At 34.7% G+C, this 57,671-nt stretch carries 42 protein-coding genes and 1 pseudogene (2 of these 43 cut by a window edge); 2 read left to right on the top strand and 41 right to left on the bottom strand.

Annotated elements, in window-relative coordinates:
- From J2W48_RS17850 to J2W48_RS17735, 24 genes are all read right to left on the bottom strand, one after another.
- Window positions 1–654, bottom strand: partial view of a hybrid sensor histidine kinase/response regulator gene (locus J2W48_RS17850; protein WP_310283058.1) — the 5' end (the start) only. Its footprint begins 3,381 nt before the window's first position; the window shows 654 of its 4,035 coding nt (coding positions 1–654); it begins with the start codon at window positions 652–654; its stop codon lies off the left edge, out of view.
- A 161-nt stretch (window positions 655–815) separates the two neighbouring features.
- Window positions 816–2,645, bottom strand: coding sequence for a metallophosphoesterase (locus J2W48_RS17845; RefSeq protein WP_310283057.1), 1,830 nt, complete (start codon window positions 2,643–2,645; stop codon window positions 816–818).
- Between the two features lie 11 nt (window positions 2,646–2,656).
- Window positions 2,657–4,237: a glycoside hydrolase family 28 protein gene (locus J2W48_RS17840; protein WP_310283056.1), complete on the bottom strand. Its 1,581-nt coding sequence runs from the start codon at window positions 4,235–4,237 to the stop codon at window positions 2,657–2,659.
- A gap of 82 nt (window positions 4,238–4,319) precedes the next feature.
- Complete coding sequence (locus J2W48_RS17835) at window positions 4,320–5,171, bottom strand: DUF4861 family protein (RefSeq protein ID WP_310283055.1); 852 nt, start codon at window positions 5,169–5,171, stop codon at window positions 4,320–4,322.
- A 273-nt stretch (window positions 5,172–5,444) separates the two neighbouring features.
- On the bottom strand, window positions 5,445–7,241 hold the full coding sequence (locus J2W48_RS17830) for a hypothetical protein (RefSeq protein ID WP_310283054.1): 1,797 nt from the start codon (window positions 7,239–7,241) through the stop codon (window positions 5,445–5,447).
- Between the two features lie 79 nt (window positions 7,242–7,320).
- Window positions 7,321–7,890: a hypothetical protein gene (locus J2W48_RS17825; RefSeq protein ID WP_310283053.1), complete on the bottom strand. Its 570-nt coding sequence runs from the start codon at window positions 7,888–7,890 to the stop codon at window positions 7,321–7,323.
- A gap of 7 nt (window positions 7,891–7,897) precedes the next feature.
- Window positions 7,898–10,171: a GH92 family glycosyl hydrolase gene (locus J2W48_RS17820; protein ID WP_310283052.1), complete on the bottom strand. Its 2,274-nt coding sequence runs from the start codon at window positions 10,169–10,171 to the stop codon at window positions 7,898–7,900.
- A 191-nt stretch (window positions 10,172–10,362) separates the two neighbouring features.
- Complete coding sequence (locus J2W48_RS17815) at window positions 10,363–12,672, bottom strand: GH92 family glycosyl hydrolase (protein WP_310283051.1); 2,310 nt, start codon at window positions 12,670–12,672, stop codon at window positions 10,363–10,365.
- Window positions 12,673–12,867: 195 nt separating this feature from the next.
- Window positions 12,868–14,487 (bottom strand): RagB/SusD family nutrient uptake outer membrane protein, encoded by a 1,620-nt coding sequence (locus J2W48_RS17810; protein WP_310283049.1) that lies wholly within the window; start codon window positions 14,485–14,487, stop codon window positions 12,868–12,870.
- A gap of 18 nt (window positions 14,488–14,505) precedes the next feature.
- Window positions 14,506–17,517: a SusC/RagA family TonB-linked outer membrane protein gene (locus tag J2W48_RS17805; RefSeq protein ID WP_310283048.1), complete on the bottom strand. Its 3,012-nt coding sequence runs from the start codon at window positions 17,515–17,517 to the stop codon at window positions 14,506–14,508.
- A 380-nt stretch (window positions 17,518–17,897) separates the two neighbouring features.
- Window positions 17,898–20,069 (bottom strand): alpha-N-acetylglucosaminidase, encoded by a 2,172-nt coding sequence (locus J2W48_RS17800; RefSeq protein WP_310283047.1) that lies wholly within the window; start codon window positions 20,067–20,069, stop codon window positions 17,898–17,900.
- A gap of 630 nt (window positions 20,070–20,699) precedes the next feature.
- Window positions 20,700–20,915, bottom strand: coding sequence for a helix-turn-helix domain-containing protein (locus tag J2W48_RS17795; RefSeq protein WP_310283046.1), 216 nt, complete (start codon window positions 20,913–20,915; stop codon window positions 20,700–20,702).
- Between the two features lie 3 nt (window positions 20,916–20,918).
- A complete protein-coding gene (locus J2W48_RS17790) occupies window positions 20,919–21,455 on the bottom strand; it encodes a DUF2975 domain-containing protein (RefSeq protein ID WP_310283045.1) in 537 nt (178 codons plus the stop codon).
- Between the two features lie 538 nt (window positions 21,456–21,993).
- On the bottom strand, window positions 21,994–22,611 hold the full coding sequence (locus J2W48_RS17785; protein ID WP_310283044.1) for a class I SAM-dependent methyltransferase: 618 nt from the start codon (window positions 22,609–22,611) through the stop codon (window positions 21,994–21,996).
- Between the two features lie 209 nt (window positions 22,612–22,820).
- Entirely contained in the window at window positions 22,821–23,342 is a 522-nt protein-coding gene (locus J2W48_RS17780) for an STM3941 family protein (RefSeq protein WP_310283043.1), read from the bottom strand.
- Between the two features lie 151 nt (window positions 23,343–23,493).
- Complete coding sequence (locus tag J2W48_RS17775) at window positions 23,494–24,498, bottom strand: OmpA family protein (RefSeq protein ID WP_310283042.1); 1,005 nt, start codon at window positions 24,496–24,498, stop codon at window positions 23,494–23,496.
- A 444-nt stretch (window positions 24,499–24,942) separates the two neighbouring features.
- Window positions 24,943–25,203 (bottom strand): type II toxin-antitoxin system RelE/ParE family toxin, encoded by a 261-nt coding sequence (locus J2W48_RS17770; protein ID WP_310283083.1) that lies wholly within the window; start codon window positions 25,201–25,203, stop codon window positions 24,943–24,945.
- 25 nt (window positions 25,204–25,228) lie between these two features.
- Window positions 25,229–25,522, bottom strand: a complete 294-nt coding sequence (locus J2W48_RS17765) for a type II toxin-antitoxin system RelE/ParE family toxin (RefSeq protein ID WP_310283041.1) — start codon at window positions 25,520–25,522, stop codon at window positions 25,229–25,231.
- A complete protein-coding gene (locus J2W48_RS17760; RefSeq protein WP_310283040.1) occupies window positions 25,515–25,766 on the bottom strand; it encodes a type II toxin-antitoxin system ParD family antitoxin in 252 nt (83 codons plus the stop codon). Before J2W48_RS17760 ends, J2W48_RS17765 begins: the two co-directional genes overlap by 8 nt.
- Window positions 25,767–25,981: 215 nt before the next feature.
- A complete protein-coding gene (locus J2W48_RS17755) occupies window positions 25,982–26,278 on the bottom strand; it encodes a hypothetical protein (protein ID WP_310283039.1) in 297 nt (98 codons plus the stop codon).
- A gap of 6 nt (window positions 26,279–26,284) precedes the next feature.
- On the bottom strand, window positions 26,285–26,632 hold the full coding sequence (locus J2W48_RS17750; RefSeq protein ID WP_310283038.1) for a hypothetical protein: 348 nt from the start codon (window positions 26,630–26,632) through the stop codon (window positions 26,285–26,287).
- Window positions 26,633–26,743: 111 nt separating this feature from the next.
- Entirely contained in the window at window positions 26,744–27,460 is a 717-nt protein-coding gene (locus J2W48_RS17745; RefSeq protein WP_310283037.1) for a tetratricopeptide repeat protein, read from the bottom strand.
- Window positions 27,461–27,778: 318 nt separating this feature from the next.
- Window positions 27,779–28,312: a hypothetical protein gene (locus tag J2W48_RS17740; protein WP_310283036.1), complete on the bottom strand. Its 534-nt coding sequence runs from the start codon at window positions 28,310–28,312 to the stop codon at window positions 27,779–27,781.
- A 322-nt stretch (window positions 28,313–28,634) separates the two neighbouring features.
- Window positions 28,635–29,213, bottom strand: a complete 579-nt coding sequence (locus tag J2W48_RS17735) for a suppressor of fused domain protein (RefSeq protein WP_310283035.1) — start codon at window positions 29,211–29,213, stop codon at window positions 28,635–28,637.
- 535 nt (window positions 29,214–29,748) lie between these two features.
- Between J2W48_RS17735 and J2W48_RS23225 the strand changes: the two are divergent.
- Window positions 29,749–29,869 (top strand): annotated as a pseudogene (locus J2W48_RS23225) (IS91 family transposase); the annotation flags it as partial.
- Between the two features lie 190 nt (window positions 29,870–30,059).
- Here the strand turns inward: J2W48_RS23225 and J2W48_RS17730 are convergent.
- From J2W48_RS17730 to J2W48_RS17700, 7 genes are all read right to left on the bottom strand, one after another.
- Window positions 30,060–30,359: a type II toxin-antitoxin system RelE/ParE family toxin gene (locus tag J2W48_RS17730; protein ID WP_310283034.1), complete on the bottom strand. Its 300-nt coding sequence runs from the start codon at window positions 30,357–30,359 to the stop codon at window positions 30,060–30,062.
- Window positions 30,359–30,604, bottom strand: a complete 246-nt coding sequence (locus J2W48_RS17725; protein ID WP_310283033.1) for a type II toxin-antitoxin system ParD family antitoxin — start codon at window positions 30,602–30,604, stop codon at window positions 30,359–30,361. Before J2W48_RS17725 ends, J2W48_RS17730 begins: the two co-directional genes overlap by 1 nt.
- Before the next feature lie 327 nt (window positions 30,605–30,931).
- Window positions 30,932–31,270 carry a hypothetical protein gene (locus tag J2W48_RS17720; protein WP_310283032.1) on the bottom strand — a complete coding sequence of 113 codons (339 nt, stop codon included), beginning with the start codon at window positions 31,268–31,270 and terminating at the stop codon, window positions 30,932–30,934.
- A 291-nt stretch (window positions 31,271–31,561) separates the two neighbouring features.
- On the bottom strand, window positions 31,562–32,374 hold the full coding sequence (locus J2W48_RS17715; protein ID WP_310283031.1) for a hypothetical protein: 813 nt from the start codon (window positions 32,372–32,374) through the stop codon (window positions 31,562–31,564).
- A 185-nt stretch (window positions 32,375–32,559) separates the two neighbouring features.
- Window positions 32,560–32,868 carry a hypothetical protein gene (locus J2W48_RS17710; RefSeq protein WP_310283030.1) on the bottom strand — a complete coding sequence of 103 codons (309 nt, stop codon included), beginning with the start codon at window positions 32,866–32,868 and terminating at the stop codon, window positions 32,560–32,562.
- A gap of 58 nt (window positions 32,869–32,926) precedes the next feature.
- Window positions 32,927–33,130: a hypothetical protein gene (locus J2W48_RS17705; RefSeq protein ID WP_310283029.1), complete on the bottom strand. Its 204-nt coding sequence runs from the start codon at window positions 33,128–33,130 to the stop codon at window positions 32,927–32,929.
- A gap of 320 nt (window positions 33,131–33,450) precedes the next feature.
- Window positions 33,451–34,281, bottom strand: a complete 831-nt coding sequence (locus tag J2W48_RS17700) for a hypothetical protein (RefSeq protein WP_310283028.1) — start codon at window positions 34,279–34,281, stop codon at window positions 33,451–33,453.
- An 822-nt stretch (window positions 34,282–35,103) separates the two neighbouring features.
- On the opposite strand from J2W48_RS17700, the gene J2W48_RS17695 reads away from it, so the two are divergent.
- A complete protein-coding gene (locus J2W48_RS17695) occupies window positions 35,104–35,271 on the top strand; it encodes a hypothetical protein (RefSeq protein WP_310283027.1) in 168 nt (55 codons plus the stop codon).
- Between the two features lie 6 nt (window positions 35,272–35,277).
- Here the strand turns inward: J2W48_RS17695 and J2W48_RS17690 are convergent, their stop codons facing one another.
- From J2W48_RS17690 to J2W48_RS17645, 10 genes are all read right to left on the bottom strand, one after another.
- Window positions 35,278–37,209 (bottom strand): glycoside hydrolase family 43 protein, encoded by a 1,932-nt coding sequence (locus tag J2W48_RS17690; protein WP_310283026.1) that lies wholly within the window; start codon window positions 37,207–37,209, stop codon window positions 35,278–35,280.
- 51 nt (window positions 37,210–37,260) lie between these two features.
- Window positions 37,261–39,822 carry an alpha-L-arabinofuranosidase C-terminal domain-containing protein gene (locus J2W48_RS17685; protein ID WP_310283025.1) on the bottom strand — a complete coding sequence of 854 codons (2,562 nt, stop codon included), beginning with the start codon at window positions 39,820–39,822 and terminating at the stop codon, window positions 37,261–37,263.
- Window positions 39,822–41,192 carry a glycoside hydrolase family 27 protein gene (locus J2W48_RS17680; RefSeq protein WP_310283024.1) on the bottom strand — a complete coding sequence of 457 codons (1,371 nt, stop codon included), beginning with the start codon at window positions 41,190–41,192 and terminating at the stop codon, window positions 39,822–39,824. Before J2W48_RS17680 ends, J2W48_RS17685 begins: the two co-directional genes overlap by 1 nt.
- Before the next feature lie 128 nt (window positions 41,193–41,320).
- A complete protein-coding gene (locus J2W48_RS17675) occupies window positions 41,321–43,744 on the bottom strand; it encodes a glycoside hydrolase family 2 TIM barrel-domain containing protein (RefSeq protein WP_310283023.1) in 2,424 nt (807 codons plus the stop codon).
- A gap of 299 nt (window positions 43,745–44,043) precedes the next feature.
- Window positions 44,044–45,681, bottom strand: coding sequence for a glycoside hydrolase (locus J2W48_RS17670; RefSeq protein WP_310283022.1), 1,638 nt, complete (start codon window positions 45,679–45,681; stop codon window positions 44,044–44,046).
- Between the two features lies 1 nt (window position 45,682).
- Window positions 45,683–47,284, bottom strand: coding sequence for a RagB/SusD family nutrient uptake outer membrane protein (locus J2W48_RS17665; RefSeq protein ID WP_310283021.1), 1,602 nt, complete (start codon window positions 47,282–47,284; stop codon window positions 45,683–45,685).
- Window positions 47,285–47,295: 11 nt separating this feature from the next.
- The gene (locus tag J2W48_RS17660) at window positions 47,296–50,328 is read right to left on the bottom strand and encodes a SusC/RagA family TonB-linked outer membrane protein (RefSeq protein WP_310283020.1); all 3,033 of its coding nucleotides are present in this window, start codon (window positions 50,326–50,328) and stop codon (window positions 47,296–47,298) included.
- 45 nt (window positions 50,329–50,373) lie between these two features.
- Window positions 50,374–51,771: a cadherin repeat domain-containing protein gene (locus J2W48_RS17655; RefSeq protein ID WP_310283019.1), complete on the bottom strand. Its 1,398-nt coding sequence runs from the start codon at window positions 51,769–51,771 to the stop codon at window positions 50,374–50,376.
- A gap of 741 nt (window positions 51,772–52,512) precedes the next feature.
- A complete protein-coding gene (locus J2W48_RS17650) occupies window positions 52,513–56,556 on the bottom strand; it encodes a hybrid sensor histidine kinase/response regulator transcription factor (protein WP_310283017.1) in 4,044 nt (1,347 codons plus the stop codon).
- A gap of 269 nt (window positions 56,557–56,825) precedes the next feature.
- A protein-coding gene (locus tag J2W48_RS17645; protein WP_310283016.1) for a mechanosensitive ion channel family protein crosses the window boundary here: on the bottom strand, window positions 56,826–57,671 show its 3' portion. 225 nt of this gene lie beyond the right edge of the window; 846 of the gene's 1,071 nt are visible here — the last part of the coding sequence; the start codon falls outside the window, past its right edge; it ends in the stop codon at window positions 56,826–56,828.

The raw sequence follows: 57,671 nt of genomic DNA, 5'->3' as shown, positions 1-57,671 counted from the left end.
AGAATTTGGGACAGTCAGGGTATAATTATTCATTTTTACAATAGCCCCTTTACTGTCTAAAGTTATTTTGGCTACAGATCCTTTATCATAACTACCCACCCAGATATTTCCTTTTTTGTCTTCAAAAATTTCTTTTACATAATCAAACCCTTTAATTGGGATTTTCTCAAATCTGTTTTCCTTCAAAAAAAACATATAAGCTCCCTGATTTTTTGTCCCTACCCAGACTCTTTTAAATTTATCTACATGTACAGATCGAATTTCTTCTTCTGGTAAACTATTGGGATTATTTTTTTGTTGTAAAAATGTCACAAAAACCTGAGTATCCATTTTAAACAGTGTCAGGCCTTTTCTGGTACCTATCCATAAATGATTTGACTCTTCATCCAGTTCTAATGCCGTTATATCATCATTGTATAATTTATTAATCCCCGGTGAAGAACTCATGTAATTTTTAAACTGATAACCATCAAAACGATTCAATCCTGAAAAAGTTCCAAACCACAAAAAACCTTTTTTATCCTGCACAATATGCCGCACAGAATTATGCGACAAACCATTATTGTCATTATAATGCGTAAATTTTATATTCTGTGAATTAGAATAATAAAACATGATTAAACAAAGGAATAGTGTAAAAGGGTTTAGTCTCATAAAAATGGATTATGTATGCAATTTACTGTTTTTGGAGAAATAAACTTAATTCAGTCTCTCGTAATTAGTGAAGAGTAACTGGCTTTTGGTTTTGCAAAATAGGGTGAGTCTATATTTTAGAGCTATTCACTATTCACTATTCACCCCAATAATTATTAGCTTTAAGGAATTATTCGCTCAATCCGGTTTGCTTTCAAGTCGATTTTAAAATGATTTGAAGGTTTACCATTCATTGTTTTCAGAAATATTTTTGCCCATAAAACGAGCTTCTCATCGTTTGATTTTTCTAATTGTTCACAGACAATTTTGTATTGTTTCATTCTTTTCAAACCTATTTCCGGAAGAGCCAATTCATCGGCATTTTTTAACCTGTAAAAATCGAAAATCATATCAAAACCTGTCCATGATTCAAAATCTTTTTCAGTTAAATTATTGGATACTAATTGTTTTTCAACATCTAAAGTATTTTTATTGATTTGTAATAAATCCTTTCCTGAGAATTTTAGCAGGGATGCTGAAAATTCAACCGGAAAATCTTCAGGCAAAAAACGAAGCCTTACTAATTCCTTTAAATGCCATTGTGTAAAATCCTCATAATCTTTAGCTTTAATAATATCCTTGTTCCAAATTTCTGAGCTTTTTATATTTTGTAAATGAGCATATTCTTCATTATAAAAAGGAAATAAACTATTAAACTTTGCAACTGAATCCACTACAACAGTTTCTACTTCAACAACATCAGCAGAATGAATTGTAAGGATTTTATAAGCCGGCATGTAAGCAGCCAACGAAGGTGTCTGAATATTAAATAAAGTATTTCCTTTTTCAGTCGTTTGAACTCCGGTATCGTTAATGTGCATGTGTCCGCCAAAGTGAACCTGAATACCGGCATCTGCAAATATTTGAGCTACTTCTTCATTAGGAACTCTTGGCAATTGCATTTTGGTAGAACCAAATAATAATTTTAATTCGGGTGAAGCATCATCATTAAAATCAACCATTGGATAATGACTGAAGGCAATCAAGGTTTTCCCTTTTTCTTTGGCTTCCGCCGAAACCTTTTTGATCCAGTCTATTAAATGACTTTTATAAACAAGCACATTGTTATAGCCAATATTAGCACCTGAAAAATCATTCGGATTATCTGGCGATCCTAATAAATTTTTATTAGGAGCATATGCATTGGCATCTATCGCCAAAAGCCAGATTCCTTTAATTGGTTCAATGAGATAACTTGCATCGGGAAGAAATAAATTGGTGTTTTTAACTGCGTAGGTTCTTTTTTCTAAAACAGATTCTGCTAAAGCTTTTTCAAAATCATATTCTTCATACATATAATCTGAAAAAGGGGTTTCCCAATACAAATAGCTTTTCTTTGGAAAAAATCCAAAATCAGCCATTTCATTCAGCGTTTCCTTATATCCCCAGTTTTTTATATCAGCTGTAATGATAGGTTCTAATTGATTTTTCTGCTGTTTTAAATTGGTTTTAGAACTGCTGATAATTTGTTCTTTTCCGTCTTTGCCTAAAAAATCAGTTTTAACAGCATCTTGTGCAAAAGGCTTTACGGCATCATGATTTCCTGTTGTTACGAAAAAGGACATTCCGTATTTTTTTGAGTATTTGTCCAATATTTTTCTCAGTCCGCGAACATGTATCGGCTGTCCGTCATCACTAAAATCTCCGGGAAGTACAACTTGTTTGATTCCTTTTTTTGAAATATCATTTAAAGCTTCTAAAAAAGCAAAATAGTTTTCATTAAAAATTCTGGTAGAATGCAATTGCGAACTCATCGTTCTGATATTGGCATATTCACCAGTTTTGGGATTTTTAATTCCCTTGTAATTATTATCCTCAAACTTTGGAAAAATATCCTGTAAATGAACATCGGCAATAAAGGCAATTTTTACAGCAGTGTTTTTTTCTGTCTGTTTTGATTTACAGCCATATAAAAAAAGTAATAGAAGTATTGAAACCGATATTCTTAACATACAAATTTATTTTAATGCTGAATTTCTATTATTTGTTCTAATTGCTTCTCATTATTTGATGAAATAACGTTCTTAAAAACAATTTGTTTTTGTTTTTCTTTAGGAAGATCAATTGTTTCCATTTTTAAATTTTGAACGTCATCAAATACAAAAGCAGGTCTAAAGTCAGAATCATCTAATGTCAGTTTGATATTTTTCATACTTATTCCATTGGCATGCCTCACATAAAAACCATAAGCAGGCAATTCTCCAAACATAGAAAACTCAGGATATTCTTTTGCTGCTTCCGGTACCTGATTCAATCGGCTTAACGGAATATAGGCCATTCCTTTTGTAGCTCTTCCCGGATAATTAATTTCAATATTTTCTAAAGATACATTTTCAACAGCATAACCTTCCAAACCGACTATTGAAGAAGGAAAAGGGTTATGAAAAAAGTCAACTTCCGGTCCTCTTAAATCATAATTACTATCCGGACGGCCAAATGGAACTTGTACCTTTATATTTTTAATGCTCACATTTTTTATGCTTCCGGGTTTATCGCCACTCCGCAGTCCTAATCGTATAAAAATAGCATTACCGGTATTTACGGCAACTATATTTGATACATCAATATTTTCTATTACAGCTCCGTCAACGGATTCTATAGCAATTGCAGATCGGAATGTATCATAAACTTTAATGTCTTTGATGGTAACATTTTTGAATCCGCCAAAAGAAGCGGTACCGAATTTTATTGCATTTGCACTCGATCGAATGGTACAATTTGCAATATAAACCGAATCGTTAGAATATCCCGGATAATATGATTTTAAACAAATTCCATCGTCGGCGGCGTTGATATCACAGTTCGTTACCCTTACATTTTTACAATCTGTAATATCTATTCCGTCATTATTCCAATAAGAGCGATTTACTATTTTAAGATTATCGAGCGTAAGATTTGTGCATAACTCAAAAGATAGTCCCCAACAGGAAGCTTCACCTGCCTTTAACCCTTCAATTGAAACGTTATTACATTGCGAAAATCGAAATAATTTGGGTCTCATGGTTTCGTTTGGCCTGTTTCGGCGAAGGCTGTATTTTGGATCTACGGCAATACCGGCATGATGAAGACTGTCGATATTTAAAGCCAGTTTTAATCCCTGACCATCAATTGTTCCTTTTCCTTTTAGTGCGATGTTATTGGCTTTATGTGCTAAAATTAAAGCCATTTGGGAATTGTCATCGTTTTTTGGAGAAACGGGTCTTCCGTCAAAAACCATATTAAAGTAATCTTTAGGATTTGTACTTCCCAACAGTACCGATCCTTCTTCAAAATATAAGGTTACATTGCTTTTTAAAATAATACTTCCTGACAAAAATTTGCCTTTTGGAAAAACGACACGTCCTCCTTTATTTTTAAAAGCAGCATCAATTGCTTTTTGAATGGCAATTGTATTAATCGTTTTTCCATCTGTTTTTGAACCGTAATCAGTAATGAGAAAATCCTTTTGATGCTTGGTTTTTTTTTGCGCTTCACAATTTAATCCAAATAAAAAAAGGGTTCCAAATAGATATAAAAAAAACAGTTTTAGTTTGATTTTTGACATTTTATTTTTTTAATATTTTAAAAATCAACAAACGCCTATCAAACTAAAACTGCTCTTTAATTGGTATAAATTTCAGATCATCTTACTTTTTTATGTAAGCCTCTAATTTATCCAAAGTATTTAGTTCTTGTTCTCTTGCGCTTGAAGATATAATTTTTGTTTCTAATTTTTTAGTTGGTTTTGAGATCAACAAATATTGTGTCCCATCATCGTGATTTTTCACATAATCTTTTGGATTATACAGGATAGCAGCACCAATCTCTACAATCTCAGCGGCAACATCTTCAGGGTGTTTTCCCCATACAGCGATATAATTAGTTCCTTTTTTAGTTCCGAAATCTTTAAAATAATTGATTCCTGTAACAAATTGTACTTTTTCACCGCTTAAACTTTCAGCTTCAACTTTAGCTTCTCTTTTTCCTGAAAATACAGTAACACGAACTAAAATATCTACTTTTTTCCCTTTGTAAGGAACTCCTCTTGAAATCATTTCCATCCAGGAAGTGGTGTCTGTTTTTCCAACACGGGCCAAACGGTTTGTAACAGGATTCAACGGAACCACTTTTTCTCCGTCCCAAAGTTTTACTCCTCCTAAACCTACTGTTGATGCCACTTTATAATAATCAGCTCCCCATCCTTCTTTTTGCTGTTCAGGAGTTGGATACCATTGTGCTTTTTTTAACTCTAAACCTGCTTTTGCTTTATTATAAACGTCGATAGCTACTTTATCACTAAAATAGATTCTCAAAGCCATCCATTCGTTTTCAATTGCAGGACCGTGATGCCCGATTGTTTTGTATAAATCTCCTGATTCTGAACCAATATCTGTCAAATAAGTAATTTTATCTGACTTCATATACAAACTTGTGTCTGTATTATTTTGTGCAAAACAAGTACAACCAATCAGCAGAGCGGCAATAAATGATAATTTCATAATTTCAATTATTTATAGATTAATTTAATTTTCGTAAAAATAAAATAACCTTTCCACAATACACCAACATTTTATATAATATTAAAAAATTCGCTTTTTAAAAAAGTTAAACACGGATTTCACAAATTCACACGAATTTCAATCTGCTTTATTGCACCCATTCCTAAAATATCCTGCAATTCTTATAATTCAATTTTAAGAATTAATAAAATTTGTGAAAATTCGTGTAATTTGTGTTTAAAAATTTTAAATTATGAATGCACTTACAAACTATTAAGAAATTGTCATCATATGCCTGAATGGCGTATATCCTGTAATGTAAACATGCTCTCCGTTTGTCCGTAAACTGCCCTGATGATAGGTATACTGCTCGCTATCCAGATTTTCTATGTTCAAATGTTCACATTTTCCAGGGCCAAATTGTATAACATCTTCTCCCATAGAAAGTTCTCCTGTCCCCGATTTTAAGAAATAATTCTTTTTTTCATCCAATGCTGCTCCTGTCATACTGCTTCCTTCCTTAAAACACATTTCGATAGTCACTTCAACATTTGGAGGCCCATCGATTTTAAAATCCAAACTCAGCGTTCCGTTATTTTCTGTAACCTCAATTACCGTAATTTGTTTTTTTTCGTTACTTTTTATTCGCGAATCAAAGTCCATTTTATTCCAAAATCGCCCATCCTGTGACTCAGATAATTTATAATCTCCGTCGGTCCTGCGAAATTCTTCTGTAAGCGGCTGGTAATAATCGGCTTCTTTGGTTTCTTTTAAAATGTATTTATTACCTTCTTTTACGATTCCGTCACTGCTAAAATATCCCATCCTGAAAAACGAAGTCGAAAGCCGCATGTATTTTAAGATTGCATCTCCTTTTCGGTACATCAAAAAATTCGGATTCGAAGATCTTCCTGAAACAATCATTATCGGTTTATCATTTCCGCCAAATAGTGTTGCAGAAGTTTTCCCTCGTCTGATTCTGGCTAAATTTGAAATTGCAAAAAACTTCTCAAAATCATTTGCAACTTTTCCTTCAACGGGAATTTGTTTGCGTAGCACCTCGTTTTCCATAAAGAAAGCCAGCGAATTTGGTAGAATATCATTGATAAATTCGGGGAGATTTTCAATAATATCTACCATATACGCAAACATTGGATTACCCGTACGGATTGCCATATATCGATAAGGCAAATAAAAGTTATTGGCTTTTAAATTCATAAACTGGTCCTGTCTTTTAGAATCAACCGTAACCAAATCGCCATTGGGTTCTGTATAATAAAAATAAGTTATCAGGTTTTTCTTGACTATCTCTAATAACTGCGGTCTGTTCAACAGTCTTGCCATTGTAATTAACGCTTTATCAATAACTGCAGAGTAAATTCCGCTTCTCTCAGAATAATGTCCGTCATCATTTATATAAATTCCCTCGGCCAGCCATTCATCAATTCTTCGAACATATCTTACGTCTGGATATAATGAGTTAATATTTGCCAAAGCAGCACAAATAACCCATCTGTGATTAGGCGTATGAACGCCTCCTGTTACCATTGCTTCCCCTGCATTCAGAATAAACTTTTTCAATTTATTTTTCAACGGCACTAAATCAGCTTCTTTATTACTTTTTAATATAGTAGCAGCCGGACAAATATATTCTAAAATAAAGGCGGTGTCCGGTGGGGATTGCCTGTTTCCACTCGCATCTAAAGTTCCGTCTTCGTATTGCTCTTTTAATAAAATAGCTGTAGCCTTATTCAGTTTTTCTACCAAAAGTTTAGACTTATAATATTCAGAACCGGGATTGCACATCGAAGCAGTCATGGCGGTTATCGTACTTGCTACGCCACGAAAACTACTGAGTTTAATGGTTGGATCAAACGGGGCTTTATTCAATATACTTTTAACTTTGGCATCATTATTCAAAATGAGCTTTTTCATTAATTCAGTATCTTCTTTGACAATGCTGTTGTTTGATAACAGGTCATTTGCAAAAACAACATCACTAACCAAAGCTCCTGCTAATGTCAGGCTTCCTAGTTTGATAAATTCTCCACGGCTCATTTGATGTTTCATATGGATATTTTTTCAACAGAGACCTAAAAGGTTTTTAAAACCTGTTAGGTCTTATTAGTTAAACAAGTATAGGTATGTCTTATTTATCAACTATTTTCATTAATGTCCAATTTATCCCTAATGGACTTTTCGTTACTTTACAAATAAGAGGGAATTCCGGATTTTTTACGATCCACATTTCGGTCTCATCAATCTGAGCGATTACATGCAAGGTTTCTACTGATTTCCCTTCAATTACAACATTGTTTTCGGCTTTATTTTTTTCTAAAAGATATGTTGTATTATTATAAATGAACTGATTGTTTTTTAGTAAATCCTGATACGCTGATTGCGAAATCATAAAAAAGGTTTCTGTGGGTTTTAAGACTACAACCTCTAAATCTTCACCTTGATTATAGCTTAATGCATTCCCTTTTTTCAATGCTTCCTGGCTAATTGCGATTGTGCTGTTTTTGACACCTTTTGTATTTAAATTGAATATAAGCGTGTCTTTAGTCGTTTTGGTAGTCAGTGTCAAGGTTCTTGTCTGACCATGCAGCTTACAGATATAGTGTAATTCGGTATTATTTTTAATTGTGGGAATATAACCTTGTGCGGACATCATTTGATATAGGGCACAAAAAAAGAGTGTTATAATTGTTTTTTTCATCGGTTGCTTATTTTGTTGGTGGTAAAATAGTAGTTCCCCAGGCTGAAGGTTTTGAATCCATTTCGAAAATCAATTCGCCTCCTTTTACAATATCATCGTGTAAAATCCAGGCTTTGTTGTATGGTTTTCCGTTTAACAAAGCTGATTTGATGTACCTGTTTTTATCACTCATTTTTTTAGCGGTAATTTTAAAACTTTTGCCTTCTTCCAACTGTAAAATTGTCTCCTTAATTAACGGCGTATTCAATAAATAATAAGACTGACCTGCATTTGGATACAGTCCCATCATATGAAAAGCCAGCCAGGAAGACATAGCACCAGAATCATCATTACCCGGCAAACCTACAGGCGAAGCATTGAAATTTTCTTTAATAATCGATCTGATTCTGTCACTGCTTAAATGCGGTTTTCCGATCCAGTGATACATAGTAGGTGCCAGAAAAGAAGGTTCATTGGAAACATCGTATAATTTAGCATCAAAAAAAGTATCCAATCTGTTTTTGAAAGCCAGATCACCGCCGGATTTTGCAACAACTGCCGGAATATCATGAGGAACACTTAACGAATATTCCCAAGAAGTTCCTTCATAAAAAAACACGCACCAATGGCACACATACCAAGGAGATTCTGTAATTGTTGGCGTATATTTATAGGTTGGTTTCTGAATTTTTGATTCCCCAAAAACAACATCGTCCAGCCATTTTCCGGAGGCGTCTTTAGGCATAATAAATCCTTTTGCACCATTATTTTCATAATCGGCACGCCACAAATTTTTCCAGTATTCTGATTGTTTTATGTATCTGTCATAAATAGCAGTATAATTTAGACCTTTGGCAACTGTAGCAATATTATAGTCGTTATACGCATAATCCATAGTACGATTTCCTGCGCGGTCGATGCCAAACGGAACATAACCTAATCGCAAATATTCTGTTAATCCTCCCCTGCCTTCTTTTTCTTCATTGCCTCCCGGAGGAACTTCTGCATCTTTAAGCATCGCTTTCAATGCCAGTTCATAATCAATTCCTTTTAAGTTCTTTACAAAAGCATCAGCAATAACTGTTTCTGCATTCGACCCCCCTTGGGTACGACCATTATCATTACCGCTTCTGCCTTCCGGCAAATACCCTTCACGTTTGTAAATATTCAACATCGCATTGACAATTTCAACCTGACGTTTTGGGTCAACTAATGTAATCAATGGGCTGGAAGTTCGAAAAGTATCCCAAATACAATAAAAATCATCATAATAAGGTTCATCATTTGTCCATAACGGATTTTCTCCTGTTCTGTTTACCGGCATTATCATGGTATGATACAAACCTGTGTAAAACATTTTCTTATATTCTTCTGAAGTATCAGCTGACAGTTTAATTCGGCTTAATAGCTGCTCCCATTTATTTTCTAAGTCAGCTAAAACGGTATCGAAATTCCAATGCGGAATTTCAACTTCAATATTATTTTTAGCTTTTAATTCACTTAAAAAAGAAATCCCAATTTTAATATTTAACTCCTGTTTTCCGTCTTTTCCAAAAGAAAGCAGTGCAGCCGTTTTTTTTCCTGAATCAAACTGAGTGGCCTGGTTGCTGTAAAACTTTCCATCCTTCCAGGTAACATATTTAGCTATTGGCTGGTCAAAAACTGCCCAAAAGTAAACAGTATAGGCACGGCCGTTATTCCAGCCGCCTCTGATTCTGCTATATCCCCTGACTTCAGTATCTGAAACAATTTCGATTTGAGAACCTACAAATTGCTGGGATTCTCTGGAATCAGGTACAGGATTTTCTCCCAGAAAAAAACCCGGATCGATCTTTAAATCTTTTGAGACATTTTTAGGATACGTAATACGATAAAAAGAGGCTTTTTCGGCTGTGGTTATTTCTGTTTTGATATTATTTTCTTTGAAAACCGTTTCATAATAGCCCAACTTTACGTTTTCTTTTTCTCTGTATGAAGTTTGATCCAGTTTATCCAAAGCGCCGGAAAAAGGCATAATCTGAATGTTTCCATATTTAGGTCCGCCACCGGTCCCACTCACATGAACCTGACTGAAACCAGTTACTTCTTTTGGCAATGGCAGCCATCCGCTATTTGGACTTACCGTACAATCCGGACTTGGTTTTACCATTCCGTAGGGACATGAAGGACCAATAAAAACCCGCCCATCACCTTCTGATCCAATCATGGGATCTACGTAAGCGTGAACTTTTTGCTGGGCATGTATGGTAATTGTAAAGAATAATGATATGCCTAAAAGTATAATTTTGCTATATATTTTCATTGTTTATTTTATTTCTTTAACACTGTTTGTTGGCATTTTTAAAGTTTTATTTCCAATCAATCGAAGTCAAAGTCATTTGAATGATAATTAACTCAGGATGAAAGTAGTATGTCAGGCTGAGAGTCGAAGTTCTTTCGTGGTAAAAAACTTCGACTAAACTCAGAATGACCATTACATTAAATTTGGTATTACTACTTGGACGTACTCGACATTTCTAAAATTAGTTCTCCTCCACCGGTAATTTTCTCGTGAGAAATATTATAATCTTTTACAGGCACATTATTGTATTTTATTTCTTTTATGAAAATGTTTTCCGGGCTGTTGTCAGGAGCATTGATTATAAACTTTTTGCCTGCATAATATTTTGGATTCAGCTCAATTTCTATTTTATTAAAAATTGGACTTCCGATTTGGTAAACGGGATTTTCATCAGTTCCTCCGTTCATTTGAAATAAGCCAATTTTAAGCAATACATTTAAACTTCCCATTAATCCCTGATCCTCATCTCCGTTATAACCTGTAGCCGGAGATAATCCGCTAAAAGTTTCTTTTACCACATTTCTGGTCCAATATTGTGTTAAATCAGGTCTTCCCAATAAATTAAAAATATAAGATGTCTGTATAGATGGCTGGTTTCCAAAATTTATCGGAATACGGCTAAACTCAGGATGTAATTCGGCATCATGCGACGTTCCCGAAGTAAATTTTAATTTTTGAGCTGTTTCAAACTGAGTGTTTAATTTTGCTGCAGCTATTTCCTTTCCGCCAATTAATTCTGCCAATCCATCAATATCATGAGGCACAAACCAGGTTGACTGCGCACTATTCGATTCTATAAAACCATTTTCATATTGATACGGATCAAAATTTTCACGCCATTTTCCGTTCACATCTTTAGGGCGCATCCATCCTGTTGTTTTGTCAAAAACATTTTGATAGTTTTTAGATCTGACCATAAAATAATTAAAATCTTCTTCATGATTTAATTTTTTAGCCAATTGTGCCAGAGTCCAATCCTGATAAGCATATTCCAAAGTCTGGCTTGCTCCGTCCTGATGGCTTCCAAAATCACCCTCAGGAAGTGGATACGGAACAAAACCTTTCTCCATATAATATTTCAATCCTCCTCCACTATTTGTATTATGTTCATATCCCGCTTTTCCCATAATACCATTTAGCATATGATTTTTTTTCAATGCCAAATAAATAGCTTCCAAATCCTCTTTTACAATCCCTTTTTGAATCGCTGTTACAATAAAAGGCGTAGTTGAAGCGCCTGTCATAACATAGGTATCATTCCCACCCGAAGGACCTCGCGGTATCATACCTCCATCTTTATAATATTGCATTAATGAGTGTACAAATTCCTCCATTATTTCAGGATAAACAAGTCCCCACAGCGTATTTATTGTCCATTGCGCTCCCCAAAATGCATCTGAATTGTAATGATTAAATTTTGGTTTTCCATCTGAATTAAGCGGTAATTGTCCAATTCTGAATTTTTCTCCTGTATTATCAGGATAGGCACCATTTACATCACTAATGATTTTTCGTCCCTGCAAAGCGTGCCAGAGATCCGTATAAAATCTTCTTTGGTCGGTTTCTGTTCCGCCTTCAATCTTGATCCTGCCTAATAAACTATTCCATTCATTTCTTGAGTCGGTAACAACCTTATCAAAATCCCAGTGAGGCAATTCTTCCTGAATATTAGTTGCGGCATTTTCAACAGAAGTGTACGAAATGCCCGCTTTCATTATTATTTTTTTATCCGATTTTGCAAAATTAACCAAATAATTACCCGTACTGGTATTACGCTCTATCGAGGTAACAGGCTTATTAAGTTTAATTTTAAAAAATACGGTTAAGGGTTTCGGACGTCTGAAATTAGTATTTAATACCAATGATCCTGAAAGTTCATAATTATTGTCCTTTTTCAGTATTCCATTTGTATTTTCACAAGGTCCCAGGATTGTATTTAAATTAAAAAGAATCCCTTTTTGTGCATTAACCGGAAAAGTATATTGATGAAATCCTACTCTTTTTGTGCTGGTCAATTCCGCTTTTATCTGATACCTGTTGAGTAACAAAGAATGATAACCCGGAAATATTTTTTCAGACTCATGACTAAATTGAGAATAAAAATCTGAAAAGATAGTTGAACTATTTTCCTTTGTAACCGTTACCGGCATAACAGAAAGTCCGGACATTTGCCATTCATGAATATGACTAAAACCTTTTACGGTATCTGTTGTATATTTGTATCCGCCTCCCCAGTCACCCTTAATTTCTGTATCGGGATTTAAATTCACCATACCAAATGGACGACTTGCAGAAGAAAAGAAAAACCAGCGCGAATTTTCGGTATCAAGCCAAGGATAGACCCTATTTACTAATTCTTTCTTTTTGAAAGCAGTATTTTTTTCGGCTTTGCATGACACTAAAAAAACAAGAGCTAAACTTATTCCAATGCGTCCAATTTTATAAATATTATTTAGTCTCATCTATTCTATTCTATTCTATTCTATTGTATTGGCAGGGCAGTAATATTGTTTGTGCTGAATTGGTTAAGCACCTAAAAACACGCTACATTCAAAAGTTTGAATACATGATTTTTAAATCAGCTGAAAAAATCAAGTTTTAATAAAAAGGAGAAGAATTTTTATCTTCCTCTCCTTTTGCAATCTAGTGGTATTTAATTAGTTTGGATAACCATCGTTCTGGGTTAAGGCAGGGTTTAAAACCCTTGCATTTGTTGGAATTGGGAAAACACGACGGTAAGTCTCAGCATTTGTTTTATATCCCCATTGCCCTTCATATTTTCCAAATCGGATCATGTCGTTTCTGTGCCATGCTTCCTGCGCAAATTCACGGCTTCTTTCTTTATAAAGTTCTTCGAGTGTTACACTGCTCCATGCAGCAGAAGTTGTACGATTTGAACGAACCATATTTACCAATGCTACAGGAGTTTGTCCTAAAGTTTCACCACCACCTCGAAGGATAGCTTCAGCTTTCATCAAAATTACATCTGAGTAACGTAAAAAAGGTACGTCATTATTTTGGTTACGGCTTGTTGAAGTATTATCAGGATAAAATTTAATATTTCTGTATCCCATGTTCCAGGCAATTTCATCATTTCCTAAATCAAATAATTCAGGATTTTGGCGGGGTATAATATCAGGTGTTAAATTTACATGATACGTGTAAGCTGCACCACCATCAGCCCCGGTATAAAACTGGTCATATCCTTTTTTTGTTGTAGTAACCATTACAGGAGTAACCCCATCATTCATGTATTGCAATCCTGTTAACCATTGTCTGTTACGAATATCATTAGGATCATCAAAATAAGCGTAAAATGATGCCAGGGTGCTTCTGGGTGCACTAGGTGTAAAAGCGAGGCCAAACTTAGCTCTTAAAGAACGTGGCACATCATAACGCGAATGAAACATTTGCCCGTTGAAACCAACCGTTACAGCAGAAGGATCGTAAGGAACCGCAAAAATAAATTCCTTCATTTGCGGACCATTATTTGGATAAAACATTTGAAGATAGGTTGCTCTTTGTTCAATATTATATAAACCAGAACCAATTACCTGATCACAAGCCGCAATACAATCATTATAACGCTGCGTTCCCGTGTAAACCTCTGCATTCAGGTACAATTTGGCAAGCAATGCGTTTGCTGTTTGCTTATTAGGTCTTCCATAAGTTGTAATTCCGGATGCCGGATTCAAATTAGGTATCGCTTTTTTTAATTCTTTTTCGATAAAATTAAATACTTCAATTCTGCTCGATTTGGCGCGAGAGTTAAAATCTCCATAAACAGTATCCAATGGTACCCCTCCATAATTGTCCATTAACATAAAATAAGAGATGGCACGCATTGTTTTTACCTCAGAAATCAAAGTTGCTTTTTCTGCACCCTCCGGCATTGCCTGATTTAGAATTGAAATAGTCTGATTACTGATCCCTACTACTTTAGACGACCAATCCCAAAGACTTCCTACGATACCATTATCTGCTGTCCAGTCATGATAATGCATCGCAATATAGTTTCTGTTATCAAACCAGTTACCTCCTCTTGCAGGCAGAATAGCCTCGTCTGTAGATAATGATTGTGTCCACCACCAGGAGAATGAAAAATCACCACGGAAAGCTGAATAAACGGGACCTGTAGTCTGTATATATTGTGTGGAGTTCTGAGGAAAAACTTCCGGAGTAAGTTGTGTGGTAATTGGCACATCCAGATCTTCACATGATGAGAACAGACCAAGCATAAGTACTGGAATTCCTAAATATTTTAATATATTTTTCATAATTTTTTCAATTTAATTTTAGAATATCACGTTTAAACCAAACATAAATGTTCTGGTTTTTGGATAGAAGTTATTTGAATCTACACCCGGAGCTGTCCCTCCTTGTTCTACTTCCGGATCAATTCCTGAATATTTGGTAATCACAAACAGGTTGTTTATTGTTTGATATACACGAACACTCTGAATAAATTTGCTCACTTTTCCAAAATTATAGCCCAAAGTCATATTATCTAATCTAAGATAGCTTCCGTCTTCTATAAAGCGAGATGAATATCTATAGGCGTTAAGGTCATTTGGTGATTCCTCACTTGCATCCGCTAAGATGTTAGTAGTCATTGCAGTACTAGGTCTGAATAAATCGGCTCGGGTAGCATTGAAAATTTTATTACCAAAAACCCCTCTGAAGAAAATATTCAAATCAAATTTTTTGTATTGAAAATTATTTCCCCATCCTAATAATACTTTTGGCTGTGCGCTTCCTGCATAGTGATAGTCAGTACCAATAGCCGGAGTTGTAGTCAAACTGCCATCTTTTGCTACATATTGAGAAACACCTGCATCATTTTTCCCTGCATATTGAAGCGTGAAGAACTGACCAAGAGGTTTTCCTTCTTTAAAAATTTGTAACGTACTTCCGGTTTGCCCTCCTCCGTCTGGCTGTACTCTTCGAATAGAATCACCACCAATGAAGAAAGGATTTGTTAATTTAACAATTTCATTTTTGTTGCTTGCTAAATTCAAATTCGTTGACCAGGTAAAATTGGCTGTCTTAACAGGAGTTGCGCCTAAACTTATCTCTATACCTTTGTTAGACATTGCTCCTCCGTTTGCTACAATTGTTCCTACTGGTACAAGCACTGGGTTAACAGCATAATTAAAAATCATGTCTGTTGTTTTCTTGTCATATAAATCAACAGAACCAGTGATTTTTCCATTAAACAATCCAAAATCAACCCCAATATTTGTGGTAGCAGTTTTTTCCCATTTCAAATCCGGGTTCGCAGCCTGATTAGGTCCGTATGCTCCAATTTGTTGTCCATTATAATAAAAAGTTCCTAAACTTCCGGAAATGAACTGGGCAGTATAAGCATTAAATCCTGAAGAGTTTCCTGTAACACCATAACTGGCACGGAATTTTAAGTCACTAAAGAGCTGCTGGTCCTTCATAAAACCTTCTTTATCAACTCTCCAGGCAGCACCTACAGAAGGGAAATAACCCCAGCGATTATTGGCTCCAAATACAGAACCTCCATCTCTTCTAATCGTTCCCTGTAAGAGGTATTTATCTTTATAATTGTAATTTAAACGTGCAAACTCACCTATCAAACGTGTTTTTTGGTATGCTCTGCTGTCTCCAAAATTCACAACATAACCATTCACTGATGTATAGTTACTAAGTGCCAGGTTATTGTAACCAACATTGTCTACTGGGAAATTTGTTGCCGTAGCCTGAAATCCGTCTCCCAATGTATTCTCCTGCCAGGAATATCCCAAAACAGCTTTTATCTTATGAACTCCCAGTGTTTTATCCCAGGTTAAGAAACTCTCAATAATATTATTAGTGTTTTCATAATTGTTTCTCAATGCAGAACCGTTTACACCAAAATTGATTAATGTTTTTGTTTGAGGCGGATCTGGGTTATTGTAGAAATTGGCACTATTGTATTGTGAATAATAGCTATCATAGAACTCACCATGTGCAGAAGTAAGTTTTTGGTGTGCCAGGTTTAAGTTATACGTAAATCCAAAAGGAAGTTTTACTTCTGCAGTAAGATTACCAACAAGATTATTTGTTTTTGTTTCGTCAGTTCCATGCTCGATTAAAGCTACCGGATTAAAATATCCTGTGCTAACAAAGTTTTCGAAAAAAGATCCATCAGCATTTCTTACCGGAGAAACAGGAAGATGACTTGCCGCCTGCAAAAGTACCGTATTACGTTGTGGGACATTTACATATTTGCTATTAGAATTGGTAACATTCAGGCCAAATTTAACTTTATCATCAAATGCAAATTGCTCTACAGACAAACGGGCGATTATACGGGAAAAATCACTTTTTAAAAGAACTCCTTCTTTGTTAAGAGATGTAATACTCGCTGTATAATTACCATGTTGACCGCCACCGCTCATCGATAAGTTATGGCTGCTTGACTGAGCTCTTTCTGGTCTCAAAATTTCTTTCTGCCAGTTTGTATTGGCACCTTTGTCATTCTCGGGAGTAAAGTTCAAATTATTTTTTGTAGTAAACGCTCTCAGCTGGTTTGCATCCATCATATCAAGCTGATTGGAAACTTCTTCCCAGCCGACATAACCATTGTAAGCAATTTGAGTTCTGTCTTTACTTCCTCTTTTGGTAGTAACCATAATTACTCCATTGGCGGCACGGTTACCATAAATTGCAGTTGCAGCAGCATCTTTTAATACATCAATAGTGGCAATGTCATCAGGAGAAATAACAGAAATATCAACTCCCGGAACACCATCAATAACATAAAATGGTCCCTGGGAACTATTTAATGTAGAGGCTCCACGTAAAACTACCGAAGCCGTTCTTGTAGGATCTCCACTTGATGAGATATTAAGACCAGACACCTTACCTTGCAGCAATTGTCCAACATCACTTATTGCCCCTCTGTTTAATTCATCTGCTTTGATAGAAGTTACAGATGTTGTCAAATTTTTACGGGATCCTTTTCCGTAACCTACCACTACAACTTGCTCTAAAGCGTTAGTAGCAGAAGTTAATTTAATTGTCAAATTTGTTTTTGCTCCGTCTAATTTAACAGTTTGATCTGTGAATCCAAGAAAGGATACAAGCAGTACCGCATTAGGATTTGAAACGGACATTCTGAATTTACCATCAAAATCTGTGACTACACTATTAGTAGTACCTTTTTCAAGAATATTAGCCGCTGGGAGGGGTAAATTCTTTTCATCTAAAATTACTCCGGACACTTCTGTTTTCTGTGCCCATGAATTAATTGAAAGACCTAGAAAAAAGGCTAACAATAAAAGCTTAAGTTTTTCCATATTTATTTTAGTTAATTGGTTAAAATAGTTAAAACGAAATTACTATTAAAGAAATGTTAAGAAATGGACAGTTTATTCAGAAACATGGATATTTTTAGTAAAGTCAATGAAATCGGGGCTTTTGCAGTATATCTTTTTTATAATCTATAATTAAAGTCTTACTAATATATTCATTACACTGCTAACTGCCCCTGAAAACCCAACTCCGGGTTTCAATAAAAATAACAGATTAACTTTGCTTTCCCTTTTTACAGCAACATCCTATTTTATTGGCTGTAGATTTGGAAGTTACTATTGGATTTTAAAACACATTACTAATATTTTTAAATCCCTTTTAACATTGCTATATTTTTTTGATTAAATATTGATAATAATTTCTACTAATACATTTCTTTACTTTCACTCCATTTTATTTCCCATTGTTTAATTGATTCTCTCACCTTCAATTCATCAAATGGTGTATTATTGATTATGGATTCTCTTTGTGCCTGTAAAAACATTTTCCATCTAGGCCAATAAAAACCTTTGTACATTCCACGCCATGATCTGGAGGCATAATCATTTAAATGTCCTTCTCCGCCCCAAAGTGTTATTAATGTTTTTGCATTTTTTAAATATAGTTTTGATTCAACCGGAGAACTTCCGTAATCCCAGGCAGATTTCAGCCAATAATTCAAACTATTCAAGGGTTGTCCAGACATCATATCATCTATATCTAAGGACTGTCTCTCTATTTTTTTAACTAATTCATCTCCTCTTTTTATGTCTTTCAGCCCATAGGCAGTTACACATTCCATTAATAAATCGTCAATACAAAGTGAGTAATAATGTCTTGATACATCAATTAAATCATAAGAGTAAAGGCTTTTTTTATCGAAATTTTTAGCTTCTTTTTTCAAAATATCCAGAGCCTGTTTTTGCTTTTCCTTATCTCCGGGATTTCCTTTAAATTCTGTTATTTTGAGTGTTGGTCTTTTAAATAATAAATAGGCTCCTGCCCTGTCATTCCACCAACGGGTTTCCCAATATTTAGTGCTATACATTGACTCTGTCAACAGTTGCCATGCCTGGAAAACCGGTGCAGAAGTTTTTTTTCCGTATCTGGCATTCAGGTGTTTCAGCAGCCAGTCATTTACCGATTCTCTTCCTTGTGTCCACGGAAGATCATAAATATATTCATAAACGATTGAGTTATTATGCAAGCCTTCCGGCATTACGCCATACCCCACAACATTACCCTTATTAGAATTTTTTAATACGTATATAAGTTCGTTTCTGTAAAAATTTAAATCTCCGTAAACAGGATTAGACCCTCCATAATTATGTACATAACCATACGACCATTGTTTTCCATAAAAGGCTTCCTGATTTTCCCATACTTTATACCTGTCGTTTGCATAATCCTGAATGATCATCCTGTCATTAGGTACTTTACTAAGAAAAGCTTTAGTAGCTTCTTTAGTCCAGAACTCTTTATTGTCACCAAATAACCATCCTTGCATAACCCAGGTTGCGCCTGGAGAAGCTTCATTAATGGTTTCAAAAATGGTATTTCCATAATCTGATAGTTCCTCATATTTGTGTGCTTCAGAAACTGGCGGCGTGATTTCATTGAAAGAATCAGCTAAATAAAAATCCGATTTCCCATATACTTTCGTATAAATTTCTATAAAACGTTTTCCAATTTCTTTAAACAAAGGGTCATTTGGATCCAGTAAATAAGTGCTTTCAAAACCTCCTCCGGACCAGGATTTCAATTCACTGATTTTTGAATTAGGATGTTTCTCTGCAAATGCTTTTGGCACATAGCCACTAAAAGCGGGTACAACAGGGTGCATGCCTAATGTCCGCATCTTTTGCAATATCTTTTTTTGAACGTTCTCTTTTTTATTTATCCACTCTTGGGGCAAAGGTCCTTCAAGACTATTTATGTTTCCCATTCTCTGCCAGGGTAAAAATGCCGGTCCTGTAAAATGTGCTTGCAATTGACTGTCCGTTAGTCCATACTCTTTCCATAATTGTTGCCAGACTGCTTCCTGTCCTTCCAGTGCTGTAGGCAAATTAATCCCGTGAAGCGCCATCCAGTCTATTTCTTGTTCCCAACGTTCCCAGTCCCACCAGGGAGTGGTATAACCAAATGTACAGGCATTTAGATATTTTCTGTATTTAAAAGGGGTAGCTTCTTTTTTGGAATACTTTGGCCAGGCCTTAGGCAAATTAATTCGGTTTCCTTCCCAACTAACTGAAACAGCACCAATATCCCTAAGAAAAGTGTAGGCAGCATAACAAATCGTAGTATTAGATGTCCCTGAAATTTTTACACGTTTCCCTATTGTTGCCACTTCAAACTTATCCGAATTAATTTGATCTTTGTTTTCAATAATACTTAAATCAAACTCATCTGCACGATTACCAATAAGTCTTTCAATTACAGTTTTTGAACTTTTTACATTTTCCTCATTTTGGCAATGTACTTTAGGCGCTAAAAAAAACAGCACTATAAACAAAGGAATAATATGGTAACTTTTAATTTTCAAACTCTCACTTCTCATATAAACGTATATTTATTAAATCATTAATTTTTAAAAACTGACATAAAAAATTAGGGAGATAATACTTAATTCATCTCCCTTTTTAACTAACTCAAACTAACACAAAATTAAAAGCCAACATTTTTGATAACACTTATAAAGTTTTATTCAGACATCTGTAATAAATTTAGATGCTGAATTGAAGATAAAATTATAAATAATGTATTTCTAAAAGATGGACGCATTATTCAAAACTATAGACATATTGCGCATTATTTTATCCCGAAAGTTTCTGACTTGCCTGGGATTACAATGATTTATAGCTTTTAACGGGTTATGTAGTCAATTAAACTGAAGGAATTAGACAGTGTCTTGTCCTAAAATAGGTTTACACAAAGTGTAAAAATATGGAAAAAATTTCCGCGCTATCGTTACGCATATCAGAGCGATTGGGGCACGAATTATATAGCTTTCTTTATCAACTTCTTTTTTTTATAAAACAACTAATTTATCTCATAACCATTTAGGAACTCTTGAAAAAAAGTCGAGAGCCTTTTAAGAGATTTAGAATTTACAAGAGCATAAAAAAATTACGCAAGGTCAGGGACATCATTTGCCAGCTTTTCATGAGGAACATTTCGTGAAGCAGGGTTAGCTTTTTTCGTCACTTACGTATTCCAAAATATCACCTGGCTGGCAGTCTAATGCTTTACATATTGAGTCTAAGGTACTAAAACGAATTGCTTTCGCTTTTCCAGTTTTTAAGATAGAAAGATTAGATAATGTCAAATCAACTCTTTCAGAAAGTTCATTCAGAGAAATTTTCCGTTTTGCCATCATCACATCTAAGTTTACAATTATAGGCATAGCTTAAACAGTTAAATCGTTTTCGTTTTGAATATCTATTCCTTTTTTGAAGATAGTCGCAATAACGTAGATTACAGCCGCCATCAAAATAAATGCTTGACTATCTGCCCAAAACTGATTTAAGTTGTCAGTAACAAAACCACGATGCACTAAATTCTTAGCTGACTGTCGGGCTATGTAACTTAATAGTCCAATTGAAAGAGTGTAGTAACTAATTTGTGAAATTTGTCTCGAAACAAAGCTGTTGAATGGTTTTGACAAATCAATTTTGCTCACTAATCTGATGACTACATAAAATAGGACAGCTTTCAAAATCGCTATGACAAGTATAAAACTATACATGCTGAAAAAAGCCCATTTACTACGCTCATACATTTCACTTATGTCCAACTTTTGATAAAGATTTTGGACAAATTCAGGTTTATAAAGACTGAAAATAAAATTGACTATCAAACCTCCAGCCTCAATACACAAGCCAACGAAGATGACCCAAGCTACAATATGTAAGCCTTTAAATACGATGTTATTTGTTTTTGGCATAATTGTTAGAAGTTAAATTACATCACAAATATAATAAATAATTATTGATAAACAATAAATATATATTTATATTCAAACAATAATTATAGATTACTAAAATATTTCAAAGTTGTTTGTTATTTTATTCTTTAAAGAATTTATGGAAGTCTTACACTAAAATACCAAGTTGATTCAGGATATGTTTCATGGGTTTTACCAGTAATTCCCTAATGATATCATGAAAGCATCTGCCCTGATTACTTCACTTAATTTTATTTATAATTGGAGTTCAGTGAACTTCGTTTGAAGCGGCATCCTTTTTATCCGCTTTTTTTTGCGGATAAAAAGATACAGCGGGGATTTACAGGAAAACTCCAAGTGAAGTATTGGAAAAGGTGGATAGAAAACCCTTTTTATCCAAATGTCCTTCTTGTAAAACGAAAAATTTACAAATGATTTTTTAGAAACGAATTTATGCTCTACTAAAAAATTTAATTCTTGAATATTAAGTCTAAAACCCAAATTGCTTGTAGCGTGTGTTGGCAGATAGCCCTTTTGGTTAGTTTAGTTGTCGCTTAAAACTACAAAAAATAAAATTCTGTTTTGTTTCAAAAGGAGTTGTATGGTCTTCGGTTACACATTTTATTTTTTCAAATCCATTCTCCATTTCGGCGGTTAATGTTTCTTCGCTATATTGTTTTATGTCTAAACCGCTACATTTTTTCGGTCCGTTTTCAGAAAAGGTTCCAACTGTTAAATATCCTGAAACTGATTTTCGTGCAGTTTCCATATATTTTTGAATTTGCTCTTCACTCGTCAAGAAATGAAAAGTTGCTCTGTCGTGCCAAACTTCAAAAGTTTCATTTGGTTCAAATTCTGTTATATCACTTACAACCCAATTTACTTTTTCTGCATTTACTCCTAATCGTGCTTTTGCTTTCTCGATTGCTTTTGCGGAAATATCTAAAACAGTTATATTCTCAAAACCTCCTTCGATTAGAAAATCTACAAGTTTACTATCTCCGCCACCAATATCAATGATTTTAGATTTCTTTGTTAAATCAAACGATTTTATAAAATCTAATGAAGTTTTCGGAATTTCTTGAGTCCAACTTACTTCGTTCGGGTTTTTAGTTTCGTAAACTGTTTCCCAATGATTTTTTCTAGTTGTTTCCATATTTTAGATTTTCTTTTAGTTCCGATTTTTTCTTCAAGTATTTATTCTAATGTACTGCAAATCAGTGAGTTTAAGACTAAACTAAGCGCTATTTTCGCATTTGCCACCCAAGCGATAGCGAACAGGCGAAGCAAATCATCCCAAATACAAAACCAACTTTTCATTAAGCCAATTGCCGAAATCCGTTGTAGCTGTTCGCGGTAGTGGCTTTATTTAATTCTATTTTTGTATAATTCGATTAGTTTTTCTCTTTCTTCAATTTTTTCTGTTTTCATAATATTTATAAAAGTTATCATTTTTTCTAAATCAACTTTTATATAACTTAGATTCAGATTTATTTTTTGCGCTCCAATTTTTTGATTTAAATTGTTTGCCCATTTATATAATTTCTTTTTCATTACAAATCTTTCATCAGTTTTTATAGAAATAAAGACCTGCTTATGAACTTCAATATCATATGCGTTTTGTATATATTCCCATTTTATCAATTCTTGATTTATACTTCGGTCCCAAATTCCAACTTCAGTAATAATTATTTGAACTCTTCTGTCGAGAGTATTAAAAATACTAATCAAAAAACCAATTCCAAAGAAGCATAAGCAAAACCAAAAAATAAACTTAGTTTCTTTTTCGTTTATTAGGGACCAAATACTTGGAATCACAAAAAGAGAGTACAAAAACAATAATCTTAGCGATTTAATAGGGCATTTGTAAAGTTTAATTTCTCTCATTTAAGTTTTTTCCTATTTACCATTCTGCTAACGTTTCCAAACTTGCGAAGGCGTAGATTTCTATAATCAAGCCATTTGGTTTATCCCCAAAGTTTACTTAGAAACCTGACCCTCAAATTCGGTACTCAAGCCAATATGGTGTTGTAGCCGGTTATTTTATTCTTATTAATTCAACTCTGCGGTTTTTAGCTTTGTTTTCCTCATTGTTATTCTCAACTAATGGTTTTGCCTGACCAAATCCTATGCTTTCTAATCTATCTTTAGAAATATTTTTTGACATCAGCTCGTTTTTAACACTTTTGGCTCTATTTTCAGACAATTCCTGATTATATTCCTTGCTGCCATTATTATCTGTGTGTCCTTCAATTGAAATCTTTAGCGAGCTATTATTATGTAAGGTTTGTGCTATTTGATTAACTGCTTCTTCCCCTTCTCTTGATAAAACTGATTTATTGGTTTCAAAATTGATGTATAATACTGTTTTTCCATTATTTATCAATTCATTTTCAATTTCTTTTGCAGTTTTAATTTTCGCAGTTATATCTAAAGTTTTCGTTTGCAATACTGCCAAACCTATACTCATGTTATCATCTGTTTTTGCTACATGAATCCAATTTTCTTTGTCCTTATTTTTTATTAAATAAACATAAGAATCAGTGTATCCTAAAAAGCCATAGCCAGGATAATTATACATTTGAACTTTTTCCCTTAAATCATTAACCTTTTCACTGTTTAATTTCCCCTCAAATATCTTTTTTCCTTCTAGTTGGTCAATGATAATACTTTCAAGGTTACGTAGTAATTCTAAAAATGAAAAGGTTTTGTTATCAATAGTAGAAACTCTACTTTGAAAAAGTTCTCCCTCTTTTAATATATATTCATCAGTTGACACAAAAAAAGCAAATTGGTCATAATCTGAAATATTTTTAGGTTGATCAAAAACATAACCCTTTGGTAAATCAAAAAAGATAATATTATCTATATTTTTACTGGAAATCGGAATAGAATTAATATCAAGCCCGCTAATTTCAGAATTACTATTGGTTTCAATCTTTTCAATGTTAGTCGGATTTATGTCAGCAGGGTTTTCTTTGTTATTCTCACTCTTACAGGAAACAATTGTTATAAATAAAAAAGTATAAAAAAATTTTGTCATAATATCTGTTTTTAATGTTATAATTGGCTACAACTTATATAAGCGAAACAAACATTCGCCAATCTACCTAAATTTGGATGTATATGCGAAGGTTTGTTTCATATTATTCTTTTTCAAATGTATTTATTTTTTCTTACAAATCATCAAAAGGATTTTTTATTTATTGAATATTAATAGTCTGAAAAACTATTTCATGATGTTGGTTTTATGAAAACTACTGCCCTGATTACTTCACTTAATTTTATTTATAATTGGAGTTCAGTGAACTTCGTTTGAAGCGGCATCCTTTTTATCCGCTTTTTTTGCGGATAAAAAGATACAGCGGGGTTTTACAGGAAAACTTCAAGTGAAAGATGAATGTAGGGCGGTTCCGTTCAACACGAGTTTCTTGTTCGTGCTACGCACACAACGAAACTCTAGCTGTTGGCAGTAACTTTTTTTTATTTATTCTCCTAATCTATTTTCAATATCCATTCTTTCATGTAAAACTCTAACGACTTCAATTTCATTTGTTTTGTCTTTTTTAAAGAAAATTAGATGTGATTTTACTTTTGAATATCTATATGATTTTCTAATTTTCCCAACGTCACGAGCCATATCTAAATTATGTACGATATATTCAATTTCGTCAAAGATTAAGTTATAATATCGATCTGCTTGTTCAACAAACCAATTTTCTGCCGTATAAATCCAAATGTTATTAATGTCCGTAGCTGTTATGTGAGGTTCCTTATAGTTTACTTTTTAAATCGATCATGCCATGAAGAATTCTTGCGATTTCTATTTCGTTCTTTGATATAATTGAGTAGAAGATAATATGTTCACCTGATTTAAAACCTAACATTCCTTTCGTTACTATATCATAGTTTCTACCAAGTTTTGGATTATTTGCTAAATCATCACATGATGCCAAAAGTAAATCATAATACTTTTCAGCTTGCATTTCAGACCAAGTTTCGATTGTATAATCCCAAATTTCAGACAAGTCATCAACAACTTTATTTGTTAAATAATATTTAGCCATTTGATTTTTTTCTTGCTTTTAAAACGTCAAGATGTTTTTTAGCATCAAAATCTACTGCACGTCCACTTTCAATTCCCTCATTGATCGCCTTTCTTAAAGCTATAATTTTATTTTCCTCATCTTCTAAAAGACGAAGACCGGCTCTGACAACTTCACTTGCATTATTGAATCTTCCATCATTTACACTGTGTTCAATAAAACTTTCGAAATGATTACCAAGCGATATAGAAGTATTTCGTCCCATAATTTTTTTTAGCTAAGTTACCAAAAAATGGTAACTTGTCAAATTATTACGGATTTTTTTGGAATCTCACATAACGTTTATGTTTATGCCGGTTTGGGTTTTCGAAGCTCGCACTGTCCCACGTTGCTGAACGAAATTGAGAAAACAAAACGTTAAATTTACACTGAGTCCCAAACTGACATAAACATTTGGTTAGCGGTTGACCTTTCCTCAATCTATTTTAATGTTAAAATTTCTGTCGGAATTGGTTTATCAGTTCCAATTGTTGGTTTAATTATATATTGTCTTATTCCTTGTTCCTTTTGGCTGTCCATTTTTAATTGCGCTGTAAACGGGCTAACAGTCATTACAGCTTCTTTAATCACCTTCCATTGTCTTAAATTGTCATGAGAACAAAGTTTGTCGTTTACACTTAGTGCAGAATTTTCCGTTCTCAAAATTGCAAGCATACCAACATTTGTCAAATCAAACGAACCCAAAACTTCAATCTCATTGGCGAGTTGTCTTGGCATAACGTCTCACACACTTCTCTCCAATGTCTCTTCTATGAAAGAGCCACCAAATCTTGTCAAGATGTCGAGTGCGGAAACCTCTTCAAATGGCTCGTCAATTCCTTGCTTCCAAGTTGTCAGTAGGTGCGGATGCCGTTTGTAATAAAGCCAAAACTTAATTTTACTTAGTTGACAAACTTCGTAAGCCAAGTCGAATGGAATTTCTTCATCTAATATTTTTCTGTCTTGTCTTTTAACTAATGAATCAAAGTTGTCAAAATAAGTTTTGTATTTTGTCCAAATAGGTTTTTCAAGAACAGTTTTTAAATTGTCCGTTTCACTTCTAAATGCTGATGTCAATTCCCAAAATTTCATATTCGTTGATGTCGTCACTGGCTTACTAACGTTCTGGCGCTTGGCGAGGTTGCAAACTTAACCGTTTATTTTACATTAAGATAAAAATTCTTGCGAAAGCTAAGAGTGAATTTACAACAAAATTCGCAATCTTGCTAAACGCCAGTTACCAGCAGTTTTTTTTTTAAATTTTAACAGAGGTTTTATATTTTCTGGAATTTGGTCTTTATTTTCTATTTTTTCATAAAATTTTAATGCTTTTTGTTTCATTTTTTCATCGTTCTTAATTTCAGAAACTTTAAGTAAACATAATGAATAATGAATTTTAACGTTTTCATCTTTTTTATATGTTGAAAAACTCTTTTTTAGATAATCTAATCCTTCTTCGTATTTTTTGTTCAAAGTAAGTAAAACACCTTTCAGAAAAACTACATCGCTTTTTAATTCTGAATTTGATTCCCCATATTTTTCTATTGCAATATTAATATTTTCTAAACCCCTTTCGGTATCTCCAAACATTGGAGAAGTCACGCCAAAACCATAATATCCTTCTGGATTTTCTGGAAAGAATTTTATTATTTCATCATATTTTTTTCGAGCCAATTTTACACCTTCAGTATTTCCGAATCTAAGTGCTTCGACAGCTAAATTTGTTTTAAATTCTATAGCTCGGTTATTCGCTAAACTGTCAGCTAAATAATAACAAACTAAAGCATTTTTCTCTTCAAGTAGCCTCATTGTGTATCCAGTAAAAAACATAGCATCGCAAAAAGTAGTATCAATTTTATATGCTCTAAAAAAAACATCTGATGTTTTTTTTAGATATTTTTTATCAAGTGTTCTATTCAAGAAAAGTGTTTCAATTCCAATATTAAATAATCTTATTGCTTCAGGATTTTCAGATTTACAATACAATCTCTTCCCTTCAAAGTAATCTTGAGAAAATATTAAATTTATGTTTAAAATTAATAAAAGAAGAATTAGTTTTTTTATTTAAGTTTCTGTTTTTAGTTTTTTGCGGTAAAATTGCTGGTAACGGTTGCGGGCAGGAGCAGTTGCCGATGCCTGCAAGCTGAGTTCTCTCGGTGAAGATAAATAATTTTTGTGAAGACGATGTTCCAGTTAGAAAAAATAAGGCAATTGATCTTGCCTGCTGTTGTGTGACGTTTACTTCTCAATATGCTTCCATAAATTACGCTTAGTTTTCATAAAAATCGTTTGCTGGAATGTATAATAGTCTGGACCTTTTATGTATTTTACATCTCCATGATCGTAAATCATAAGATTATATTCTACTTTGACATTCTGACCTAAATCAATAATATTTAAAAATTCAAAATCTGAAAATGTTGATGCTCCGCTTGGACGTAAATAACAATCTTGTTTGATAAGAGTTTCTGCGACTTTATCATTCGGAAAATAAGTTTTAATCAAGTCAATTTGACTTTGTGAACCTTGTTTACTCAATCCAAGTGCAGTTGTCAATTCGCATGTATCGTTTGTACAGTTTGTTCCGCCCATTGCTGCGAAAAATGCGGCTAAAGCTTTCAAATGAATTGGCAATTTCGAAATTTCAATTGAATCTATTTCTAAATTTTCATTTTCAGTTTTTATGATTTTGTAACTGGCAATTTGAATATTTTTTCCACTATTACAGGAAATAAGAAATAGAATAAATACAAATATTGAAAGTTTTTTCATTTCTGGTTTAGTATAAATCTCGAATAAATGTTGCACAACGTCAGTCTGTGAAAAAACTAAAATTGACCTCATGTGAATCTCATATTTGAGATTTTTCTCAGTAGCCCTCCGAATACTTTCTAAATTTAAAGAGGTTTTTTCACAGCCTGACGTCCCGCTACTACAACGGATTTGGGACTAAATTAAGCCCTTCCTTCGGATTTGCCACCCGAGCGATAGCGAACAGGCGAAGCAAATCATCCCAAATACAAATCAACTTTTCATTAAGCCTATTGCCCAAATCCGTTGTAGCTGTTAGTGGCTGGAGTTTTGCCCACTCCGTTCAATTCATCAATAAACATTCTCTTTCCGGTTTTAGGTAGTCAAGTTGTTTGTCCTCGAAAAGTTCTTCCAATGCCTCGCAACCCATGTCAATTTTATAGTCTCTTTCTTTTTCAGTGATTGGTATTAACCAATAGCAATGGTATAATCTGTCGTTGAAGCTAAATAATTCAAGTTCTTCACCGTCAAGGTAAGGTAATGAAATAAAGCAATGGTCGCATTTAGAGTTGTCAAGCCAAGGTCTGCCAATATTGATTGTATGATGAATGTTTAAAGGCAAACCATTGCGATGATACGAAGCACAAACAGTAATTAACTCCACTTGAGCGAGGTCTTGTCGTGGTGAAAAAACAAAAACTTCAATCAAGTTATCATCTTGTCTGGCAAGCGACATACCAACGGAACAATAAGTCCAAAAATCGTGACGGTCATTTGGTTTAAATTCCAGAACATAGAAGTCCTGATCCAGTTTCTCTTTCAGGCCTTTTTCTAAAATTAGTTTCTGTCCCGAAATACCAAAGAAGTTCTCATAATGCTGACGAAGTTGGTCAGTATATATTTTAGATTGTTGTGTTATCAAAGTCTTTATATGTTTATTGTCTGCGGTGTCGTTATATCCTTCCACTAACGTTTTTCAGCTACCCGAAGGTGGCGATTTCGAAGCACTTCACTGGCACCAAGCAGAAACTCTGATAGAAGCACAAAGCTTGATTTAACCACTGAACCGCCACTTTTGGGTAGGTGCTGTTGAACTAAACCTTCGGTAGCACTCCCTGTGATTTTGTACCTTACGAATATAATAATTATGGTCACAAAAAAAAAGTCGGTTGAAGAATTAAGGGGAAACAAAATTCTCAACCAGGCAAAAAGAGAAGTGTCCGGGTTTATTGATTTATTAGATCGTTTTGAGCGTACGGTCTCGATTTTGGGCAGGAGCCAAAGCACCTTTAATAATTATTCGCGCCATGTTGCCTCTATACCCTTTATTTCGGAAAACTTCCTACAGAGTTAGATCCCGAACAAGTTCATGATTACTTGTTTTATCTTCAAAAAAGTCCAAAATCCCTTCACAGACCTATTTCAGGCACTGCGTTTATGGGCTTCGCTTTTTGCTTTTGCCTAAATGCCCCCTGTTGTAAAAAAGGCAATCTGTACCGCATCACTGTTTTTGACCAGCGCGGTCCCCCTGAGTGGTATCTTGGCGGTGGCCAAAACTCTATTGCCTGTGAAAATTGATTTTACGGATAAGGGAACTTGTGCAGGAAAGTGATGCAAAAAAAGAGGCGCAATAGCCTCTTGAAATTCTTATAACTCATTTACCGAAACCCCATAAGGGATGAATGTAGGGCGGTTCCGTTCAACACGAGTTTCTTGTTCGTGCTACGCACACAACGAAACTCTAGCTTTGGCAGTAACTTTTTTTTATTTATTCTCCTAATCTATTTTCAATATCCATTCTTTCGTGTAAAACTCTAACGACTTCAATTTCATTTGTTTTGTCTTTTTTAAAGAAAATTAGATGTGATTTTACTTTTGAATATCTATATGATTTTCTAATTTTCCCAACGTCAAGAGCCATATCTAAATTATGTACGATATATTCAATTTCGTCAAAGATTAAGTTATAATATCGATCTGCTTGTTCAACAAACCAATTTTCTGCCGTATAAATCCAAATGTTATTAATGTCTTCTAATGCCTTTTCACTAATTATATACTTTGGCATTATTTTTGAAAATTAGCTTTTAGCATTTCAAGATTTTTATTGCGGTCAAATTTTCTGATTTTACTACTCTTTTCACCAATTTTTAGTTCATTGATTAGAGATTTTGTTTTAGTTTCTTCTTGCTCAAAAACTCTTAAAGCAGTTCTCACAACCTCACTTACCGAACTATATTTTCCTGTAGAAATTTGTTCTTTAATAAAGTTTTCAAAATAGTCTCCTAATAATATTGATGTATTCCGTGCCATAATTTTTAATTTTACCAAAGATACCAATAACTGGTATTAAATTCAAATTTTTTTCGGTTTTTTACGCAAAAGTTACTGCTAACGTCAGTCTGTGAAAAAACTCAAATTGACCTCATGAGAATCTCATATTTGAGACTTTTATCAGGTAGCCCTCCGAATACTTTTTAGATTTAAAGAGGTTTTTTCACAGCCTGACGTTCCCGCGCTGCAAGCAGTTTGGAACTAAATTATGCCCATTATTCGGATTTGTCAAATCTTCCCCAAATACAAAACCAACTTCAAATTAAGCCTAAAACCCAAATTGCTTGTAGCGTGTGTTGGCAGTATTTAATGTTTTCGAGTTGCTTTTAATCCACTGTATTTTTCCAATTTTGAAATAATTTCAGTGTCAAATCTATTTTCTATTCGTTCTTTTGTATTATAGTCAAAATCTTCTTCTTTTAGCCATTGATTATGTCTTTTAGTGAAGACGGAACGAATTGCTAAGATAGTTGGTCCATTTTTATTTTGTTTTTCATTTCCATCTTCCACAAATGATACATAATACATTTCTTCAGGCTCTGATTGAAAATAAAAAATTCTTGTATCTAAAAACCCGAAACCTCTTTTTTTCCAATTATCATTGTCATTCCATTTTTCGGGAATTTCAAGTTCTGGATTTTTCACAAGCAAAGTTTCAATTGCTTTTTCAATATTCTGTTTGGGCGTTTCAAAATTTCTATTATCAAAACCTCCCAAAGTTCCGTCACAACTAATTAATAAACAACTAAATAAAAGAATAAAAAAGAGTTTAATTTGCATAATTTTCTCGATTCTGCGGGTTAATTACTGTCAACGTTCCAGCGCTTAGGCCGAGGTTGCGAACTTCGGAACTTATTCTTTTCTGTTAAAGATAAAATTTCTTGCGAAACCTAAACGTGAATTTACCACAAAAATCGCAATCTTGTCAAACGCCTGTTAGCTGTTGCCTTTATTGTACGGAAACCATAATCCCAATCCTGCGTTTAATTTTATTCCTCTTTGTTTTCTTGGTAACCACTTAATTTTTGTTACAAATTTTCTAATTTCATTATCGAAATATGGGATGAATTTATTGTTGCTTTTTTGTTCAAATTCTGTATCAATTTTTAAATTTTTAATTTCTCCATTTCGATAAAGTATAAATTCAACATTACTACGTCCAACATATCTTTTATGTTTAAAATCAAAATCTTTTGGGTATTTAAAAGTTAAAAAAAAATCATTTTCTACATCTTCTCTTTGCTTTTCTATAGATTTAGCCTTTGGATAAAAAATAGTTTCGTCATATTCATCCATTGAATAAAAAATTTTACTAATATTTTTATTCAAATAAGCTCTGTCTGCTTTTGCTTCTAAACTATCAATAAAGTCTTTTTTAAATTTGTTTTTTATTGTTTCATTCATAAAATCTACATAGCAATAACTTCTTCCTTTTCCGTGTCCAACACAAGAAGTTAAAAATATTTCGCAATCTATTCCGTATGGTTTTAGTAATTTTTTTAACTCTTCTATATGTCTTCCATATGATGGTGACGAACTATATACATAATAAGTTAGGCTATCTTTAACAATTTTTTCTTGAGCAAAATCAATTTCTTTTAAACAGCTTGTGTCTTTTGTTGATATTTTGCCAATAATTGTTTTTAAACTATCTAATTTAGAATTTCTATATTTTTCAATATAAGCTTCAGGTTTTCTTTTGCAAGAAACCAAAATTAAAATTGATAAAATCAGAATTATTTTATTCATATACTTTTCCCTGCTCCGCAAAGTGTTCTCGCCTACGCTGCGCAAATGTCTCTGACTTTGCGCCATTTTAAACAAATATAATTTAAAAACGAAGACTTCCTAAAGTCTCTGACTTAAAATTAAATCCTAATATGAATTATAAAGGATTATTGATTTCGCATCCAAAACATTAATGATTGGATTATTTACTTTTTCAATTTGTAATAACCTGAATTATTGACATAATTACTTGCACTCGAATAGAGATATTCTGATGCCTTTGCAACCAATTCAGACCTAACAGGATTCAAATGGATGTAATGCAATTTGGACCACATAAATTCAATTGAATAAATTTCTTCTGCATGATTTCCGTACTGCCACCCGAGCCTGGAAGGCGAACTGACGAAGTAAAATTGAAATTCTTTATTTCTTGTATGCATTTGCGCAGCCATCTTGAAACGCTCCAACATCCATTCTCTTCTGCTTTCAGGACTACTTTGAATTTGTTCCAAAATACTCTTGGCTATAAACTTTTTAAAATCTCTTATTAAATCAGATAATTTTCCATCCTCAGACTGTACAATTATAATGAATATGATTACTCATAATTACATAACCATACAAAATCATTCCTTTGTTTTTAATACAATAAGCTAAACTTTCAATCACTATATCTCTGTAAATCTGACGGGTAAAAATATCTATCCAGTCTACAACGGTTGATGTTATAAAATGTGGTAATGTTTGATCTCTAATTACATATCCTTCTTTCATTCTATTTTTTTTTTTACAAAAATATAGGATTTAACTTGCTTATTTATCTGTTCAAGAAGTAATTTAAAAAAGTCGGGAGACTTTATCATGTTTAGATTTTATAAGAACATAAAAAAAGCGCAAAGTCAGAGACATTTGCGCAGCTTTTCATAAGGAACTCTTCGCAGAGCAGGGGTTTAAAATTGCGCAAAGTCTGAAAAAGACTTTGCGCAGCGGGGTACTCGCCACAGGCAAGCACCAGAGTTGGGTGTAAACGAGCGCCAGTTGGGCCTATTGCCCAAATCCGTTGTAGTAGCTGTTATGCCTCGCCTTTTTTCTTATCAGTTTACTTTATTGTTAAATTCTTTCTCATATTTTTTTTCTGCTTTTTTTCTAAAAAGTACACTATCAAAAATAGAATGATTTATTAAACGCATAACGATTAAAGGAATTAAAAATAAAGCTGAACTAATTGTATTTGAAAGCCAAAATGGTAATGTTTCGTATTGCTTGTTGACAAACCAAAGTAAATAGATAAATAACACAAAAATTATATAATGAAATACGTATTTGTAATCTTTCCTTAATTTACTTTCGATATAGACTTTCCTGTCTTTATATAATTCTTCAATTGTATCATATACCATTTTTATTACACTTTCGCGAGAACAAGAAGATTGAATATGGAATTTACCTTCACTTATATTTTCACTTGTTTTTATTGGGAGTTCGTTTAGGTAACCTTCAACTTCTTTATTTTTTACTTCTTCGATTAATAAAGCTTTCTGTACTTCAGCAAGATTTAAATCGGTGTTATTAGTTAATTGATTTCTAATATACTTTTTTATTTGTGGCAATGTGAAGTTTTTTTTTACACTCCATTTGACATATTTAAAATCAGGATTAATAAAGAGCACTGGTTCCTTAATGTTTTTTTCTATGCTCTGTTTATAAATAGTTTCAACATCAATTAAATTGCCGTTAGGCATCTTAATTTTAAAAAAACCATTATTAAATTTATCCTTTACTTTATTTTCTCCTAATTTATCTAATTCAGCTTGGGAAACTTCTTGTAATTCCATTTCCTTTTTAAGTGCTTCAAATTCAAATTCAAATGAAAAATTAGTTATTGAGTCAATTATTTTCTGTACAGTTTTTTCATAATCTATCATAAATATCCATAGAAATTAAATGATTTTGCCTAATCATTGTTGTTTTTAACTTTTAAAAGTTTGTTCCTTGTCTACGTCGTTTTTTTAAGGTGAGGCATTAACGTCTTGGTACTACAGCGGGTTTGGGACTAAATTAAGCCCTATTATCGGATTTGCCAAATCATCACAAATACAAAACCAACTTTCCATTAAGTCACTTGCCCAAATCCGTTGTAGTAGCTGTTACCAGATGTAGCTAATCTGCATTTCTGATTCTCAAATCATACTTTTTCCAAATATATAATTGAACCAAAAAATATGTTATAGGATAAATGATAATAAAACTTATATCATAAAAAAATAGAATTACAATAATTAGGAGGGATAACGATATAAAACTCGCTAATCTGTAGAGATAATTCTGCCGTATATCTTGGATTACGTTTAGAAAAATACTTAATGACAGGAACGCTAGCATAGAATTATAATAAAGTCCTCCAATGATGGTCATTAATAAAGCGATATATATATATCGTGTTGATGACATATTTGTCAAATTCCAAAAACTTATTACAACTAAACTTAATATGTATGTAGCAACAAGAATCACCAAATAGTATTTTAAGAGTACTTTGAACATCTATAATTGTTTTAGGTTTTTTGCTATATCTGGTAACTTACTTATACCAGCCATTAAATGGCTTCAATAAGCCCTTTTTTGGTTGGCTTTGTGCCATAAAATGGCTTTTTTGTTTTTGCGAATATAGGAAAAACTTTGATAAATCATTAAACATACCTAATTCCGTTTAATTTCTCCAAACGGTTATTACACCAAAAGTTCTTATGAAACCCAAAGCCCTAGCCCTGATGGGAACGGCATCCTTTTGTGGCGGGGTTCGGCACAAAAGATATAGTGTACAGCAGGAAACAGCTCCTAATTCAAAAACTGAAATTCATAAAAACAAAAAAGCTGCTCCGGGGCAAATAGAGCAGCTTTTTACAACTAAATAATTTGACTTATTTAATTGGTTGTATTCCCTGATGAGTCGGAGTTACTTGTTTTATGGTTCCGTCTGGATTGAATTCTAATTTATCGATGCAGACTTCACGGTGAAAACCTCCGGCACTTCCCATTTTTATTCCGGTTGGGTAGGAGAATCTGTGATACGTAATGTACCATTCGTCTTTGTTTGGAATTTGCAAAACCGAATTATGTCCCGTTGCATAAATTCCCTGATCCGGGATTCCCTGGATTACAATATTGTTTTCAGGAATTTCAATTGGTCCCAAAGGCGATTTTGAAGTTCCGTATCGTACTTTGTAATTCGGGCTTCGGGTATCGTCTTCGCTCCACATAAAATAATAGGTTCCTTTTCTGTAGATGATGTACGTTCCCTCACGGAAAGTTTTGTCTATCTGAATTAATTTTATATCTCCTTTGAACGAAACCATATCATCGTTCAATTCGGCTACAGCCATATAATTATTACCCCAGTACAGATAACTTTTTCCCGTTTTAGGGTCTGTAAAAACATCCGGATCAATTTCCTGACCGCCTTTTACCCCTTCGGGTTTGGTGGCTACCAAAGCTTTTCCGCTATCTTTAAATGGTCCTGTTGGATTATCAGAAACGGCTACACCTATTTTTTGTGCTGCTGTGAAATAATAAAAGTACTTGTATTTTCCTTTGATCTTTTTTTCTATGATACAAGGTGCCCAGGCGTTTCTGTTGGCCCAGCTTACGTCTTTTGGAAGATCTAAAATAACGCCTTCGTCTTTCCAGTCAACCAGATTGTCTGATGAAAAGGTTTTAAAATAAGTTCCCGACCAACCATCAAAACCATCGCTGGTTGGATAGATATAATACTTTTTTGTTTTGTTTGAATATAAAATATCCGGATCGGCATAATAGCCTTCCAACACCGGATTGTTGTTTATTTTTGGAAATTTGGCTGGCATTCCCCATTTTTCAATAAGCCTTTTCAATTCGGAACGCGTGATAGGCAAAATCGTTCCGTGGCGTGGTTTGAAATCCATTGAAATTTCATCGTCAATTGCTTTGAAATTTTCTAAATCGGTACTTTTTGTAAACTGGTATTGTCCTTTTTTGTAAACATCGTACATCAAAATATAGTCATCCGAATTGTTGAGTTTAAAGATGCTTGATCCTTCCACTGATTCATTGGTTTGCTGCAAGTAATTATCGTTTTCTTTCCAGTTTCCAGAAGTCAAATTGGTTGTGGTGGCTACTTTGATACCTGCATTTTCGGTTTCGGTTTTATAAAAAAGATGATATAGTCCGTTTTTTTCAATGATATCACCATCAATACTGGACTTCTCAGACTTTGGAACAAACAGTAATTTCGGAGCACTTTCCAATCCTGTGAAATCTTTATTGGCATAGGCATAATAAATTTTATCTGCACCGTCTCCATGTTTCATGCTGAAGTAAATCATATATTTTCCTACTTTGGCATCATAAATAGTCTGAGGTGCCCAAACACGTTTCAGGTTTTCATTTCCGGCAAAAGCGGTTTGAATATTCACGACACTGCTTTTCCAATTTACCAGATCGGTACTTTTTAGCAAAACCATTGCACGATTACTGTCCCAGCCTTTTGATGAAGTCATATCAGTCAACACCATATAAAATGTTTTTCCGTCATCGCCACGTAAAATATGAGGATCACGAACTCCGCCTGTTGAACTGATGACTTTGCTGTCTAAAACCGGTTTGTTGCTGTTAAGGCTATGATACTGATAACCATCGGCGCTTACGGCATAATTAACCGCTTCTTCTTCTACTCTGTTTCCTGTGAAATAAACGAATAAATAGGCTGTCAAATCCTTTTCGGCAATAACAGGCGGTCCTCCTTTTGGAGTTTCCTGAGCTTGTAATAGATTAAAAATAGCTATTAATAGTACCAGACAAAATTGTGTTCTTTTCATTATCAATTGATTTTATTATGCTTTAAATTCCTAAAGATGCTAAAGCAAATTTTAAAAAGTTTCGTTTAAAAGTGTTTTCGAACTCATCTTAACCCGTATTACTACGAAAGAATACGGAGGCAATTCTTTTGAAAATGCTTCTTTGGCAGCTATTTTTTGAGTTACCGGTTTTGCCGTTGTTTTTTCCGGATGGCCTGACAATAAAGTATAAACGGCATTTTCAGCTGTTGAAAAATTTACAAAATCTATTGAAGGCGTTACCGCAACCGGAAGCAAATTGACCAATTTTACGATCAAATCCCCAGACGCATTATCCTGAACGGCAGAGACACCAATTCGTTTACTGATTTCATTATTGGTATCAGAAAGCTTTATTGTGCTTTGTAAATAAACATCTCCCGGATTCTGGCCATAAAGCTGTTGTACAAAATAATTAACCGTAGGTTTTACTTCACTTCCCGTAAAATAAATCAAATCGGGATTCCACTGTGTGTGTTTCTCACGAGCTAATAATGGTGCGTAAGATGCCATTTCAACTACATCCCCATTACGTTCTACACCCGTAAGATAGAGTGCTTCTGCGAGGGCGTTGTACAATTTGTTACCCCAGGAAGCATATTCTCCTAAATATACTTTTGATTTTGAGCGGTCGTAACCATCATAGAAATTCTGATTGTTGATGAACCAACCCGGACTTTGGTAATAATGTTCATCTACAATGGGCAGTTTCAGATCATTGGCAATTCTCCAGCCTTCGTTATAATCGGTTCCTTCGTTGAACGGACCAACAGTACCAATTACAATGATTTCAGGATATTTTTGCTGAACTGCTTTTACGATCATTCTGTAGCGCTCTTCGAAAACATCGCTGATCAGGTCTTCATTTCCGATTCCGATATATTTTAGATTAAACGGTTTTGGATGTCCTGCTTCGGCACGTTTTTTACCCCAAACACTGGTTGCACTTCCGTTTGCATATTCAATTAAGTCCAAAACGTCCTGTACATATTCGTCCATTTCATCCATCGGAATTCCGAATTGCTGTCCTGCTCCTCCATCAGATGAATTCTGACAGGGAACACCAGCCGCTAGAACCGGAACCGCCTCTGCTCCCAGGTCTTCGCAAAACTGAAAATATTCAAAATATCCCAACCCCATTGACTGGTGGTAATTCCAAATATTTCGTGAAGGAACACGGCTTTCTAAAGGTCCAATTGTGTTTTTCCAGCGATAAATATTGTGTAATCCATCACCATGCGCTACACAGCCACCAGGGAAACGCACAAATTTAGGATGCATACCTGCGATGGTTTCTGCCAAGTCTGCACGCAATCCGTTTTTGCGGTTTTTAAATGTTTTTTGAGGAAAAAGCGAAATCATATCAACAGCAGTTTCGCCAGTTGTACTAATTTCTAAATGGGCATCGGTTACTGTTTTGGATGATTTTAAAACGGTACTGATTTTTTTCCACGAAGCGGTTGGTTTTAATACGGCTTCCGCCAAAGTTTCTCCGTTAGCTCCTTTTAGTTTTACAGTACATTTTTCTCCTTTCGCAAATACACTAAAATCATATTTTTCGTTGGCTTTAAGGGCAATTCCATCGAATCCGGTGTTACTAATTGCGCCTTTTGTAACCACAGCATAATTGGGATTATTAGGATGAATTGGATTTTCTTTTGCAATTTTTAAATCACCGCTCCACGCCATTGTCGCATTCCATTTTTCATCACTGCCTTTCTTATCGCTTAGCGCATATTCGAAATCACGATTCTGAATCAGTTCACCATACAAACCGCCATCTGCGGCATAATTAATGTCTTCAAAAAATATTCCCGTCAGCATATTGCTGATTTTTTTAGACTGCTGGCTATTGATGTTAATTTGAGCCGTAACCGGTTTTAAACCCACAAATAATAAGCTGTCACTTTTTGGAGAAGTATTGTTTTGTCTGTCCTTAAACTTTACAGATTCCATTGTTTTGGTCAGCAATTCAACCACACTCCAGTCCACTTCTGTAATGGTGCCTTTTTCAATTTGACCATTTAAAAAAACTTCACTTAAATTAGGTGCCTTATTAACATCAATTATTGCTTTGCTGTACTTTTTGAAATCCTTGGTTGAAGAGGTATAATTGGTGTTTTCAGCTGTCCAGTGTATAATGTATTGTCCGTCTTTTCGGCTTACTTTTATACTTTGAATAACAGATTTAGCTTCTTTCGTTACCTCTTTCATTGCCTGAATGTAGTTCTGACTTTTCCAACTGATCAGGTCTTTACTGGATGCGTGAGCCAAAACATCGTCTTTTACACTCCAAAAACAGTGAAAAACGCCCAAATCATCTTTAAATAAAAAAGCTTCCGACATACTTTTGCCAGTTGGTCCCCAACTTCCATAATCTGACTTTAAAAAAGGATGTTCGGGGCCAATTGCAAACCAGCTTTTCTTATCGGAACTCCAGGCAAAATGGAGTCCGTTTTTACCGTTATTCTTTACTGTTGAATAGGCAAACAGATATACTTTCTCTGGTTTTTCTATTGTTGATCTGCATTCAAATCCAGACAGTAGAAAAAGCGACATCATACCTAAAAAACTATGTAGCAAAAACTTCTTCATTATTTTTTGTTTTTTAATTGGTAAAGAACAGCACTATGCGGTTTTAATGTTGCCGAAATTTCTTTTGAAGAAAGATTCAGTTTTTCGCCTGTCCACATGTTTGAACCTGAAGCAAAACCAGTAATACCAAGATCTGAAAGATTTACTGAAACACTTTGAGAATCAGTGTCCGAAATATTAAATAATGCTAAATAAACACTCCCGTCTTTAGGATTTCTTGAAGTCACGGCTATTTTTCCGTCCTGCTGAAAAAGCTGTTTTACGTCTGTACTTTCCTTGTGCATTTTTACCACTTCTTTATTAGTTAATAATGACAAAGTGAAAGCATCATTACTTGGCAAATCACCGCCAAAAAATAACGGAGATTTAAAAATATTAAAGAAAGTGATTAGTGTGTATTGCTCGTCTTTTGTTAATCGCGTCATTCGGTCTTCACCACGTTCTCCCCTTACTGAAATACGCCCTAACGGAATCATGTCACAGTCCGGCCAGGTTCCCGGAGCAATGTAAGGATACCATTTTTCACTAACCTTCATCAGGTGTGTAATATGCGGCCAGGTATCCCAAACGTCGTCAACCATTCTCCACATATTAGCATGTTCTTTTACGTGTGGTGCTGCAGAAATTGGCGTTTCACCCGGAGAAGTGCTTAATACGATTTTACGTCCGCATTTGTCAATAGCATTTCTGATTAAATTAATTTCGCCTTCGTGATAGGGTCTTGATAAATCATCAATCTTTATAAAATCTACACCCCATTGTGCGTATAATTCAAAAATAGAATCGTAATATTCCTGTGCGCCAGGCTTGTCTGCTACAATCGTATAATTATCTTTTAACCATTCGCACTGCAAGGCTGTAGTGTAAATTTGGTCAGCAGTAATTCCGTTTGCTCCTTTTATTGGCATTTTTTCTTCAACTGCTTTTTTAGGAATACCACGCATAATGTGGATTCCGAATTTCAGCCCTTTTTTATGGATGTAATCTGCTAAAGGCTTAAAACCCTGACCGTCTTTTGCGGATGGAAAACGGTTAACGGCCGGTAAATACCTTCCGTATTGATCCATTACATAACGCGGATCTGTCTGATTGTACCCTCCTGCCTTATCATTTTCTACAAACCATCTAATATCAACTACGACATATTCCCAACCATATTTTTTTAGTTCTTTTGCCATATAATCGGCATTGGCTTTTACTTCATGCTCTTCAACTGTTGGACCATAACAATCCCAGCTGTTCCAACCCATTGGAGGGGTTTGTGCCCATTGTTTGAATTCATCTTTCTTAAAAACTGCTTTTTGAGCATTTGAAAAAAATGATGTTAAAAAAATTCCTAATACTAAAATATTTATGCCTATTATTTTCATATTCATTAAAAATAAGTGTTAATACTACACTTCAAATATAATAAACTTTTTTTCATTTACAGCAATAAACCTGCCTGCGAATACCACATGCAGACAGGTTTATTGACAATTTAAAAAAACTAACTAATTTATCTTACATGCACCGTAATTTCAACAGGTTTTAGCCATTGACTTGTAAAAGTTACTTTTATCGGTTCTGTAGAATCTCCGTTGGCCTGAATATATGCTGCAATATGACCGTGATATACCCTATGAACATTATCTGTGTAATCTGTCATGTCGCTGTTGTTACCGGCTTCAAGTCCTAATAAAGTCCCCGGGCCACTGATTGTACACGTCACTTCATTATCTGAAAGCATTACCGGCAGTCCGTTTTGATCTTTTACCTGAACCATTATTTTGGCAACACCTTTTTCTTTGGCAATTGTCATATTGGTGTCAGCTATTGTTAATTCAACAGGCTGTTGTGTTGTCGTAATTGAATATCTGCTCACTTCTTTATCATCATTGCTTAAACCGATAACTTCTAATTTACCTGAAGCAAAAGGAATATCCCAATACATAATTCCGGTTTTTTCGTCATATGATTTGATATTACCTACAACTTTTCCGTTTAATTCCAAACGTGCTTTTGCAGCATTGGTATAACAAACTACACGGATTTTTTGTCCTTCTTTGTAATTCCAGATTGCCCATGCATCCATAGAAATGTCTTTTTCATTTTTTAAAGGATAAGTTCCGATGTACGCCATGGGTTTATCAGACCATAATGACTGACGGAAATATCCTCTTGGCTTAATTATTCCGGCAAAATCAACCAATCCAGAGTAAAATCCTCTTGAAGGCCATCTTCCTGATTCTCCCAAATAATCAATTCCTGTCCATAAAAACTGTCCGAAAATATGCTTGTTATTTTTTACAGCCAGCCATGGTTCCATGTCATGTCGGTTCTCGCTTCCGTAAATCACTCTGTTTGGATATTTCTCATGATCAGACTGGTATTTGCTTTCTGTATAATTATATCCTGCAATGTCTAAAGCACCCGGATATTCTGTTTCGTTAGACATCGCTACCCCTGCCAAACCAGCTGTCGTTGGGCGTGATTTATCATATTTTTTAACTGCTGCAACCAGACGTTTTGCGATTGCTCCAAGGCGCATGGCATCCGGTGCGTCTTTTTTGTAACCTCCGTAAGCAGCCTGACCAAAACCGTCTTTTCCTTTGTCCAAAACCGGATGAGAATAGGGATCGTTTGGATAATCTACTTCGTTACCAATGCTCCATGCAAAAACCGAAAGGTGGTTTCTGTCACGACGTACAAAATCTTCAAGGTCTTTTTCGGCATAATCGGCAAAAATATCAAACGTTCCTTGAAATCCGGGAGTTCCGTAATTCCAGCCTTCCAGCCATTTACGTTTTGGGAATTCCCATTCGTCATACGCTTCGTTCAATACCAGTATTCCTAACTCATCACAAAGTTCATAAAAATCAGGTGCCTGTGGGTTATGACTGGTACGAATAGCGTTTACGCCTATTTCTTTCAATGTTTTCAATCTGGTTTCCCAAACTTCGCGAGGCACTGCAGATCCTAAAACTCCGGCATCATGATGTAAACAAACCCCTTTCATTTTCATCCATTTTCCGTTAAGGGCAAAACCATTATTTGGATCAAAAGTAAAATCCCTGAAACCTGTTTTTGTAACTGTTTGATCAATTTGCTTTCCATCTTTCAATACAGTTGTTTTAAGCTGATATAAATTTGGATGCTCTAAATCCCATAGCTGAGGATTTTTCACATTCATTTTAACTGAAATCTTTCCGTTTTGTTTAGATGCAACGTCAACTTTAGAAGAAGCTTTTGCAACCGATTTTCCGTCTTTCGAAATCAATTCGTTAATTACCGTAAGAGTTGATTTTGATGCAGAACCGTTTTCTACCTCCACCTCAACATTCAAAGTTCCGGTTCCTTTTTTTACTTCCGGATAAGCATAAACGCCCCATTGTGCAATATGAACAGGATTTGCATACACTACCCAGACATTTCTGTAAATCCCGGAACCTGTATACCATCTCGAATCGGCACTCTGACTGTGGTCTACACGAACTGAAATCGTGTTTTCTCCTCCGTATTTTACAAACTGAGTAGCATCATAAGCGAAAGAGAGATATCCGTTAGGGCGTTTTCCTAATGAATGTCCGTTGATGAATACCTCGCTTCGGTTGTACACGCCTTCAAAATACAAATACACTTTTTCTCCGGCTTTGCTTTGCGGAATATTGATTGATTTTCTGTACCAGGCAATTCCACCCGGCAGATAACCGGTACAACTTGCCAGTGTTGGACTCAACTGCCCTTTTACACTCCAGTCATGAGGCACATTTACAGACTGCCATTTGCTGTCGTCAAAAGTGGTGTTTTTTGCCTCTGAAACATCCTGAAGATTGAATTTCCAGTTGTCATTAATTTTTTTCGAATCTCCAAACGAAATCTGGCTGAAAGCCGAGACGCACGAAAAGAGAAGTACCGGTAATAAGATCTTATTTGTAAACATTTTTTTAAAGGTTCTAAGATGCTAAGAATCTGATTTTCTAAGCTTTCCTTAATTTGTAATTATTTTTTTGTTTCAGGTTTTAGGTCTCACGTTCTTCTAAACCTGCAACTTTAATATTGCAAGTTACCAAGATAAGCCAAAACAGATTTAAATCCTTTTCATTTTCTATCGGCATTATTTTGTCATTCCGACCGAGGAGGAATCTTCCCAAGTAACTCCGTAATCAAAAGGGACAATCTTTGTCGATCTTGCAACGGAGATTCCTCGTTCCTCGGAATGACAAATATTACGAGTAAACTTTATTTATAAGTTCCAACATAAGTCACCACTGATCTTGCCGGAATTTCAAAATTTGACATATCAACTGCAGTCCCTTTTTTCAAACTTAACGTTTCTGAAGTTATATAAGGTGTAAATTTATTGTCAACCAAAGTTCCTCCTGAAAGATTCAATTTGTATGATTTTGCCGATTTGCTAATGTTAACCGCCACAATAACTAGTTTTTTTCCGGCAACATCTTTATAAGCTGTCAACATCACATCAGTTGTAGCTGCTGCGTTGTCCAGATCAGGAATTGCAACCCTTACCATTCCCGGTTTTACGAAGAATGAAAAGTTTCCTAAAGCCCAAAGCGTTTTGGAATCCCTGATGAATCCGTCATTTTTACAATAGTCTGCATCTCCGGCACCATTACTTGAACCATTATCAACGTGAATTAATCCGTCTTTATAATCGCCACGGCTAATCGCTGTCCACCATTGCCATGAAGTTACGCCTCCAATTGCGATATCGGTACTGATGATACGGGCTGTCCAAAGTGCCAGGGACATTCCTAAATCTCTTCCCGGTCCTGCTCCTCCAGGAAGTTCTGCTGTTCCCGGATTTTCTAAAACACAGTATTCTGTAGACCAGAGGCTTAATCCTCCTATTGACTGTGCTCTTACAGCAGCAGATTGCCTGGAATTAATAAGCTCGGTCAAAGGCCATGCCTGCCAGTAACTATGTGCCGAAATAGTCTTTTTTACATTGCTAAGCCCTGCGATATTTTTTGCTGAATTTACTCCAAAGAAATAATCAATTTGGTTCGATCTGTTTTCTTTTCCTGCAATCGTTTTATACAAAGGCTCATAAGACCCGCCTTCTCCAACCACAATTTCAGAACTCAACCCTTTTGATTGCAATTTTGGAGATAAAATATTTACAAAACTGTAAATATTAGCATTTGTAGCAGGAGAACCTTCCTGTCCTGAACCGTCCCACTCGTATTGTGGCTCGTTGAACGGACTCACATAATCGATTGTTAAACCATGTTCTGACTTTAACTTATCTAAAGAAGTGACCCAGAAATCAGCCAGATCAGCCATTTTTCCTTCCTTCAAATTGTAATATTCCTTAATACTGGCATGAGCTTTTCCGTTTTGAGTTAAATAAACCGGAGCACTGTTTGAAAACGCTAATAATTTTTCGGCACCACGCTCTTTAGCGGCCTTCATAAACCAAACCTGACCGGCTTGTTTAGTCATATCATAGCTAACTCCATCTGTTGTAAAACATTCTGTACGTCTCCATTCGTCACCAATATCACTTGCATCACCTTGTTCTGCACTTCCTGCACCCAGGTTAAAACGCCATAATGACAAACCAATTCCTTTTGGATTTCCCTCAGCATCAAATTCTTTGCTGAACAATAAATCGGCCATTTGGTTTCTTTTATCAGCAGGCCAGTTTTTTCCAATAAAGTTACATTGCCACGCATCTGATGCACCAAAGCTTTCCATGGTTTGGAGATTCATATCGAGATTTACATTCAATTCGGTTGTTGTAGCTTCCGAATTTGAATTTTCATTGTTTTCAGAGTCGCAGCTCACTAATAAAGAACTTGCGAAAAGCAAGCCTGCACATAGCAGACTTACTTTATTGTTATTGTTAAATCTCATCTTAATAATTAGGATTTTGAGTAATTATACCACCGCTTAAATCTCTTTCTAACTGAGGTATTGGCCAAAGTAAATGTTTTGCAGGATCAAAATTAATTCCCTTATCTTGTGATTCCCTTGTATTTGTGGTTTCGTAAGGATCCGTTGAATTCAAGTTGTATTGAACAAAAGTTCCGTTTGGCCCCATTAACGTTTCAATAACCCTTTTTCCTGTAGTAGGATCTTTTTCACGACGAATATCAAACAAACGCAAGCCTTCAAAAGCCAATTCGAGACGACGCTCTTTATAAATTTGTTTTAAAAGCGTTGGTCCTGATATTCCGGTTTTAGGTTCTAAATCTACACGATCCCTGATGATGTTGATATCTGCCAAAGCATCTCCTCCTGTATGATAGTTGGCTTCTGCCCTTGTCAAATACATTTCAGCCAGACGAATCAATGGAATATTTAATGGCAAGTGTCCGTCTTTTTTATCCAAAGCACGACGTGTTGCAATCGGAATATAATATTTTCTGCAGATACGCCCTGATTTATTATCATTCAAACTGAATTTATGAGTCGGATTCAAAACCTCATCCCCATAAGCAGCTTCTCCCCATTTTGTGATGGTACTTCTACGACGGATCTCGTCATTTTCAGAAAGATAAGCATTTTCTAAATCGCTGGTTGGCATACACCATCCCCATCCGTCAAGAACATCCCGGGCATCATTACTTGGAAAATTTTTCTTGTCTTCTCCCCTTGCTCCTGATAAAGTTGGCAGCATAGATCCTAAACTTTCATTTTGTACAGAGGAAGACTGAGCCTCTAAAATAGACTCTTTACCGTTATGATTGTTTACATTCCAAATGTTCAGAAAATTTTCTTCCAGAGAATAAGGTCCTTCTGTAATTACTTTGTTGGAATATTGTTTTGCATCTGCCCATTTTTCTTGAAATAAGGTAACGCGTGCCAACAAAGCATAAGCAGCCCATTTGTTTATTCTTCCATTTCTTGCTACCGGAATATTTTCCAGTTTTGCTGCCGACTCTTTAAGATCGGCCTCAATTTGTGCATATACTTCTGCTGCAGGACTGCGCTGTAATTTTAAATCACCTGTTCCTAAAGATTTTGTATATAACGGAACTGCTCCAAAAAGATTAACCAATTCATAGTAACAATACGCACGAACGAATAAGGATTCTCCCATATATTGATTTTTCTGAGAATCAGTAATTGGTGAAACGTCCATTTTCTCCAAGCCAATATTTGCCGACTGAATTGTATAATAATGTGCCGTGTAAATACTATTCATATCACCCATATTATCTGGTGTAATGATATATTGCGAAGCTGGTCTATGCGCACTATTATCCTGACCAGTATTGCCCATCCAGGCATCATCAGTAGCCATTTCGTTTGTAACTCTTGGCGCCAACAAAGCATACCAATCTTTAGAAAGCAATAATCTTTGCGTTAATTCATTGGTATAATTTTCGCATTCCTGCGCTGTTTGAAAGTAGTTCTCTAAAGTTTGAGTCCCTCTCTCTTCTTTTTCTATAAAATCCTCGCAGGAAACTGCAAATACCGAAAAAGCTATTATGGATAAAATTATTTTTTTCATGTCTTTTATTATTAAAATGCTACATTAAGACCCATCAAAATTGTTGGCTGAACCGGATAGTTCCATCCTCCAAAACCTGACCCTTTAACTCTGTCATCCTGATCAGGATTTCCTCCTGCCACTTCCGGATCAACTCCTGTATATTTTGTCCAAGTCCATAAATTTTGACCTGACAATGACAGTCTCAATTTATCTAATCCAAATTTATTCTGGAAAGTAAATCCGACCTGAATGTTCTTCATACGTACAAATGAACCGTCTTCCACATAAAAAGAAGAGAATTTAGAATAGTTTTCGTTATTGTCATCTTTCGACAAACGGGGAACATAATTAGAAGTTCCTTCTCCGTGCCATGCCATCTGGTCTAACCCACTTACTTTGTTGGTCAGGCTTGCACCATTATATAAATCTGAAATATTCTGGTTTACGATATCGTTTCCAATACTTGAATAGAAATTAGCTACCAAATCGAATTGTTTGTAGGCGAAGTTTAAATTCAAACCAATATTATAATCAGCCCATGGGGAACCAATTTTAGTTCTGTCTTTATCGTCTAATTTTCCGTCTCCGTTTACATCTTTAAAACGAATATCACCCTCTTTTGCATACGGCTGCAATTTAGTTCCGTGTTCGTCAGTATGAGAATTTAGTTCTGTTTGATTTTGAAACAAACCATCTGCTACATAGCCGTAAAAATATCCCGGGACTTCACCTTTTACAGTCAAAGTCCTGTTTCCTGCTCCGTATAATCTTTCTCCTTCAGATGATAAAGACAACATCTCAACATTTACTGTAGTAAAAGTTACATCTGCACCATAAGAGAAATCCCCTTTTTTATCTTTATAAGAAATTAATAAGTCAATTCCACTTGATTGCATTGAACCTACATTAGTCCAGATTGTTGCATATCCCGGAAAACCGCTGTATGTTGGAAACTGTTTCTTGAATAACATGTCATTTGTTTTCTTTTGATAGTATTCTAATGATCCTGAAAGTTTGTTTTTCCATAACCCGAAATCAAGTCCAAAACTGATATCTTCAACCGTTTCCCATTTGATATCTTTATTTGCCATGGATGACGGAAAAGAAGTATCTACCATTTCACCTCCGATTACGTAGTAGCCTTGTCCAATATTAGATTGATAAACTGAAGCCGGCAGACCCTGATTACCTACTTTACCCCAACCGGCTCTAAATCTAAGATCATTTATTACCTCTTTTGTGGACTCCATAAAGCCTTCATTCGAAATTCTCCAGGATACAGATGCAGAAGGGAAATTTGCCCATTTATTGTTAGCCATAAACTTAGAGGAACCGTCACGTCTGAAAGTACCTGTAAAATAATATTTACTGTCGTAGTTGTATGAAAAACGCGAAATATAAGACATTACTGAATTTGACCAGCTATTACCCTGGCTATCACGGTTTTTAGTAGCAGCATTTACTTCTCTCATCGATTCTGAATTGTTTGGTACACCTTCACCATAACCCCAAACATCATTACCATTGTACTCTTCCATAGTACTACCAATCATTAAGGAAGCATTGTGTTTCTCTGCAAATGCTCTGGAATACGTTGCCGTAGTCTGCCATGTCCAGTCAGTATTTGTAGTCGCTCTTCTTTCAACACTATTAATCTCGGCTTTTTCATGAGCAGCATCAATGATAAAATCGGGTCTAAATATACTTTGTACTTTATTTCCAACTTCAATAGATCCCTGTGTGCGAATTACCAAACCTTTGATTGGTGCGTATTGTAAATAACCATTTGTATTTAAATTATACTGATCTGTATAATCATCATATCTTTTTACTGCAGCTACCGGATTCCAAACATACGAAGGAGAACGTGCGTAAATGCTATACTCGTTTTCTAATCCGGTTAATTGGTCTGCGGGTTTGTAAATTGGCGTTATTGGATCAATTTTATCAAAATCTGCCCAGTTTCCTGGCCCGCCCCAAGTTTCGTAACGTGGGTTTAAAGTAATTCCTGCTGAGAATTTATCTGAGAATTTAAAGTCATTTGCAATTCTCATCGTAATTCTTTCCCAACCTCCTACTTCATACATAGATTCTGCATCATAATAGTTCAGGCTAATCGCATAAGTATGTTTATCAGAACCTCCGCTAACTCCTAAAGAGGCATTTGTTACAGGAGCTCCTTTTCTTATTCCGGCATCCCACCAATTAGTAGTTTTTCCTCTGTATTGAGAGGGATTTGGTAAATAATCTGCATATCCCGAATTATTATATGCTGTGTTCATTATAGAAGCATAGCTTTCAGCATTTGCCATATCATACGGATTGTCCATGATTTGAAAACCTGAACTCAAATCAAAAGTGAATCTTGTTTTTCCTGCTTTTCCTTTTTTTGTTGTAATCAGAATAACTCCATTCGATGCCCGTGAACCGTAAATTGCACTTGCAGAAGCATCTTTTAAAACCTCCATCGATTCAATTTCGTTATTACTCAAAAAGTTAATACTTGGTCCCATCGGAATACCGTCAACTACATAAAGCGGATCTGTACTCAGGTTTATGGTAGAAATACCACGAATCAAAACCCTTGGCTGTGCTCCCGGACCACCTTGTCCTGTAACCTGAACACCCGCTACTTTTCCCTGCAAAGATTCTGTAACATTACCAACCGTCATCGTTTGAAGTTCTTTTCCTTTTACTGAAGAAATAGAACTGGTCACATCGCTCTTTTTAACAGACGCATATCCTACTACTACAATCTCGTCCAAAACCTGGCTGGACTCTTCCATGATTACGTCGATGGTTGTTTTATCTCCAACCGCAACCAGTTTAGTGGTGAAACCGATGAAAGAAAATTCGATCTGAGCATTATTATTTGGAACCGAAATCGAAAATTTACCATCAAAATCAGATGCTGTTGCGTTAGAAGTTCCTTTAACAATTACATTAACCCCCGGAATTGGCACATTGGCTTTATCCTTCACAGTCCCTTTGATTGTTATTTGCCCAAATGATGCAGCACTGCATAATAAGACAATAAAAAACCATATATATTTAAATTTCATATTTAGCTATTTTATTTATTAATGTTATAACAAGACTATAACAAACTATTTTTTTGTTATAAAAGCTCTTTCTAACTCGGTATCAAGAACAACTTTGTAAACTCCCGGTGCGGCTGGATATTTAGCATTCCCGTTTTCTCCCGGTGACATTGTTGCAATACCATTTTTGATTAATCTCCATGAAGGGTTCCACCATTGACCAGTAAAGGTCGCTTCCATAGTTCCTGTTAAGGTATATTCTCCAACTAATTGGTAAGGGTTGCTAGGGTTATTTGCCAAATGCAATCCTTTTTGAACCCAGGCATCCCACGTATCCCATGTGGCACCCTGAATTCCGCCTCCGCAAACACTTACAAAAGGTTTTCTTTGTGCCTCAACATCATGCCATAGTCCATTGGCAACATCTGCCCAAACTTTGCTCGATGGCGTGTATTGAGTTGCGGTATACTTCAATGTGTTTGGATTTACTTTTATAACATAATACCCTTTTGCAGGTAAAATAATTGGTGCTGAAGCAACATCATCGATAATGTTTCCTGAGGCGTCTAATCCAAAACAATGTGGGGCAAAGTCTGATTCCTGTCCTAAGAAATAAATTTCTTTATTGTCTTTATCGGCATAATATTTAAATTCAAAATCCTGTCCGGCTTTCTCGTGAAAATACATCGGAACACCAACTGCATCAGTCGTAAGATTGGTTCCTTTTGGCTGATCACATAAATATATTGCCGGATACTCGTTTGTCGCTATAATATTGATATTTAACGTTCCTGTATTTGGAATTGCAAATTTATCTTTTGCCGTAATGGTTAACACATAATTGTCAGCAGTAACAGGCAGTGTATATGTTTTATTGAAAGTATAGGATTGAGGAGAGTCTGTTAACTGAACCATCTCATCGATACCTAGGGCAGCACACTGGACCTGAATATAATCAATACCGGAATCGTCATTTACAACAAAATTCACAGGCATTAGATTGCTTGTCGATAACAAAATAACGGCTCCTTCTTTTGGGGTAACCATACTTATTGCAGGGGCAGTAAATTCTCCGTCCAAACGCAGGTTGATTTCTTCATTGATAACATTTCCTGAAACGTCTGTTATCGCCAATTTTATTTTTAAAACTTCAGATGTTCCTCTATCAGCCGGAACTTCGAAAAAATAACTTAAATCGTAAGTTTTAAGTAAAGGATCAGTTGCAAAAGCAATCACTTTATCAAGGGATAATTCAGGAATTTGAATTTGTACACTTTTTAATCCCAGGTCATCAGCCAAAGCGGCTTTTATTTCAAATTTTCTGGTTGGTGCACCATAAATTTCTTTTGTAGCAATTACAATTGTTGGATCGTCAGAACTCGGAAAATCTGACTCGTTATTTTGGCATCCGGTAACAAGGACGGCAAAAAGGGTAAGAAAAAATAAGAATACATTTTTTTTCATTTTTTTGGTTTTAAAGTTAGGTTTGGTTTTTTTTTAAAATTTTAAAGGTTGCAGATAATTTTATGTCTATCTCAGTCCTCTAATCTGAGTTGAAAACACAACTGCAAAAGGATTATTGGGTTATTTTCATATTGGGCTTGATTAATTATTATATACTTTCTTTTATATTTTGAATTGCATTAAATTAAAACTAAAATTTATTTTATTTAAACCCGCAGTTTTTTTTACTGCGGGTTAGATAAGTAAAACCAATTCTGACTATCTCATTTAAAGAAGGCTCAATTCCTTAAACAGACAAAAAACTTATCGTAAAACAACACTTAATAACATACACAGTAACATAACTAACATAATTACCTGTTAAGTGCAAAGTAATGTCTAGTTTGAAATTTTGATGAGGGTCAAAATGGAAAAAAAAGGAGGTCAAAATGGTAATTACAAGTTATTTTAGACTTAAAATTAATGACTCAGAAAAAATAAAAGCCTTTTTTTACATAAAACATAATTCTATGTTTAATTATGCCGTTAATTGATAATGATATAATTCTTAAAGAAATAAGTGATTTTACAGACGTAAAAAAGGTGCTTTTATAAATCTGATTTTATACTTCCCGAAAAAAATATCATCCTGAACCATTCGGCTACGCTTAGGAAAAACTTGATCGAAAGCTTTTCACACAGAAAGGGTTTCGACTTCGTTCAGCCTGCCACGTTTGAATTACCCAACAGATTAAGAGCAAACTATTTTATAATATTCAAATCGGCATTGAAAGAGTTTTTGTATTTTTTAATATATTCAGAAGGTGTCATTCCAAACAATTTTACAAATTGCTGTCTGAAATATTTAGGATCTTCAAAACCAACCTCAGCACTTGCCTGGGCAATATTCATTTCTTCGGTTAGCATGAGCATAGCAGCTCTTCTTATTCTAACCGAACGAATAAAAGCATTTAAAGTCTGACCCGAAATGATTTTTATTTTGGTATAAAGTGTTCTGTGGCTCATACCCATTTCCATGGCAAAATTCTTGATGGCAAAATCTCTTTTATGAATATTGGCTTCGACAATATCAATACATCTTTTCAAGATTTCCTGATATTCTACCGGAACTTTTTGCGTATTCTCTTTAAGTGTTATACTGTCTAAGAAATAGGCTCGAAGATTACTGCGATTTCTTAAAAGAGATTCTACTCTCGCAACCAAAATATCGTCGTCAAAAGGTTTTGTAATATAATCATCGGCACCGCCACTGATTCCCTGAAGATGTGTTTCGGGATTCTTTGATGCTGTTAGCAAAATAACCGGAATATGAGATAAATTATCACTTTCCTTAATTTTTCTGCACAGTTCGAGCCCATCCATCTCTTCCATCGTAATATCACTAATTACCAGATCCGGCATGTATTTTTTTGTCTGTTTCAAACCTTCTTCACCGTTTTCTGCACTGTAAACGATGTGATTTTTTGAAAACAACTTAATCAGATATCCTCTGATTTCTACATTATCATCAATTATTAAAACAGTACGTTTATCAGTAAGCATATTGTTCTGAAAATCATTTTCAGGAGTAACCGAAACTGTATTATTTTCTTCAGGATCATCAATAATCAATTCATTAAATAACTGGCTTCTTTGTGGAATATCATTCGTAATTTCAACATCTTCAAAATGGCTGTTCCCTTTTAAAAATATTAATTTAAAAGCACTTCCTTTTCCCGGTTCACTGGTACAGCTTATAGTTCCTTTATGTTTATCCGTAAAATATTTCACAATATAAAGTCCGATTCCGAAACCGGTTCCAACCGAAACTTTTGAATTGATCTGCTTAAATTTTTCGAAGATAACTTCAATGTCTTTTTGCTCTATACCGACACCCTTATCTAAAATTTCAAGTATTACTTCGGTCTCATTTTCAGTCAATATAAGATTAATTTCTCCACCAACATGAGTATATTTAAACGCATTCGACATCAGATTGAACAACGAAATTTCAATTTTCTCATAATCTCCTATAATCATAATATCATGATCCGGAATAGTAAAGTTGTATTGAATATTCTTTTCTTTTGCCTGATTTACAAAACACTGATATACCTCATTGCATAAATTATTGACATTGATTGTCGATAATCTAAGCGAATCGGCATCATTCTCTGCTTTACGAAAAAGTAACAGCTGATCTACCAGACTCAAAAGTCTTCTTGCATTTCGGTGTGCAATCGCCAAATCACTTCCTGAAGAACCATTTTGAACACTTTCTTTTTGTACTGCTTTTTTTAGCGGATTTATAATCAGCGAAAGCGGTGTTCTAAACTCATGTGATATATAGGTAAACATCGAAGATTGTTTTTCGGCTATTTCTCTTTCCTTCTTGCTTTCCAGTTCGGCAATTTTAACCTTATATTTTAGTCTTTCTTTGTTTTTATTGTATTGCAGGTATGCAAAAAGGATTCCGACAATTGTCAATAAATACAACGAATAAGCCCACCAGGTTCTGTACCATGGCGGTAAAACTTCTATAGAAACAAGACTTACTTCTTTGTTCCAGCCACCTTTAAAATTGGTGGTTTTCACCTTAAAAGTATATTTCCCTTCAGGCAGTCTTGAATAATTTGCTTTTCGGGCCTGACCCACATAATTCCATTGCTCATCCCAGCCATCCAAAAAATAAGCATAATTTATCTTGTCGGCATTGTTGTAATCAATGGCAACAAATTCTAATGATAAGGTTGTCTGATCGTGCGCCAGTCTGACTTCTTTTATTTTACCTGTATCTGAGGCTGACATTACTTCAACCTTACTTTCTTCAATTGGCTGGTTGTTTATATAAAAATCTGTCAGCAATAAATTATTTTTCTGATTGGGTCCTTTAATCGCTTCAGGAAAAAAAATATTAAAACCATTTATTCCGCCAAAAAGAAATTCTCCCGTTGATAATTCAATTCCGGCATTAAAACTAAACTGATTACTCTGAAGTCCATCATTTACAGAAAAATTGCGAAATGTTTTTCTCTTTTTATCAAATCTGCAAATACCATTATAGGTACTCATCCAAAGGTTTCCTTCTCTGTCTTCGAGTAATCTTAAAATGGTATTGGATGGCAAACCATCATCTGTGGTAAATCTTTTAAAAGTATTTGTTTTACGGTCAAATAATAACAATCCTCCCTCCTGAGTTCCCAGCCAAAGGTTTTTATCTTTATCTTCATGAATACATCGAATAGGGTTTCCGATGATTGTTTTATTGATTTTTCGGGTTTCTTTTTCAATAGAAAATAATGTAGTATAATTTCCTCCCCACAGTTTTCCATCATTGGTTTCTGTCAGGCACTGCAAATTATTAACGGTATTGTCAAAAAGTGCAAAACGATTTACAGCACGGTCAAAAAGATACAAAGAACCTTCGTTTGTCGCGCCTGCCCAAATATTAGCTTTTGAATCCTTATAAACAAACCAAATATTTTTCTCATTCTGTTTTGTAAAAGGATTATAGCATGAAAACTGAGTTACAGTATTGCTCTTTTTATTGATTCGGTTTACACCACCGGCCCAGGTAGAAAGCCAGATGTCATTATTATTATCACGGACAATTCCGGTAATAAAATTACTCGGAAGCTTGTTACTGTAACTGGTATAAGTATCCTTTTTTCGATCCCAATATTTTAAACCTGCACCATCTGTACCTAACCATATATTGTTTTTTTCATCTTCGCAGAAAGATAATATAAAGTTTTCGGCAGGATCTTTAGCCTTATTCCTGATGCTTTTAAAATATTTAGGCGTATTGCTCAGCATGCTTATTCCTCCCCGCAAAGAACCAAACCATTTGTTTCCCGATTTGTCTTTATATAAACTCCAAACCGAATTACTTTTGGCAAGCTGATTATCTTTTATCGTCATGTAAGGAATCGCTTTTTTATCTTTTCCGATGACCTGATAAATTCCACAACCGTCAGTTGTAAGCCAAATTTCTCCTTCTTTTTCCAGATGAATATCGCTGACAATACATTTGTTTGTAAAATAATTTTCAGACAGTGAACCTGATTTAGTGTTAAACAAAAAAAGCCCTTCGTCAGTTCCCAGCCAAAGATTTCCATCAGAGGCCAATTTCATTGTTTTTACCTCTAAAGAAAGCGGGAAAATTACGTTCAGGCTTTTAGAAGTATAACTGTAAGTACAAACCCCTGTATTCCGGATATACACCCAGCAGCGGGCATTTTTTTTATCATCCTGAATGGCTACAGCATCATAATTGTTAGTAGTTTTTTTATTTCCAAATAATTTAAAGGGAATCTGTTTGCCTACAAATAATCCATTCTCGAAAGCTATCAAACCTAAATTCTGAGAAGCAACTAAGACAAGATTATCAGAAACAGCCCGTATTTGATGAATAATATCTTTTAAGTCTTTTGGTTTCTCATCTGACAGTGTATATTTTACAGAATGAAATGTTGCTGTAGTTTTGTTATAAATACAAACCCCATTTGCTCCTCCAACCCAAATGTTTTTTTTTGAATCGCCTTCGATATTATAAATCGTATTAAACAATAATGATTTTTTATCATTGATCCGATTACGAAAAACTTTAAAATTATATCCGTCATAACGATTCAGTCCATCATAAGTTCCAAACCACATATAACCATCACTATCCTGAAATATTGTGGTAACTGAATTATTAGATAACCCGTCAGATATATCAAGAAATTTTACCGGATTTTCCTGAGCGGAAACAAGTGCGTAAAATCCCATTAAGGCTACCAGATTTATAAAAAAATTCTTCAAGATTTATTCAATTTATATAATTTAGATTTCAATTTATTTTTAAAGTACAATTATGCGATAAAATTATCATTAATTAAAAATAACTTAAGAAAAAATGTTAAATCCTTATGAATAAAATTCATCCTTTATCTGCCATTATACAATTAAATATCAAATTCATAGGATTTAAAGCTCACCATATCGATATTTACCTTAATGGAAGTATTATATTATTGATGGGAAACTGGAAATGAAATCGATATCATTTCCAGAAAAAATTTAAGAGTTGCTTATATGACTTCCGGAGCCCTGTTTTCCTTATTTACAAAAAGGGTTTGTGTTGGAAAAGCAAATTCAATACCTTCTCGTTCAAAAGATGAAAAAATATCCAGATATACAGCCTGCTGGTTGTCCATATAGGTATTATAATCAGGGCTTAAAACATAGTACACAATTTCAAAATTAAGGCTGAAGTCTCCATAACCGGAAAAGTGTCCCCTGTCAAACTGAAGATCCGGACGAGTAATGATAATACCTTTTACAATTTCGGGGATTTTAGATAATTGCGCATGAGTGGTCTGGTAGGTTACTCCCAACGAAAAAACTACCCTTCTCCTTTCCATACGTTTAAAATTGTGCAGCCTCGAATTGGTAAGATCTGTATTCGAGCATATCAGCTGCTCCCCGCTTAAAGTACGGATACGTGTGGTTTTGATACCTATATATTCTATTATTCCATTTTCACTACCCAAAGAGACAAAATCACCAATTTCAAAAGGCCTGTCAAAGAAAATTACAAAATAGCTAAAAAGATCACCCAGCACTGTCTGGGCGGCTAATGCAATGGCAATCCCACCAACACCTAATCCTGCTATAAGGGTTGTAACGTTATACCCCATGTTGTCAATAAGGAAAATAATACCGCAAATCCATATTATAATATTTACTATAACAATGAGCCCTCCAGCCTGCTTTTCTTTATTTTCAATCTCTTCTCCGCGATTAATAAAAGAATATACAAATTTTTTAAATGCGGCACTGATGATCTTCAGCACAAAAAAAGTAAAAGAAAACAGGTACGCTATACGGATAACCTTATCAAAAGCAGCCTCTAATTTTAATGTTAAAAGTGCAAA

Origin of the sequence: Flavobacterium piscis, from assembly GCF_031457575.1 — a bacterium.
In the GTDB taxonomy this organism is placed as follows: Bacteria; Bacteroidota; Bacteroidia; order Flavobacteriales; family Flavobacteriaceae; genus Flavobacterium; species Flavobacterium piscis_A.
Note: the sequence above shows the minus strand (reverse complement) of the source record. Positions and strands in the feature narration are given on the sequence as shown.

Excerpts from the sequence above, each read along its gene's own strand:
- J2W48_RS17815 (WP_310283051.1), bottom strand. The coding sequence starts at position 12,672 with ATGAGACTAAATAATATTTATAAAATTGGACGCATTGGAATAAGTTTA.
- J2W48_RS17655 (WP_310283019.1), bottom strand. The coding sequence starts at position 51,771 with ATGAAAAAAAATGTATTCTTATTTTTTCTTACCCTTTTTGCCGTCCTT.
- J2W48_RS17785 (WP_310283044.1), bottom strand. The coding sequence starts at position 22,611 with ATGGAAACAACTAGAAAAAATCATTGGGAAACAGTTTACGAAACTAAA.
- J2W48_RS17665 (WP_310283021.1), bottom strand. The coding sequence starts at position 47,284 with ATGAAAAAAATAATTTTATCCATAATAGCTTTTTCGGTATTTGCAGTT.
- J2W48_RS17775 (WP_310283042.1), bottom strand. The coding sequence starts at position 24,498 with ATGACAAAATTTTTTTATACTTTTTTATTTATAACAATTGTTTCCTGT.
- J2W48_RS17805 (WP_310283048.1), bottom strand. The coding sequence starts at position 17,517 with ATGGAAAAACTTAAGCTTTTATTGTTAGCCTTTTTTCTAGGTCTTTCA.
- J2W48_RS17685 (WP_310283025.1), bottom strand. The coding sequence starts at position 39,822 with ATGAAGAAGTTTTTGCTACATAGTTTTTTAGGTATGATGTCGCTTTTT.
- J2W48_RS17730 (WP_310283034.1), bottom strand. The coding sequence starts at position 30,359 with ATGCCAAAGTATATAATTAGTGAAAAGGCATTAGAAGACATTAATAAC.
- J2W48_RS17780 (WP_310283043.1), bottom strand. The coding sequence starts at position 23,342 with ATGAGAGAAATTAAACTTTACAAATGCCCTATTAAATCGCTAAGATTA.
- J2W48_RS17760 (WP_310283040.1), bottom strand. The coding sequence starts at position 25,766 with ATGGGACGAAATACTTCTATATCGCTTGGTAATCATTTCGAAAGTTTT.
- J2W48_RS17840 (WP_310283056.1), bottom strand. The coding sequence starts at position 4,237 with ATGTCAAAAATCAAACTAAAACTGTTTTTTTTATATCTATTTGGAACC.
- J2W48_RS17835 (WP_310283055.1), bottom strand. The coding sequence starts at position 5,171 with ATGAAATTATCATTTATTGCCGCTCTGCTGATTGGTTGTACTTGTTTT.
- J2W48_RS17695 (WP_310283027.1), top strand. The coding sequence starts at position 35,104 with ATGAAACCCAAAGCCCTAGCCCTGATGGGAACGGCATCCTTTTGTGGC.
- J2W48_RS17670 (WP_310283022.1), bottom strand. The coding sequence starts at position 45,681 with ATGAGATTTAACAATAACAATAAAGTAAGTCTGCTATGTGCAGGCTTG.
- J2W48_RS17690 (WP_310283026.1), bottom strand. The coding sequence starts at position 37,209 with ATGAAAAGAACACAATTTTGTCTGGTACTATTAATAGCTATTTTTAAT.
- J2W48_RS17750 (WP_310283038.1), bottom strand. The coding sequence starts at position 26,632 with ATGAAATTTTGGGAATTGACATCAGCATTTAGAAGTGAAACGGACAAT.
- J2W48_RS17765 (WP_310283041.1), bottom strand. The coding sequence starts at position 25,522 with ATGGCTAAATATTATTTAACAAATAAAGTTGTTGATGACTTGTCTGAA.
- J2W48_RS17790 (WP_310283045.1), bottom strand. The coding sequence starts at position 21,455 with ATGCCAAAAACAAATAACATCGTATTTAAAGGCTTACATATTGTAGCT.
- J2W48_RS17660 (WP_310283020.1), bottom strand. The coding sequence starts at position 50,328 with ATGAAATTTAAATATATATGGTTTTTTATTGTCTTATTATGCAGTGCT.
- J2W48_RS17740 (WP_310283036.1), bottom strand. The coding sequence starts at position 28,312 with ATGAAAAAACTTTCAATATTTGTATTTATTCTATTTCTTATTTCCTGT.
- J2W48_RS17830 (WP_310283054.1), bottom strand. The coding sequence starts at position 7,241 with ATGAAACATCAAATGAGCCGTGGAGAATTTATCAAACTAGGAAGCCTG.
- J2W48_RS17715 (WP_310283031.1), bottom strand. The coding sequence starts at position 32,374 with ATGAATAAAATAATTCTGATTTTATCAATTTTAATTTTGGTTTCTTGC.
- J2W48_RS17820 (WP_310283052.1), bottom strand. The coding sequence starts at position 10,171 with ATGAAAATATATAGCAAAATTATACTTTTAGGCATATCATTATTCTTT.
- J2W48_RS17810 (WP_310283049.1), bottom strand. The coding sequence starts at position 14,487 with ATGAAAAATATATTAAAATATTTAGGAATTCCAGTACTTATGCTTGGT.
- J2W48_RS17845 (WP_310283057.1), bottom strand. The coding sequence starts at position 2,645 with ATGTTAAGAATATCGGTTTCAATACTTCTATTACTTTTTTTATATGGC.
- J2W48_RS17700 (WP_310283028.1), bottom strand. The coding sequence starts at position 34,281 with ATGATAGATTATGAAAAAACTGTACAGAAAATAATTGACTCAATAACT.
- J2W48_RS17800 (WP_310283047.1), bottom strand. The coding sequence starts at position 20,069 with ATGAGAAGTGAGAGTTTGAAAATTAAAAGTTACCATATTATTCCTTTG.
- J2W48_RS17725 (WP_310283033.1), bottom strand. The coding sequence starts at position 30,604 with ATGGCACGGAATACATCAATATTATTAGGAGACTATTTTGAAAACTTT.
- J2W48_RS17755 (WP_310283039.1), bottom strand. The coding sequence starts at position 26,278 with ATGCCAAGACAACTCGCCAATGAGATTGAAGTTTTGGGTTCGTTTGAT.
- J2W48_RS17825 (WP_310283053.1), bottom strand. The coding sequence starts at position 7,890 with ATGAAAAAAACAATTATAACACTCTTTTTTTGTGCCCTATATCAAATG.
- J2W48_RS17705 (WP_310283029.1), bottom strand. The coding sequence starts at position 33,130 with ATGAAAGAAGGATATGTAATTAGAGATCAAACATTACCACATTTTATA.
- J2W48_RS17795 (WP_310283046.1), bottom strand. The coding sequence starts at position 20,915 with ATGCCTATAATTGTAAACTTAGATGTGATGATGGCAAAACGGAAAATT.
- J2W48_RS17675 (WP_310283023.1), bottom strand. The coding sequence starts at position 43,744 with ATGTTTACAAATAAGATCTTATTACCGGTACTTCTCTTTTCGTGCGTC.
- J2W48_RS17680 (WP_310283024.1), bottom strand. The coding sequence starts at position 41,192 with ATGAAAATAATAGGCATAAATATTTTAGTATTAGGAATTTTTTTAACA.